The organism is Rouxiella silvae (assembly GCF_002093625.1).
GTDB lineage: Bacteria > Pseudomonadota > Gammaproteobacteria > Enterobacterales > Enterobacteriaceae > Rouxiella > Rouxiella silvae.
On record NZ_MRWD01000015.1, the window covers coordinates 1 to 57,671 of the forward strand.

Sequence of the window (57,671 nt, forward strand, 5' to 3'; positions counted from 1 at the left end):
ATTATATATGCATATAAGTTATTGGCAATATTACAAATTGAAAATGCCAGTATTTTAAGAAAAGTTTATTTAATCATCAGAGCTGAAATTACCGGCACGGCACAGCTTTGGTTCATTCCCGCATTAATCATTACAGCTTTTCTCTGCCTACTGCTAAGAAATAGCATAAAATGCAAACCTAAAATCACACTGGTTTTTATAAGCATTCTCTGGATTACTGGCGTTTTATTAAACTGGCGATTTGTAATAATAGATAGCCCGAATTCCTTTTTTTACAGAAACGGATTTTTTTACGGCATCCCCATGTTTTTCATAGGTTATTTTATTGCAAGCAATGACTTTATCATTGCCGCCGTGCAAGGAAAATTAAAAGCCTTGCTGTTGCTGTCCCTCATTTTATCTGCATACGAATCGTTAGCATGGACAAAATTTATCAATGATTCGGGCAGTCACTTCATCAACTCGATGGACATGACTTTCTCTGCCCCCTTTTTATCTACGGTTTTATTCTTACTCTGCTTACGAAGGCCTGGGATCATTGCCTTATCAGGACTTGAACGCTTAACCTCAACGTTTATGTATTACTCACACATTCTGTTTCTTGATGCAGCATATTTAGTCTTATATTATTGCTCGAGTTGGTCAGGGGTAAATATTCCGCTTAAAGAAATGGCAACTGTCGCCGCCGTACTGCTCATTATTACTTGTTGCTTCTTTTTTCAAAAAACAATAAAAAGACTGGTTTAATTTATATCCTATGGATAAAGCCGTTACGACATCGCAACTTTACACAGTCAACACAAAGAAAAAAGGCCTGTCCTTAACGGCGCAGGCCTTATTAACCAAGATGAGTATAAACCTACAGTCGTTAAATTTTCAGCTTGATATAATCAATGGCGCGGCTCACGATGCCGCCTTTAGGCAAGTCTTCCAACGCCACCAGCGGCACGGTTTTGATGACCTTGCCATTATCAACGATATTGATGGTGCCTACGGCATCACCCTTCTTAAGCGGTGCGTCAATTTGCGGATTAGTTAACACGTATTGTGCCTTAACCTTTTCGCTATCTGCCTGCGGAATATTCAAGTAAACGTCGTCAAGGCTGCCCACTTTAAGCTGGGGTTTATCACCAAACCATACTTTCTCGGTTGAAACGCCCTGACCTGCTTTGAATACCTGCATGCTGGTAAACTCGCGGAAGCCCCAGGTCAGTAGTTTACGCGCCTGTTCTTCACGGCCCTTAGAGCTTTTGCCGCCCATCACCACGGCAATCAGGCGGCGATTGCCTTCCGTTGCCGAAGCAATGATGTTATAGCCTGCCGTTTCGGTATGACCGGTCTTCAGGCCGTCGACGTTGAGGTTTTTATCCCACAGCAGGCCGTTGCGGTTTTGCTGAGTGATATTGTCATAGGTCAGCGATTTCTCGTCATACATATGATATTCCTCAGGTTCGCCACCGATAATGGCGCGCGAGAGCTTAGCCAAATCGTACGAGGTCGTGAACTGCCCTGGTGCATCCAGGCCGTGAACCGTTTCAAAGTGGGAGTTAGTCAAGCCAAGCTTTTGTACGTACTGGTTCATGATGCCCACGAATGCGTCTTGGCTGCCTGACACATAATCAGCCATCGCTACACAGGCGTCATTCCCAGAGTCGATAATAATACCTTGAATCAGGTTGCGCACAGAAACGCGATCGCCCGGCTTCAAGAACATTAATGAAGAACCTGCCAGGACTTTATTCCCTGCAACCCAGGCCTCCTGAGGCACGGTAACCACGTCATCCATGCTTATCTTGTGCGCATCTAAAGCCCGGTCAATGACATATCCTGTCATCAATTTTGTCAGACTCGCAGGATTGCGGCGTTCGTCAGGATTTCCGGAAGCCAGTACATCGCCGGTAGCGTAATCCATAAGAACAAAAGAAGCAGCATCAATGCTGGGTGGCACTACCTGAAAATCGATCGGTGCTACGGCCCATGCGTTGCTCGCAGAAACACAGATTACACCGGACAAAATACTTAATACTAAACGCTTCACTTAATCATCCTCAAACGCTCTTTTAAAGTCAGCCCACCCCCTAACATCAGGGCAGCCGCACAAGGCAAAATTGTACCATTGGCGGCATAGGTTGCATTAAATCACGCCGAAGCTAAACAATAAGACCTTTGCTGAAAGTTTCACAATGAAACCATTTGCTTACAATTTCAGTATCATCCCCATTATTAGTGCGCTCTATCCCACGATTACAACATTCGATTAGACTCGGTCTCATATCCTTCATAAGCTTGTGACATTATATTAACAATCCCGAGAAATTTGACTGGATGGGGTTGTTTTACTCACACCTGCGAAGACCTAATATGAAATTCAAATCCGAGATTAAGCCCTATACCGGCGCGGCTGGCGGTTGGGGTTCGCTGGAAGCTACCACCCGCTACGTTTTCGACAGTAAAAAAGTCCTTTCTAACCTGCGTAACCTGCTGCGTGTTAACAAAGGTCGTGGTTTTGACTGTCCCGGCTGCGCATGGGGAGACGATAACCACAGTACTTTTAGCTTTTGTGAGAACGGCGCCAAGGCCGTCAGTTGGGAAGCAACTCGTAAGGCCGTTGAGCCGGAATTTTTTGCCCAACACAGTGTGGCAAAACTGCGTGAACAAAGTGACTATTTCCTTGAGTATCAGGGGCGTCTGACTCATCCGCTGCGCTACAATCGCACCACCGATCACTATGAGCCCATTGCCTGGGACGCTGCTTTCTCACTCATTGCCAGCCATTTGAACGGGCTTGAAAGCCCTGACCAAGCCGATTTTTACACCTCGGGCCGCGCCAGTAATGAAGCCTCATACCTCTATCAGGTGTTTGGCCGCATGTTCGGCACCAACAACTTTCCCGACTGCTCAAACATGTGCCATGAGGCCAGCGGTGTCGGCCTCAAGCAAAGTATTGGCATCGGTAAAGGCACCATTCGTTTAGATGATTTTGAGAAGGCCGATGCGATTTTTGTATTTGGCCAAAATCCAGGCACCAACCATCCCCGCATGCTGCACAGCCTGCGTCATGCCGCCGATCGCGGTGCCAAAGTAGTCAGTTTTAATACCTTGCGTGAGCGCGGCCTGGAACGTTTTGCCGACCCTCAAAAACCGCTGGAAGTCGTCACCACTAAGTCGGGACGCATCAGTTCCGCTTACTATCAGCCAAATCTTGGCGGCGATATGGCGGCGATCCGTGGCATGGTTAAAGTGTTGTTGCAAATTCACCGCCAGCGCATCGCCTCCGGTGAACCTTCACTATTCGACCAAGAGTTTATCGCCCAACACTGCGTGGGCGTTGACGAGTACCTCGACATTGTTGACCAAACTAGCTGGGAGCACATCACCCAACAGTCTGGCCTGAGCGAGTTCGAAATTCGCGAAGCCGCCACGATTTATATGAACGCGGAACGGGTTATCTGCACCTGGGCAATGGGCATTACGCAGCATAAACACTCTGTGCCAACAGTGCGTGAAATCACCAATCTTCAGCTGCTGTTTGGGCAACTGGGTAAACCAGGGGCGGGCCTGTGTCCAGTACGCGGCCACAGTAACGTGCAGGGGAACCGCACTATGGGTATCGATGAAAAAGCACCAAAAGCGCTGCTCGATAACCTTGAGCGCCATTTCAAATTTACCCCGCCGCGCCAACAGGGCCATAATACCGTCGAGGCTCTGGAAGCGATGCTGCGCGGTGAAGCCAAAGTGCTGATTGCCTTGGGCGGCAACCTGGCAGCAGCGGCTCCTGATACGCCACGCACTGAGCAGGCGCTGAGTCACTGTGATTTAACAGTACAAATCAGCACCAAGCTCAACCGCAGTCACCTCACCCCTGGACGCGAAGCGCTGATTCTGCCGACACTTGGCCGCACTGAGCTGGATATGCAGGCCACGGGTTCTCAGTTTATTACGGTTGAAGACTCGTTCAGCATGGTGCACGCCTCTGAAGGCGTGGGTATTCCACTCTCAACCGAGCAGCGTTCTGAAACGGCGATTGTCTGCGGAATTGCCGATGCGGTGTTGGGTAAACGTTACCTCGACTGGATGGCACTGGCGGATGATTACAATCTGATCCGTGACCATATTGAGGCCACGATCCCCGGCTTTAGCGATTTCAATCAGCGCTGTGATATTAAAGGCGGTTTTTATCTGGGGAACGCCGCAGCCGAGCTCAAATTCAATACGCCAAGCGGCAAGGCAAATTTCAGTGCCGCACTGTTGCCTGAACGTGTTACGCCATTTGAGCATGAAAACGCACCGTTTACCTTGCAAACATTGCGTTCACACGACCAGTACAACACGACTATTTATGGTCTCGATGACCGCTATCGTGGCGTATACGGCCAGCGCGAAGTCCTGTTCATTCATCCACAAGACTTGGCCGACCTGGGCTTTAATGATGGCGAGCTGGTCGAGATTGAAACACTGTGGAACGACGGTATTGAACGCAAAGTGAGCGGCTTCAAACTGGTAAGCTATGATATTCCGCGTGGAAATTTGGCCGCCTATTATCCCGAAACTAACCCGCTGGTGCCGCTGTCGAGCTTTGGCGATCAGACACATACGCCGACCTCGAAATCCATTCCTGTGGCTATTCGCCGCTGTGAAGCGGTGGTCGATACTCGCCGCATTGCCTGATTAAGCATTAATCATCAAGAGCAGCAGAGGGGCGCATAATCATTTATGCGCCCTTTTTTGTTATTCATTACAGAATATTAGCCAATCGACGGCGTTAGATTTCCATAGCGAGTACCGCGATAAACATCCATCTCATTGCAGGCTTCGCGTGGCCAGCCAAGGGGATAAGCCACAATACTGTTGTCCGTGTTGTCTAACAATGCTTCTTGTAGCGTTTTGCTTTGTCTGCGATGCAAATAAATAATCTCCACTGTTGCCTCGCCGGTAATAGCCTGCGTCACCCCGTACCTTTGCGCTATGCGATTAATAAACTCGGACGGACACTGTGAATAGTCCCCTTTGCGCCGATACAGCGCGTAATATAACTCAATTGTTTGCCGTTCTGCTTTTAGCTCGCTCACGGTAGCCTCCAGATAGCGCGTTATTTCATTTCTAAACATTCTATTACCCTGCATAAAAGGATGGCCGTCGAGGGATCCTTTCAAACGCCCTGCTAACACCTCCATTAAGCTGAAAGTCTGCATCTGACCATTTGGCGAATAATTAAATTGAAGTTTATCCAGGTCGGATTTTACAAAACCATAACGAATGATCCGACTGTGATAAAACAACCGAGCGGGCAGAGTGTAATAAGGCGTTACCATTGATTTAACGCGGTCAATTCCCAGACCCGCCATCCTGTGCTGTTCAAGATTTGTCACTCTCTCCCCTAAAAGCTGTTCAGCAGAAGCGTTTATTACTTGATGCAGCATCAATGAAACATCAGCGGGCAGCGCTTTAGGAAAAATAAAGACTGGTTTTTGCCGTTGGCTAACGTGATTAAACTGTTTGTTTTGGTTAATCTCCCGTAGTGGAAACACGCGGATCCTAAAAGGTGAAAAATCAATGCGTGTAATATTAACTGCATCAGGATCCACATTTTTTTGAGTTCTCAGGTACTGGCAAATGTCACCATGACTAAAGTTTAGATATTCCTCTGTGACTATTCTCAAAAATTGCCAACGATGCACGTAGTTGTATTCTTGAACGTAATCGCCAACTTTGGCATTGCGGTATGCCTCCAATATAGCCTGAGTCTGCATACTAATAGTGCTGGGATAGATAACCTGCACTTTCTGTCCTTTATATTTAATCAACGCCTCAAGAAGCGGCAGTTCTTCACGCCGCAGTGTCGATAAAACGCCGACACTGGCTGAGCTAATGTGAAGACAAATCACGGGGCACTCTTTTAATGGGTAATTGATTTTCCGCCGATATGAGATAAGGTCTATAAAATCTGAGTCTTGCATAGAAAGCACTCGAAAATAGCTGTCAGCAACAGTGATTGACGCGGAGTCTGGCTCAAGGGTTAATGAAAGAGAAGGCATTTTTTTCCGTGGGAAAGGTAAGCCAAACAGTAAAGCATCCATTACCAGCTTATTGAAATTTCTTGCTATTTTTGATTGCTGTTGAAATAAGCGGAAATTAACTCTTTCGTCCGCCGGGACTCTGACAATACCTCTGCGCTGAAACTCCTGACTTTGCTCAGACGTAAGTTCAATATTGTGTTCAACCGTAACCGGCTTTGCTGTGTCGTTTTTTTTAATTTCAAAGTGCAGTTTGAGTTTATCAAAAAAACGAAGTTTAAAATCAACAATATTGGTATCCTGATATCCGCCGTGTTTCTCTTCATTATATACAGCAAGAATGGTGGCTTTAAACACTTCCAGGGCTGCTAACAGCATGACCGAATAGGCAACCGCCTTTATGCCCTGCTTTTTAGCTATCAGGTGCGGTACATTAGCCAGCAATCCATTTGATAGATCGCCCAGAATTTCAAAAGTTTCCAGAATCGTCTGTTTCTGCTTGTCTTTTATTCTGTCATTTATCATATCGAGGAATATTTTAATGTCCTCTTCTCTAGCCAGAAAATCGTTTTCACTGGCATATTTAATAATATTATTGACCGTCACTTTCCCTTCAAGGGAATATACCGTGCTTGATATATCATCAAGACTCACCGAATTTTGTATTGCTCTTAAAGAACTCATCGACTTTACGGACGTACGAATAATTCTCACACCCTTTTTATCGTAATAAAACAGCGAGTCGCTGGATGACTGATAAGTGCTAAACGACTCGACGCTTGAACCATGAAACCGCGCAATCATCTCAGAAGCCTGTCCAGCCGCTCTCTCACCCGGCGCCTCGGTAGAGAGAATCACGCCTCGATTTGGGGATATTAAGAGAGTCCCTGAGGGAGACGTGGTGTCGGTGATATCAGAAAAGAGATCCTGGGGCCGTAAATAGAGCGTATTTTTAATTAACTTCATTAATTCGGTACTTTTATCGGCGACAAGTGACAGCGTCGGTGCCTCAATGCTACAGATTATTATTTTCTCTAGGGTATCAAGCTGCTGATTGCTTACTCCCTCATAGCATCCCCAAAGCGGAATAAATGAGGCAATTGAAATTTCACTGTACCAGTCTTGCATTCGGGTTATGAAGGTGCTGCCCATAAGTTTATTTTTTCTTGGTGTGCTGAACGCGATCAGGTCAACAAAAACTTCGGCTGCCTGTAAAAACTCCCCACCTACGTTAAACGAACCGATCTCGTTCAACACTAGGCTTAGCCCACCTTCTATTTCATGAAATCGATAGCCGGTCTTTTCAAAAAAAACCTCTTCAATCTCTCCACCTTTAAAAAAATTACGGTTATTAAGCATTTCATTTTTTATTCTATCTTCATCCGATCCTAAATAGGAGCATTCTGCAGAATCATCCATATAGAAAAAATGACGATTATTGTTAAATTCAAAACTCAGTACTCCTCCCTGAAAAAAATCATCTTTTCTTAAACTACGCGACGACCCTGTTAGCCAGCAGGTAAGGGATAGACTATACACATTCAGCTTAACCCTTTGCTGACTTGACTGATAGAACCAGTTTTCCATAATAAAATTAAGCGTAATACGTACTGATGTAATAAGAGACTGCCTAATATTATTTATCCCATTTTTTTTTGAAAGTGTATTATTGCCATGATGAAAGGCATAAATTTGTTCAACCACCGTTTGGCTACTAAAAGCCAGAGCGTCGTGACGTCCAAGTTCGATGGCATTAAATTTATAGAGGCGACTTATTATTTCCTGATGTCTATTGTTAGCCAATCGTTCATGTAATACATCGAGCGACATTAGCTCAATGATGAAGCAAACGGGAGGATGGGTGAGCATTTTCATAAATTTCTGCTTATCGGTGTTCTTTACCGACTCATCCGTCAGCAAATGTATGAAATCATTTGCCCTCTCTATCGGCCTGCCTCGCCTATTAGCAGGAAAGTACTGCTCAATTACAATACCTAACATCAGTTTCCAACCGCGCATTTCATGCGTGCGGTAAACATTGCCATCAGCAAGATGAAAGGGAAAAGAAATGATACCGACTACGCGAGCGAGACGAGCATTAATGAATTCACTCCCAGAGTCTATTTTTATATAAGTTTTTAACTTTTGCGCAAGACCGTCATCAATGGTAGCCAATGTGTTAAGCAATGCGTATATTTCTGCAAAGCGACTCAGTTCAAAAACGCTCTCAATATTTAATAAATAAAAAATATATTTTACATAACCATTGATAATCCAAGAGAGAGGTTGTCGCCCCATATCCAAGCTTGCACAAGAATAGAACTGAGAAATTACCCGTGGAATATCACGCGTTGTATCATCCAAATAAAGCGGGCTTCCGGCCAATAACGTCATGCTAGTGTCGTCCAGCATTTTTTCAACCATCTTTAAAACGCTGAACACCTTTTCCCCGTTACTGAGCAGCGGTTTATAACATTGTGTAATATCATCGTAGGTATAATCATCGGGAAATAATTGCTCGATATTGGGATTTTTGATTAATGTCTTGCTTCTTGCCGCTGTGCTACCGTTTAAAGACCGTGCCTCTTTACGACTTTGCCAATTGAAGGCGGCCTTGGCAGGTAATCTCTGCGCATCGGCGGCGCTGAACAGGCTCATTGTGCGGTCAAGGTGTTGTAACTTTTCTCTTATCCAATCAGCTACTGTGCCGCCTACCCTCTCTTTATGTGCTTTTATCGCCGTTGTAGGACCGATTTTTTTAAGTACCGGTGCTGGCCTGAAAGCCGCTGAAACCTCACTCATTGCCGTTGCCTTTTTCATCGATGCCGCCTGCACATCCAAAGACACCGCTACCGCTCCGTTCGCCGCGTCTATTATCACCGCGCTTCGCCCGCTATTTAATTGATACAGAACCCGGTGACTACCGGTATCCAGTCTGATATCCACCGTGGTGCCTGATAAATAAGGTGCCAGATGTGTCCTGTTCCCGTCAGGCTCACTGACGCAGCACTGGCGTTCAACGTTGAAGTATGGCCCTTGAAACAGCGCAGTCGAGTGATGGGAAATACGGTAAAGTCGGTTTTCATGACGAGGACCGTAATAAGGTTCTGCCCCCGGAAAAGCGAGAGTGAGCAAGTTTGCAGATTCTGTGCCCGCCGTATCTTGCTCAACATTATTATCAGGTTTGGGCGAAACGGCGAATATCGAGCGTTCGTCCCTGTACTGAGGGCCATTGACAGGGAATAAAACGCGCAGGGGATCGCAGGTAATAAGATGATACAGCGCAGTTCCCAGTCCAGCGATAAAGCGATCGCCTTCTTTTATCAAGGGAATGAACATAGCAGGGATCATCTGCTGTATTAGGTAGCAACCTGTACGTCGAGATGAAAGAAACGCAAGCAGTTTCCTGTCCGATCCTTCGCCATTTGAGGTTTTCAGCGCTCCCTTACGCGTGAGCAGTTTTTTAAGCTGCTTGAACACCTGTTTATTATGGTCCGTGGGTATGCCAATTGAAGTCAGGCCGGAAAATGCCAAAAAGCAGGTTATTTCCTGCGACAAACCTTCGACAGTTTTTTCTGGCGGGGGAAACGGCGAAGGTGAATAAAGTGCCGACAGCAGTTGCTTAGCCTCGTCACTCGCCAAGGCCTGCTCGGCTTTTTCCACCTCAATAAGCTGCATAAAAGCCTGCTCATTTTTCTTACTCTTAAAACAGTGACTCAACATGCTCTCAATGTGACCGTTAAGCCGTTCGCTCCCCCTTTGCATGAGTCGATGTAGTTTTGGTGAAACACCCACCGAAAGCAACTGGACAGGAGAGTTCCTTATAGTTTCAACAAAATGGGTGAACTGATTGTATATATGAAGACAGGTGTAAAGCGCCGTTGAGCGCCTGATGACCTGTGGCTTCGGTACTGGTGAAATCGGTGCAGGCATAACCCGACGCCTTGTGGTATTGGCAAACTGCCCGTATTAATCATTACATTGTTTTTAACCGCTGAGATATTCCAGCGCTACCACTTTGCGCTCAATGTTTCTTACCCTGGACCAAAAAACGCCGTCGGTGACTTTCAACCCATTTTAATCATGGCAAAATAGGCAGATGCCGCTTGCCCAAGGTGGCCGATTCGCGTAAAACTGTCTGCCGCTAATCGAACCACTCTAACCTCAATCTCTGGACGATATGTTTCAAGATAACCCGCTGCTCGCACAGCTAAAACAGCAACTTCACTCTCAGACGCCACGTGTCGAAGGCATCGTAAAAGGCACTGAGAAAGGCTTTGGCTTTCTTGAAGTAGACGGTCAAAAGAGCTATTTCATCCCGCCTCCGTACATGAAAAAAGTCATGCACGGTGACCGGATTATTGCCTCTGTGCAAACCGAAAAAGAGCGTGAAATCGTTCAGCCAGAAACGTTGGTAGAACCTTTTCTGAGCCGCTTTGTGGGCCGCGTAATTAAAAAAGACGATCGTCTTTCTATTATGCCGGACCATCCGCTGCTGCGTGAAGCCATTCAATGCCGTACCGGTCGTGACTTCAATCATGAAGTTAACGAAGGTGATTGGTGCGTTGCCGAAATGCGCCGCCATCCGTTGAAAGAAGGCGATCGTGCTTTTCAGGCCGAATTGACCGAGTGGATCACTACCGGCGCTGACGATTTGGCTCCGTGGTGGGTGACCCTGGCGCGTCATAATCTGGAACGCGAAGCGCCAAACTTTGACGTAACCGAGCTGCTGGAACAAGGCCTGACGCGTGAAGACTTAACCGCCCTGCCGTTTGTTACCATCGACAGCGCCAGCACCAAAGACATGGATGACGCGCTGTATGTTAAAGACAACGGCGACGGCACCTTGCAACTGAACATTGCCATTGCAGACCCAACAGCCTACGTGACCGAAGGCAGTGATGCGGACAATTTGGCCCGCAAACGCGCTTTCACTAACTATCTGCCGGGCTTTAACATTCCAATGTTGCCGCGCGAACTCTCAGATAATCTGTGCTCTCTGCTGCCAAATGAACGCCGCCCAGTCCTGGCGTGCAGCGTAACTCTGTCTGCCGACGGTGCACTGGGCAATGATATTCGCTTCTTTGCTGCCTGGATCGAGTCAAACGCCAAGCTGGTTTATGACGAAGTGTCTGACTGGTTGGAAGAGACCGGCACCGGCGAATGGAAGCCGCAGAACGACACCATCGCCGAGCAAATTCATCTGCTCAAACGCGTGTGCGACGTACGCAGCGCTTGGCGCACCGCTAACGCATTGGTGTTCAAAGACAGACCTGACTTCCGCTTCGTGCTGGGAGAAAAAGGCAACGTGCTGGAGATCATTGCCGAGCACCGCCGCATTGCCAACCGCATCGTTGAAGAGTGCATGATCGCCGCCAACGTCTGTGCCGCCATTGCACTACGCGACGGTTTAGGTTTCGGCGTGTATAACGTACATCACGGTTTTGACCCACTGCTGGTTGAAAATGCCGTGGCCGTATTGCAGGCAAATGACGTTGAGGCTGACGGTCCTACGTTGCTGACTCTGCCGGGCTTCTGCGCACTGCGCCGTAAGCTAGATGCCATGCCAACACAGTTCCTCGACAGCCGCATTCGCCGCTTCCAGACCTTTGCAGAAATCAGTACCGTTCCTGGCCCGCACTTCGGTCTTGGGCTGGAAGCTTATGCAACCTGGACATCACCGATTCGTAAATACGGCGACATGGTAAACCATCGTTTGATTAAGGCGATGATTACACAGCAGAGTGCCGATAAGCCGCAGGACGATATGACCGTTCAGCTCGCCGAGCGTCGTCGTTTAGGCCGCATGGCCGAGCGTGACGTGGGTGATTGGCTGTATGCACGTTATCTCGAAGATAAAGTCGGCACTGAGGTTAAATTCAGCGCCGAGGTTATCGACGTGACTCGCGGCGGTTTGCGCGTTCGCCTTCAGGATATTGGCGCGGTCGCCTTTATTCCTGCGCCATTCCTGCATGCCGTCCGCGACGAGCTGGTGTGCAGCCAGGATACCGGTACGGTGTTGATCAAAGGTGAAGTGGCTTATCGCCAGAGCGACATTATTGACGTCAACATTGCTGAAGTCCGTATGGAAAACCGCAACGTGATTGCCAAACCTGCTGCCTAAGCCCTTTTAAACAGCATCCCCCTTAAAAACCTGCCGGCTCACGTCGACAGGTTTTTTTTATGCCCTTTTTCCCTCCGAGTGCGACAGTTAATGCGCATGCGTTGGCACAAATGAAAGATAAGGAGTAGAGTTTACTGACTTAAATTTCATTAAATGATTATCATTATCAAAATAGACAGTAAAAAATTTCATTCTTAATTCGGGAGAACCCGCCGATATGACTTCATTCATTGCCGCCACTCGCGCCACCACTACCTGCTGCATCGTAGGCGGAGGTCCCGCCGGCCTGATGCTTGGCTATTTACTGGCGCTAAAGGGCGTTAAGGTGACCGTGCTTGAAAAACATGGTGATTTTCTTCGCGATTTCCGTGGTGATACGATCCATCCTTCCACGCTGGAAATTATTTGGCAGCTTGGCTTTCTCGACGAATTCTTAAAGCTCCCACACCAGCGTGCCGAAAAGCTCTATGGAGAAATTGCAGGTAAAGAGTCAACCATTGCCGACTTCACCCGCTTGCCTACGCAGTGCAAGTTTATCGCCTTCATGCCGCAGTGGGATTTTCTCAATTTTATCAGCGCCAAGGCACGGCAATTGCCTAACTTTACCCTGCAGCAAAATGCCTGCGTGGATGACCTGATTGAGCGTGATGGCAAAGTGACCGGTGTTAAGGTGACAACGCCGGAAGGTACAGTTGAGATTAACGCAGAACTGGTGGTCGGTTGCGACGGTCGTCGCTCGATAGTGCGCGAAAAAGCCGCTCTCGAGGTGATGAATTTTGGTGCCCCGCGTGATGTCCTGTGGCTCAGAGTGGCAAAGCTAGACTGTGACCCTGAATGGTCAACCGGCCATCGTGGCCCACGCAAAGGGTTTATTATGATTGACCGCGGTGATTATTGGCAGTGTGGCTATTCGATACCTAAAGGCAGCTTTGATGACCTGCAACGCCAAGGTCTGGCGACTTTTATTGCCAGCGTAGCCGAGATTTCGCCCTTTGATTCGCAGAGACTCGGTACAGACATTACTGACTGGAGTCAGGTTAAGCTGTTGCAGACTCGCATCGACCGCCTGAAACAGTGGGCTAAACCTGGGTTGCTGTGCATCGGTGATTCTGCACATGCCATGTCACCGATTGGCGGAGTGGGTGTCAATCTGGCGATTCAGGACGCGGTAGCCACCGCCAATATTGTGGCCCCCAAATTGCTGACAGGCACCCTGACGCTCGGTGATTTAAAACGCGTGCAGCGACGTCGTACCTTTCCAACTTGGGCGACCCAGTCGCTGCAAATCATGATAAGCAAGGCCGGTCAAAAGCCGCGCCGTAAAGCGCCGTCGGGCATGGAGCTGTGGCTACGGCAGCGGGCATTTATCCCGTTTCTGTTTGGAAGGCTGATTGGCATCGGCTTTTTTAAGGAAAAATTCAAAATTTAGCCGCTTCCAAAAATCACTTCATTATCCGTAACTGGACCCGATCATTATAAAACCGGCGATAGGCAAGGTATCCGGCAATGATTGTTGATAGGCTTGCCGTCGCCAACAGCATAAATGTGACCATTATCTGATACTTAATGGCTTTGACGGGATCAATACCGGCAAAAATAAGCCCTGACATCATGCCAGGAAGGCTGACCAGCCCCACCGTTTTGGCCGCATCAACGGTTGGGATCATGGCTGAACGGATGCTATCACGAATAATTAGCCCCGAGGCCAGTTTGCTGCCCGCACCAAGGCTCAACATTTCGAGAATTTTTTGCTGATTATCGGCGAAACGCTGATTAAGATTGCTGTAACACAGACCCACGGCAACCATGGCGTTACCCGCGATCATTCCTGAAATCGGGATCACCTGCATCGGTAAAAATTCGATAGACCCAGACAGAATAAGCACCGACAGAGTCAGCGATGTACCTACGGTGATAGCGATAAACGAGATAATAAAACCGTTATCGATATTACGACTGCGTTTTTTTGCATTCAATGCTGCATTGACGCAGATAAATAGCACCATTAATACCGTGAGCCAGTCGTTATTGAGTTCGAAAATGTACTTGAGCACGTAGCCAACCACGATAAGCTGGACTACCGCCCTCGCCACGCTCCAGATGATGTCTTTTTCCAGCCCGAGCTTCTCTTTTTTACTGACCAGCAGCGCCACTACCACCAGCACTAGGGCCAATGCGAGAGATTCATTGGTAATATTATGCTGATTCATGGTCACTCTCTGCCGCTGTGTCATGTGCCAGCGTAATAACCCGCTTGGCATGGCTTATTTCGTTGGTGTCGTGAGTCACCCAAATTACCGCCAACTGCTGCTCGTTAACCAGTTCGGCAACAATTGCGTTTACGGTTTGCTTGTTCTCTTCATCCAAAGCGCTGGTTATTTCGTCAAGTAACAACACCTTGGGTAAAAACTGTAGATTGCGCAGCAGTGAAATGCGCTGTTTCTCGCCGCCTGATAGTTCCTGGACGTTTTTATTTAGCATCTCCGGCGATAAGTTGACGCGCTTAAGCCAGTGAGTCATCCGAGATTTATCAATTTTTTCACCTCGAATTTGATAGGGCAAAGCCAGGTTATCCAACACTGTTTGACCGAACAGCACCGGCGTTTGAAAACAGTAAGAAACCTGCTGGCGATAGCTTTCTGCCTTGATCTCATTAATGTTTTTACCTTCAAACCACACCGTGCCGCCGGTTGGGCTTTGCAGAGAGGCGACAATTTTCAGCAGCGTGCTTTTGCCACTGCCGGAAGGCCCAGTCAACAAAGTGAACTCGCCAGGATTGAGTTCTAAAGAAGTGGGCCGCAACAAAACCTGCTGATTCAGGCTGAAGCTCAAGTCCTGCAAACGCAGTAAAATTTCTGTGGAGGACATATAAGACTCGTTATCAATAATTTGCGTGCGATCTTAACGCATTTTTATAATCGAGTGCTATTGGATATCGCGATGGGTGTGGATGTTCGTAGGAGTACTGAATGTTTGAAGATTGTAGTCGCTGCTCCCCCATCCCAGCCTTCCCCCGCTGAAAAGAGCGAGGGAAGGGGCTAAACCCGGAAAGCGAAAATATATGACCCAAGACCCAAGACCTAATTCCTAATTCCTAATTCCTAATTCCTAATTCCTAATTCCTAATTCCTAATTCCTAATATCAAATTCCCAATACACAGGACAAAAGACACTAACGACTAACGACAAGCTGTGAAATTTAATCTACGAGTTATGAGAGTTAATATGTGAGATTCAAGCCCTCAGGGTCGCGGGTTCCTTAAGGCTGCGTGCCTTCACGTCCTTGGATCGGTCTGGGCCGACGCCCCGTAAGCGCGGCGCATGCCCTTGGCCTTAAAGACATTGAAAAATATTTTACGATAGAAGACTCATCCCCAATAACGTCGTGACCAACGCCTTGCCTTGGAAGACGAACGCCACGGCGTCATGACATATTCCATCAAAATAACCAGCAGAAAACTTACCACGCCTAGCAGGGCTAAAAAGGCAATCGCCGAGAATGTGCCCGCCGTGTTTAACCGCGAGTTGGCTTGCAGTAAATAGGCCCCCAAACCACCGCTGGTGGAAGCAGTCCACTCGCCAATGACCGCGCCGGTAACGCTGAACGTTGCCGAAAGCTTAAGTGCAGAAAACAGCGGCGTATAAGTTGCAGGGAGTTTAACGTAACGGAAAATACTCCAGCGAGAACCGCCCATCGACTTCACCAGATTGAGCATGTCTTTATCCACCGAATTGAGGCCATCAAGCACGTTCACCACCACAGGGAAGAAAACGACCAATCCAACAATCACTAACTTGGGAGCCAGCCCAAACCCCAGCCAAATGGTCAACGCCGCCGCAATCGCAATCACCGGCACCGCCTGACTGGCAATCAAAATGGGGTAAAGAATACTGCGGACCCACGGCGTGGCATCCATCAACACCGCAAAGATAAATCCGGCTCCTGCCCCCAATATGAAGCCCATCAAAAAGGTGACAAACGTAATGCGAAAGCCCTGTAGCAGCACCGGTAAATCGGAAAGTATGTGATCCCAAGTCTGCTCCGGTGATGGCAACACATAGGCCGGAATATGATAAATTCGTACCGAAACGTCCCACACCAACAGCACCAGAATTAACGCCGCCAGCGGCCCGCCTAAAGGTAACAGCAATTTACGCACAAGAGTTGTGCTGTAAGTATCAGTCATGGGCTAAGGGTTCCTGTTGGTTTTCGCTAGCGTTTTCAGTAAAGACTAAATCCAGAATCTGTCTTTTTAACGCAGTGAATTCAGGACTCGTCAGGCAAGAAAGCGGCCGCGGTCGAGGAATATCCACGGTCAAAATTTCACGAATTCGACCAGGACGAGGCGACATCACCACCACACGATCGGCCAGGTAAACCGCCTCGTCAATATCGTGGGTGACAAAAATGACGGTACGCTTTTGCTCGGCCCAAACGGTCAACAACCACTGCTGCATCGAGAGACGGGTTTGCGAATCCAGCGCGCCAAACGGTTCGTCGAGCAGCATGATTTCATGCTGCATTGCCAGCGTTCGCATTAGCGCTACCCGCTGACGCATACCGCCAGACAGCGCCGCAGGATAGTGATTAATAAACTCACCCAGACCGTAGCGCTGCGCCAGAGATACGCCTGCCGCTCGCTGCTCCCTGCTCGCACCGCCTTTGAGGATTGCGCCGAGCACAATATTGTCGATAACCGTCATCCACGGCAACAGCAGGTCTTTCTGTAACATGTAACCCACGTGACCGCTGTGACCGGTAACATCTTCATTATCAATCAGTATCTTGCCAGAATCCGGCGTTAGTACGCCGGAAATAAGGTTAAAAAGCGTACTTTTACCACATCCGGAGGGCCCGACTACGCAAACAAACTCTCCTTCCTGTACGTCTAAATCAGTAGCGGCCAGCGCGGTCATCGTTCCAAAACGACGTGTCACCTGTTGCAGCGATAACTTCGGGTGTGTCATATCGCACTCTCTCCTTCACGTCACAAAATTTCGCAGCCTTCGCGCCCAAACCACACGAGATCTTCCACTTTTACCGCCACCTCACCGCGTTGAGCAAAGGGCTCAATTGCCCACGCACCCCACATTGGCGAATTGTTGCCCGCGTCTATAAATCCGTGAGTGTAAGCGGCACCTGCCGTGAGCGAATGGCCGATATTCCCAAGCAAATCCAGCAAAATAAAACCTTCCTGTGTCAGTCGCTGATGCGAAAGCCCAAACAGCTCGCTGGCCGGCATGCCTGGGCGGCACAGAGCCAATGTTTCGTCGTGAATACGCTCAAGATCTTTCAGCGCCTGTTCTGCTGCGGGATAATCGCCAATGACCGCACAGCGGGTACAATCCCCCCATGAGCCGTCGGCGGTTATCGGATGCACGTCTACCATTAATACGTCCCTTTCACCCGCTCGCTGCTCACCCGGCCCCTGAGTAGGAAAACACACTCGCGTATTTTCACCCAGTCCGACATTGGTAATGGTCCATATCCCCTGCGCGCCCTGCTCAAGCAGGAAGTCATGCACTCTTTGTTCCACCTCAATTTCACTGATACCGCGGCGCGCGACCTGCACACCGGCCAGCGCCGCCGCCTTGGCCATACGCTGAGCGGCGCGCAGGCCTTCGGGGGCAGCAAAGCTAATATCAGGCCCGGGGCGATAAGGCCAAGCCGGTTTCATGCTCGAAGGCGTACTCATCGCGCCCCCTTAAGGAAGGTATTGATTGGTAAAGTATTGACTCGCAGGCAGCGGCGCTTTCACAATGCCTTCGGCTTTAATTGCGGTTAGCAGGCTTTGCCAAATAGCGCCGTCGAGTGCTAAAGACTTGCTGTCGGCCGGTGAAAGCAGGGGAACGGTATCGGCCCACTGCTGTTTGATATAAACCGGATCGTAAGCTTTGCTGTAGGCGGTGGCAAAGGCCTGTACGCCTTCATACGGATGGTCCACCGCGTAGGCGATACTTTTCAGCGTGGCGCGCATAAAACCCTTCGCCAGCTCAGGGTTCGCCTTAAGCCAGTCCTGATTACCGGCCAGCATAAAGATAGGCGTATTCGGCACGCCGTGGGCAATAGCGGGCAAAAACTCCGGCTTCTGCTTACCGGTGGTGGTCATTTCTGTCCCTTCGGCATTAGTAATACCTGTAATAACATCGACGCGCTTTTGCAGCAGCAGCGGCACAGTATCGTCGGCGGCAGTCACCATCTGTACGTCATCGAGCGTTAAACCGGCGCTTTTTAGCATCAACGCCAACTGCGCCTTGGTCCAAGCATCGTTATAAATCCCGACACTTTTCCCCTTCAATTGCGCAACAGTATAAGGTTTACCCTGCTCGCTGATAATGCCCCAGTTGTTTTCTTTACCGTAGCGACCAATCGCTTCAACTGGTGCCCCCTGCTCTTTGGCGAAAATAATATCCATAACCGTGGTGAATGCAACGTTGGCACGTCCGGTGCCGAGAAACTTCATGGTATCTGCCACCGTGGGCGGCGACACGATGTCAAGGTCGATCCCTTCCTGCGCATAGAAACCTTTCTCTTTACCCAGGATCCAGGGGATCCAGAATCCGTCGGCGACTGGCCACTCCTGAATAAACGTCACCTTGGTCAGCGACGCTGCAGAAGCCGTGGCGATTCCTCCCACCGCCGGCAGCAAAGTACTGAGCAATGTTGCTCCGGCCAAAACGGTCCCAGCTAAAAATGTACGTCTCTTCATGTTCATTTCTCCGGCAGTTTTAGAGGAAAAATTAGTCAACCCTACAGCATATTGAGGCGCGACAAGATTTTATGTCAATCAATTTGTTGAGTATTTTTCAGCTTGAAATTTAAACCGATTGATGAGCATTATATTTAGTAAACCGGTTTAATTTTTAAGGCAAATTCTAGATTATCCAGGAGTCTACATCATGGTTTCAAAACGTAACGAAGCTCCGATTACCGTAGCCTGCATTCAGATGGAGCCTATTTTTGGTGAAACGGCGCGCAACGTTGCAACCAGCGTGTCGATGATTGAACAGGCAGCGGCCAAAGGCGCTAATTTGCTGGTGCTGCCCGAACTGTGTAATACCGGCTACGTTTTTTCGTCACGCGACGAGGCTTTTACCCTCGCGGAAAATATTCCCGATGGTCACTCTTCCCGTGCATGGATTGCCTGCGCGGCGCGGCTGAAGATTTATCTGGTCGCCGGGATCACTGAGCGTGATGGCGAGAGCCTGTATAATTCGGCGGTTATCATCGGACCAGAAGGATACATTGGCCGCTATCGCAAGGTGCATTTGTGGGGTGACGAAGCGCTGTTCTTTGAACCGGGTAATCTCGGCTTTCCGGTGTTTAAGACGCGCATTGGGACAATTGGCTGCCAGATTTGCTATGACTGCTGGTTCCCGGAAAGCTTCAGGATGGCTGCTTTACAGGGCGCTGAAATTGTCTGCGTGCCGACCAACTGGGTGCCTATTCCTGGTCAGGATGCCAGTCGTGAAGCAATGGCCAATATTTTGGTCATGGCAGCCTCACACAGCAATTCGATTTTTATCGCCGCTGCCAACAGAGTCGGTATAGAAAGAGAACAGCCGTTTATCGGACAAAGTATAATAACCAGTTATACCGGCTGGCCGGTCGCTGGTCCTGCTAGTGAGGCTAATGCCGAAATAGTCGTGGCAACGGTTAACTTGGCCGATGCTAAACGTCACCGTAACTGGAACGATTTTAATCAGGTGTTAAAAGACCGGCGGCCGGAAGTGTACAATTTTTCGACGTTAAACAATGCGTCAATAGGATAAACATCCGTTAAATTATAATTCAGCGAGAAGTTACATTTTTTCACTGAATTATAATTCATCTCATCGCCGACGAATTAAAATACCAACACTTGAGTCTCCCCACCCGCGTCCAAATAAAAATACAATATATCTAGCACTCAAGAATGCAATCCTTTATTATCCTCGCAGTAACATTCAAAAACTCTCTACTTATTAAATGAAGAACAACCATTATAGAGCACATAAACAATGGACCTATTGAGGTTTTTATCTGGATGGAAAGAATCTTCTTTTGAAACTTATAAACAAGCTTACACGCTCTGGGGAGGAAACACCGTTAGCAATCCAGAAATACTCAATTTTCTACATCAGCGCTTTGACCTCCATGAACGATTTTATATTAAAAGAAATAAAAAAGAAGAGCTAATTGGTGGCGTTTGCGTGTGGAATAATACTTATATTGCAGGTGACCCCGCGATAGTTCATTCTAAAAATATCGATCGTTACCCGCTGAGTTTCGATGAAATCATACTGCCGATTAAACCTGACACCAGAGTGATATTGCCCTTTCATAGCAAATTTTTGTCGCAGATTAACAGTCAGTCAGTGCGTAACTGTAGTCACCTACTTGATGCTCGCCGTAAAATTTGCATTGTTCGTTCTGTCAGTGCCAAGACCCGGAGTTCGCGCAACAGAGACCTTAAAAAGTTTATCAACGCCGGTGGCAGCATCCACGACACCAGTGAATACAGCATTGAAAGTCTCTTCTCACACTATCAGCAGCTGTTCTATCAACGACGAGGCGTACGCGTTAACACGGATTGTTTACAAGAGTTAATGGGTGAAATTGATGGGCTGAAGTTTGGCAAGATTCTGGCGATGTGTGATGAACCCTGCGCTATACAGCTAATGCTACGTACCCAGGACAATCAAAGGGTTTATTTGGATGGGATCAACACAGGAATGATTATGCAGTATCCGCACCTCTCGATAGGTACACTTGCGGCATGGGTTAATATTTGTGCCGGTATTGCCTACGGTAAATCAGTAAACAAAAATGTCAGAATCTCATTTGGCAGACCCACCGCAGAGTATAAAGACTACTGGTGCAAACAAGAAAATTTATATCGCTGCTTCAGCTTTTAAAATTTTTATAGCCGGTGAATAACAACTTCACTACCCAATCAATGAGATCCCTCATTAGATTGCAGAAATAACACACCAGAGGATAAGTAAAAAAAATCAAAGCGAAGAATAAATCAGCCCTACTTCAGTAATAATATTGAACGAACCGCAATCCACGCCGTGCATGTATATAAAAATAAAATACGAATCTAACAATCATTGCGGTATCGATTATAAAAAATGATTAATTAGCGTCAATCTCGGATTTAACTCTATCAAACTTCCCCGCTTTCATATTATTCCCCGTCATAAAAACCAGCATAAGTTTGGCGGAGTTAAAACCGATATGGAATCTAGATTAAAGATAAATAAAAATATTAAGGTTCTAAACTTTTTTAAGCTCTAAGGAGCAGCGTCTCAATATTCCTTAAATCATCCACGTCTTCTAGCATTAGCGTATCACGCCATAAGGTTTCAGCCTGCGCTACGCTCACTGTCCGCGTTGCCAGCGACATAAATTTGTCGCGCAACTGCTTATCGCTGACCGGATTAGCCGGAGCACCGAGGGCGATATCCACTTTGTGGGTCGACCGCGTGCCGCTTTTAGTTATTAACGTAACCTCTGGCTCTCCGTCTGCGCTGAAGGTCGGGTCAACCAGCAAACTCACCCTAGAAATTGCTGCCAGCAACCTTGGGTCGCTGCGTTGCTCGTCCCCGTAGGCATCCAGACCCGCATGTCCATAAACCAGCCGTGCAGCCACTGCATACTTGATGCTCATCTGTGCCGCAGCCAACGTGCTTATCTTTTCATCACCGCACATCTCCTGCAAGAAAGGTGACAGCGTCACCTGAATCTGTTCCACGTCTTCGGCTACAGTGTGCATTTTCTCTAATAAAATACCCGTAGCATCAATCGCCGCATGCGTGCCGCGACAGGAAGCATAGGGTTTTATTGAGCAGCGCATCAGCTTCCATACCTGTCCCAACTCGGTAACCAGCGCCTGTTGATTGGCACTCGCCGGAGCCAACGTTTTAAGAAAGCCGCCCCAGTGGTCTTCAAACAGTTCGGCAGGACCCGTTATGCCAGCCTGTGCGCTCAACGCCGCCAGTACACCACCTTCGGCTGCGCGGCCGGCGTGAAGTTTTTTACTTTGAGAGCCGTCGTGAATAAACGCCCACAGTCCTCCACTCAAACTGCCCGCGATGCCCAGAGCAGAGGAAATTTGTGCGCTGTTCAGGCCTAATAACTTTGCCACTGCCGCTGCCGCCCCGAATACGCCGCAGGTTGAAGTTGAGTGCCAGCCTGTGCCGTTGTGAGCTGAATAACCGCCGCAGGCTTCCAGTACGCGGCGCGCCACGTCATAGCCCAGCACCACCGCGGTGATAAACTCTTTCCCATTGACCGGCTTTTTGCACAGCGGCAATACTGCCATCATGGCCGGGATCACCACTGCACCGGAGTGGTCACAGCCGCCGGTGTCATCGAGTTCTAGCGCGTGGCTGGCAATACCGTTTAGTAACGCAGCATTTCGGGCCGAGGTTTTCTCTGCCCGTCCCCACAGCGTGGCAAGCGGTAAACACCCTTCGCTTAAAATAAACTGCGTGACGTCCCGCGCAACTTCACTCGTAGCGCCGACCAGTCCCGCCCCCAGTGTATCAATGATGTGTCGCTTAGCGCGCGCGACCAGTTCGGCGGGTAAATCATCAAAACAGGTGTCGTTAACAAACGCCACCAGCGTTGACTGTACGTCAAGTATTTCACTCATGGCTGAACTCCATTTTCGGTGTGCTGCTGCCAGACTTGTGCCGGATGCGAGGCGTCATTCTGTGGCTGTGTCTGCCGCCACCAGTCGGCTATTTCACCCGCTGTCGCTACCCACACGTCGGGATGTGAAGTGATATAGTCGAACAGCTCGGCCAGCAGGCCAATGCGCCCCGCCGTGCCGATGACTTCAGGGTGCAAGCGCAGCACATAGCACAGGCCAAAGCGATAAAAACCGTCGAAATCCATCTTCATATTGCCCAGCGTGTGGCTGTAGGAGGCAATTCGTGACTGCGCCGGAGGCACTGCCGGACTGAGGTTGAATGCAAAATAGGGCTCGTCTTCCAGCTCATAATGCATCGGCAGCTCAACCAGTTTTGAAGGTAAACCGTCGCGCATCGGCTGAAAATAAGGCACATCGTCCCCGCGCCACGAAGAACTCCAGTCGATCCCCTCTTCGCTAAGCGCATCGGCAAAACCGGGCGCCCAATTGCCGGAAGGAACGCGGAAGCCACGCGGCTTTTCACCGGTCTGCGCCTTAAGAGCAGCCTGTCCGCGTTTGAGGCTCGAGATTTGCTGCTCCAACGACAAATTATCGAATTGGGCAAACTCATAGCCACAGGTTGCCAGTTCATGACCAGCGCGCGCGATGTGCATAATTTTGTCCGAGTGTTCATCGGCCACCGCACCCGGCACGCACCAACTGCTGCGCAGATTTTTTTCAGCCAGCAGCGCCAATAGCCGGTCAATGCCCCGCAGGGTGCCGTAGCGCCAAACTGACAGCGTTTTCTCGCGCCCCGCCACGGCAGGCACTTGGCTTAGAATGCCCTGTATGTCATTAAAATCGACAGTAATGACCACCGCGCAGCGCTTGCCCTGCGGCCATTTATCCTGCGTAGTTGCGTGATTATTTGACATCGAAGTGCTCCTGTAGCCACCAGTGGGCAACCTCTTGGCAGCGTGCGAACCACACGTCATCGCGGCTGCGCAGGTGGGCAAAGAATAGGTCGAGCAGCATGATACGGCCCGGTTTACCCGTAATTTTTGGGTGAAATAAAGTGGTCAGACTCAGCCCCTCGTTCATTGCCCCGTCAAACTCACGGCACCAGTTATCCAGTGTCAGTTCATAGCTGGCGGTGCGGTCCAGACCCGAGGGAAAGTTGGGTTCACGGGTATAGGCGATGGAGGCATAATCGTCCATTTCCCAACGGCCAGGAATTTCCACCAGCGGTTTTTCATAGCCAGGAACCTGAATCAGATACGGCCTGTCGTCACCGCGCATGCTGCTTGAGTAGGTCACACCGGCCTCAATCAACATCGCCGGTGTATCCTGATGCCAGTCCCCGGAGGGCGTGCGAAATCCCTGGGCGCGAATGCCGAGAAATTTCCAGAAAATATCGCGGGATTTCTCCATGACCCAACGCTGTTTTTCTGCGTCAATCGCATAAAAGGACTCATGACGATATCCGTGGTACGCGACTTCATGACCACGCTCGACGATAGCCTGACACTGCTTGGGCCAATTCTCTACCACCCAGGCCGGCACAAAAAATGTCGCCGGTAACTGATAGTCATCCAGCAGGTCCAGCAGTCGCGCTAGCGCCCGATAAGGCCCATAGCCGCCGAAGGTAAAATATTCAGGCTTGTGCCAAATAGAGCCGTTAAGCATGGCATCACCGGTGGGACCATCGAGGTCAAACGCCAGCGCCATACAGCCCCGTTTACCCTGCGGCCAAAGGCTGGCCGCGTTGGAAATCGTCATGAGTTATCCCGCTTTGATTAAATGCCGTTACTTGCCTTTGTTGATGGTCACTTCCTGAATGGCGCCGTCTTGCAGGCCCCATTTAGTCAGTATTTTCAGATAAGTACCGTCGGCTATCATGGCGGTTAACGCCCCTTTCACGCCGTCTATCAGCGCCGTATCGTCTTTGCTAATGCCAATCCCGGTCACCTGATAGGCGAAGGCTTTGCCAAGCGGTTTGTAGGTGTCTTTTTCAAGATTCATGATGTACGGCAGCGTTTCACTGCCCTGCACCACACCTTCGATACGGCCCTGACGCAGCTGAGTACGCGCATCGGCGGTGCCTTCCGCCCCCACGACGACGATGGCCGGTTTACCCGCTGGCACGCAGTTTGCCGTGCTCCACGCCGCAATTTCTGCCGGGAAGGTCGTGCGACGGCTGGTGCCGACTTTTTTACCGCACAGATCAAGCATGGTGTTGATGTCTTTGTGCGCCACGGTGGTGTAGAACTGCGGTCCACTGTTGTAATAGTCAACAAAGGTCGCAATATCCTGACGCGGTTTAGTGTCAGTCATCCCGGAGAGGATCATGTCCACGCGTTTGGTGGCGACGGCGTTCACCATCTGCTCAAAGCCGATTTCCTGCCAGGTGATTTTGCGGTCTAAACGCTTACCGATTTCCATACCCAAGTCATAGTCCATGCCGGTGAGTTTGTCGGTCGCTGGGTCTTTAAACTCCAACGGCGGATAGTTCGGCATCATCGCCACTTTAATCTCATCTTTCTGTTTTAAGGCTTCAGCGGCCGATGCGGACTGACTCAACACGACGCCGTTGAGCAATACACCCGCCGCGAGCAGCGATAACAGTGTTTTTTTCATTGATAGATTTCCCCTGTGTATATTTTTTAAATGAGAACGGCAGAAATAAAATTCTGAGTTCTTGGATTTTGTGGATTCAGCAAGACATCTTCAGGATTACCACTTTCTATAATTCCGCCTTCATCCATAAAGACCACGCGATTCGCCACCTCTCGTGCAAAACCAAGTTCATGGGTGACTACAATCATTGTCATACCTTCTGCCGCCAGGCCGCGCATCACCGCCAACACTTCACCCACCATCTCCGGGTCCAGCGCCGAGGTCGGCTCGTCAAACAGCATCAGTTTTGGCTTCATTGCCAGCGCCCGAGCAATGGCTACACGCTGCTGCTGGCCGCCCGAAAGCTCCATCGGATAGGCATCACGCTTGTGCGCCAGCCCCACTCTTTCAAGCAGTGCCATCGCCTCCTGCGTCGCCTCTTTCACCGGACGCAGCAATACTTGGCAAGGTCCTTCGATAATGTTTTCCAGTGCCGTTTTGTCGGGAAACAGGTTAAAGCGCTGGAACACCATGCCGGTTTTCAAACGCTGGCGGGCAATCTGCTTATCGTTGAGCGGATAAAGTTTTTTACCCTCCATGCGATATCCCACCAGCTCGTCATCGACCCAAATACCGCCGCTGTCGATGCGCTCCAACTGGTTAATGCAGCGCAGAAAGGTGCTCTTTCCCGAGCCGCTTGGCCCGATAACACACATCACTTCGCCGTGCTGCACCTCAAGATTGATATTTTTAAGCGCCTGAAAATCCCCAAAGTACTTATTGACGTTGGCGGCTTTAATAATGCTTTTCATTGCAGGCTTCTCCTCAGCTGTTGCGGCGGCGAGTGCCACGCCCAAAGTAACGTTCAAGACGGTTCTGGCCGAATGACAGCAACGTCACCACCACCAGGTACCAGATACCGGCCACAAACAGCAGTTCCATGACGCGGGCATTGGCGAAGTAAATGGTTTGTGCGTTGTAGAGCAGCTCGGAGTACTGGATCATGCTCGCCAGACTGGTGGTTTTAACCATGCTGATGAATTCATTACCAATAGGGGGAATAATCACCCGCATCGCCTGCGGCAGAATGATGCGCCGCAGGGCGTGTATGCGTGTCATACCAATAGACTTCGCCGCCTCATACTGGCCTAAATCGACTGAAATCAGTCCCGCGCGCACCACTTCAGAGGTGTAGGCCCCTTGATTGATGCTCAGCCCAAGCAGTGCGGCGGTAAATGGCGTCATAATGTCTACGGTCTGAAAGCTGAACAGTCCAGGGATGGCAATAGTCGGAAAAATCAGCGCCAGATTGAACCACAGCAGCAGTTGCAGAATCAGCGGCGTACCGCGAAAAATCCAGGTATAACCCACGGCCACGCTGCTCAGCACCGGGTTGCTCGACATGCGCATTACCGCGATAATCACGCCGAAGATCACCCCTAACGCCATCGCCAGAATCGACATTACGATGGTGTTACCCAAACCGGTCAGAATGGCCTTGGCGGTAAAGAACTGCCCGACAAAGCGCCACTCGATTTTGCCGTGGGCGAAGGCGTTAATCAGCAGCGCCAATAGCACCAGAATCACCACCGAGGCTACAATTCGGCCGTAGTAGCGCTGCGGAACGTATTGGAACTCACTCAGGTCGATGTCGGAACTTTTCGACTCTGCACCCTGCGGGCGTAAATTCGGCATTAGATGCTCCCAAGAAATTAAAGCGAGAGTCCGCGATACGAAGAGGCCCAGTCAGACTGCTGCTGGAGAACGATTTTCAGGCGCGCGATTTGTTCGGCTACGCGCAGCGGTGAGGTTCCGCCCCACCCACTGCGGGCATGAATTGCCGCCTCAAGGGTCAAGCAGTCGCGCACTTCTGGAAGCAGTCGGCTATCCACTTCCCGCAGTTGAGCGTCGCTCACCTGATGCAGTTCAAGGTTGTACTGCTCACACACCTGCACCAGTTTGCCGGTGATTTCGTGTGCTTCTTTAAACGGCACGCCGCGTCGCGAAAGCCAGTCGGCCACCTCAGTTGCCAGCGTGAAACCCTGTGGGGCGTGTTCGCGCAGGCGCTCTACGTTAACGACGAGGGTATCAATCATTCCGGCCATGGCAGGCAGCACCAGCAACAGTTGGTCAACGGTGTCGATTGCATTGCGTTTGTCTTCGATCAGGTCGCGATTGTAAGACAAAGGCAGCCCTTTCATGGTGGTCAGCATGGCGGTAACGTTGCCAATCAGACGGCCACTTTTGCCACGGGTGAGTTCGGCAATATCGGGGTTTTTCTTTTGCGGCATGATGGAGCTGCCAGTGGCGTATCCGTCATTCAATTCAACCCAACGGAATTGGCGCGAGGCCCATAGGCATACTTCTTCACAAATGCGCGAGAGATTAACGCTCAACATGCCGCCGGCAAACAAGAATTCGGCCACGTGATCGCGACTGGCAACGGCGTCAATCGAGTTTTCGCAGGCACCGTCATAGCCTAAGTCTGCCGCCGAAAGCTCAGGATGCATCGCAATGGCAGAACCCGCCATTGCCGCTGCACCAAGCGGTGAAAGCGCACAACGTTTATCCCAGTCCTGAAAACGTTGAACATCACGTACAAATGACTGGGCGTGAGCCATCAGCTGATGCCCGAAAACGATCGGTTGTGCCTGCTGAAGATGCGTAAAGCCGGGTGCCAAGGTGTTGATATGAAGCTCCGCCTGCTTCACCAACGCCTGCTGCAACTCAAGCAGTGCGGCGACAATTTTACGGCCGTTGTCGCGTAGATAAAGACGCAGATCATTGGCCGTTTGGTCATTACGTGAACGCCCGGCACGCAGTTTACCGCCCAACTCCCCCAGACGTTCAGTCAGCATACGTTCAATGAAAGTATGGACGTCTTCATCGTTTTCAATCGGTTGAACGTCACCGGCGCGATAATCCGCCGCTAACTGAGCAATGGCCGCCACCATCAGAGCGGTCTCTTGTGGGTCAAGCAGGCCCGCGCGCTGTAGTTCATAGGCGTGAGCACGACAGCCTTCAAGGTCATATTCGGCAAGCGCAAAATAGTAGTCAGGGCTGCGGGAAAGCGCACTCAGGGCCGGTGCGGGTCCCTGTTTAAAACGTGCACCCCAAAGACGATCTACGGGTTGGGACATCGATGACTCCTTTTTGTCTGGCTAGGGTGTTGGCATAAGTGTTGCAATGAAATACATGAGAAAGCAGTCAGGCGGCGGTATTTTCCAGCACCCGCCATGAGATTCACTGATAATGACAGGTCGGAAAATCTTTACCTCATTATTAAGTTCAACGGCCTTCCTGCTCTCGTAAATTATTAATTGAGACGTCTTGATTGATTTGATGTTGGCTTTATTTGCGGTGGGGGTAAATATTTTATATGGAAAGTCCACTTTCCAAATCAGGAAACACATCGCCCACTAAAATCGATGTAAACCAGCACGGTATTGGGGTTGCAGATTTAAAACTTTTACGTGTATTTAAAACCGTGGTGGAGGCCGGGGGATTTACGGCTGCCTGTAATGAATTAAATATTGGCTTGGCGGCGATCAGTAAACAAATTTCAGACCTCGAAGTTCGTTTTGGAATGAAACTGTGCACCCGAGGGCGAGAAGGTTTCTTTCTTACCGAGCATGGGAAAATTACCTATCAGGCCTGTCTGGATCTGTTTTCTTCCATCAGTCAATTTCGTGACAAGCTCAATAACGCCCGCCACGACATGTTCGGCGAGCTGAACATCGGCATTATCGACAATACCATAACCGATACAAAATCACCTATTATTCATGCCCTTAGCGAGATTCACCGTAAAGCACCCAAGGTCAGTGTCAGGCTGCACGCTACGCAGTTAGACGAAATTGAGCGCGGCGTTCTTGATGGCCGTTTTACCTGTGGCCTAGTGCCGGTATATCACGAAAAACCCGAGTTCGATTATTACTTTCTGTATGAGGAAATATCCCATCTTTACTGTGGTGATAAACACCCGCTGTATTCCATTGCATCGGGAAAAATAACTCAGCAGCAGATAAAATCAGCAGAAACTGTCAATCACTTCTACGCCAACCACAGCGAAAAAAATACTTACCTTGAATTTTCATCTTCAAATGCCATTGCGGTTCAGGTTGAGGCCGTCAGCATGCTTATTTTAAGCGGAAACTATATTGGCTTCTTACCAAAACATTATGCACTGCACCTTTTTGGGGGGGCAAAATTAAAACCATTAATGCCCGATGAAATAAACATTGCCACCCCATTCAGCCTGGTGGTAAAAAAAGGAAATGCGCTAAGCACGGTATTAACGCTGTTTCTTAATGCTTTACAAAATGAGGCGAAGAGTCAAACGCTGTCTGCGGCGGGCTAAATAATCATGGGTCAACGCTGCCCTGCGCAGCACCAAAAAGGTGCAAATCCTGACGGAGTCTGGTGCAGCTCTCAAAATGCCAGTCGGCCGCATTAACATTCTTCTCTAAATTCATTTATGAATGTATAACATCAATGACTTCCACTGCTTACAATCTAAACGCTTCGCGAGGGAAATATGACTCTGTCCACTGGTTCTGTGTTGTTAGGTAAAAACAAAAACGCGACGAAATCCAACATCGCTTTGGCATGCTGTCTGATCATATTCAGCGCGGCGGCGACGGCGGCTCAACCGGAGGCAGGAACTTTCAAGATGGGCATCGAGCCTTGGCTGGGTTACGGCCAGTGGCACGTCGCCAGTCAGGAAGGGATTTTTAAAAAACAGGGACTGGAACACGTTGATATTATTAATTTTGCCGAGGATAAAGACATCAATGCTGCACTAGCAAGCGGTAAAATAGACGGTGCAAACATCGCCACGCACACCGCTATGGCGATGGTTTCGGCCGGTTTACCGATAAAAGTCGTGCTGCTTCTCGACCAAAGTGAAACCGCCGACGCCCTGTTGGTGGGTAAAGATATCACCGCATTGCAGCAGTTGAAGGGCAAACAGGTAGCCTATGAAGAAGGCACCACCAGTGACATTTTGCTGCACAGCGCCATCGCCTCAGCCGGCATGAAGTGGAGTGACATTATTCCCGTGCCGATGCCAGCTGACTCTGCAGGCAGTGCGCTTATCGCCAAGCGCGTACCCGCCGCCGTTACCTATGAGCCCTATATCAGCGCAGCCAAAAAGCAGGACCCTTCCCTGACAATGCTCTACAGCGGCTCGTCCGATCCGGGCCTGATCGGCGATGTTTTAGTGGTGCGCGACTCGGTGATTAAAGACAAACCCGGCCAGGTTGCCGCACTGATTAAAAGTTGGGACGCCGCACTCACGCACTATCAGGCCAACACACAGGCAGACCGCGCTGTCATCGCCAAAGCTGTTGGCGCGTCGCCTGCCGACCTCGAAACCGCCTTTGACGGCGTTAAATATTATTCACTGGCCGAAAACAAAAAAGTGTTAAGCCACAGCTTCGCCGACCAGACCTTTGTTCACGTGCTCAAAGCCGCCACCGCAGCGGGTTTAATCCCTAAACCGGTCACCACCGCTCAAGTGATCGACGCCTCCTTCGTCAACGGGCTTTAAAAGTGTTAAGCAAAAAACGTAAACCCCTTAATTTACTGGTGATAGGACGCCTGCCGTCGCGCAGGCTTTTCGTGGGCATCGCCACCCTGCTGTTTGCCTTGCTGCTGCTCGCTTGGTGGCTTACCACCCGCAGCGGCGCGGTTCCGGCCATATTCTTGCCCAGGCTTAGTGACGTGTGGCTAAAAATGGTCAGCCTGGCGCAGGACGGCACGCTGTGGGATGACCTCAAAAGCAGTCTTTACCGAATCAGCGTGGCGTTTATTATTTCATCGCTGATGTCGATAATCATCGGCGTGCTGGCCGGATGTTATGGTTTTTTCAAAGCGATAACCGAACCGTTGGTCGATTTTATTCGCTATATGCCGGTGGTGGCCTTTGTGCCGTTAACCATTCTTTGGACCGGTACCGATGACGTGCAAAAGTTTCTAATCATCTGGATTGGCACCTTCTTTCAGCAGGTTTTAATGGTGATTGACGCAGTAAAACGCGTGCCAATTGACTTCATTGGGCTAGGCCGCACGCTGGGGATGCCCGACCGAAAAATCTTGTTCAAAATTGTGCTGCCCAGCGCTCTGCCTGGCATTTGGGACGCACTGCGTATCAGCCTCGGCTGGGCGTGGACCTGGCTGGTGCTGGCCGAGCTGGTCGCGTCAACCTCAGGTCTGGGCTATCGCATCGTGGTTTCACAGCGCTTCTTCCAGACCGATACCATCATCGGCTACATCCTTTTGCTGGGTATTCTCGGGTTAATCAGCGACCAGATTATGCGCGGCGCCGAGCGCATTTTATTCCGTTACAACAAGAGGCGCAGCTGATGGCAACGTTAAGCATTCGTAATTTGCATAAAAGCTTTCAGCAGGGGAAGCAGACGCGTGAAGTACTGCACAATATCTCGCTCGAGATTGCCGATAACGAGTTTGTATCAATAGTTGGCACCTCAGGCTGTGGCAAAAGTACCCTGCTGTCGATTGCCGCCGGGCTTGAAGATTACGACAGCGGCGTGGTGGCGGTTGACGGCAATACCATCACCGGCGCGGGCATCGATCGCGGCGTGGTGTTTCAATCTTACACCCTGCTTCCCTGGTTAACCGTGCGGCAAAATATTGAGTTTGCCCTTAAGGCAGCCCACTACAGCCGAGCAGAGTGTCGTAAAATTGCCGATGAGCACATCGAGCTGGTGCAGTTGACGCCGTTTGCCGACGCCTGGCCAAGTGAACTTTCCGGGGGCATGAAGCAGCGGGTGGCCATTGCACGGGCGCTTTCTTATCGGCCCAAAATTTTACTGATGGACGAGCCTTTCGGCGCGCTCGACGCCATGACGCGCCATCAGATGCAGGAGTTGCTCACCCGTATTTGGGAGCAGCACCGGCTAACCGTGATGTTTGTCACCCACGATATTGAAGAGGCGGTGTATCTCTCTGACCGAATAGTGGTCATGGGTCCAGGCACCATTCAAACCACCTTTGACGTGCCGCTGCCTAGACCACGCCATGAAGATATGATGGTCAGCAACGCGTTTCTCCTCCTGCAACGCCAGGTTTTACACAGTATTCGCGGTGGGCAACCTCGCCCCGCCGCCTCACCTTTACGCGGAGTTTGAATATGTCGGCAACCGTAGAACACAACGTCTCTTTTCATGATCTTAGCAACAGCGATACCTTGCCCGAAGCCCTGTTTAAACGCACTGAATCTGACCTGTCATTTTTTATCGAACGCGTTGCGCCGATTATTGAAGCCGTTCGCACTCAAGGTGACGCCGCACTGTTGAATTTTGCCAGAGATTTTGACGGCGTAACCGATGAGCAAATGAGCATTCTGGCCGAAGACACCGAATTCGCCACCGCCTTTGAACGCCTTGACCCGCAGGTGATTGACTCAATCCGCTTCGCCGCTGAAAACATTCGCGCGTTTCACGAGGCGCAAAAGCCTGAAGAAATGTGGATGAAAGAGATCCGCCCCGGCGCGTTTGCCGGCGACAGACACGTGCCAATCGACTCAGTGGCCTGCTATGTGCCACGCGGTAAAGGCTCATTTCCCAGCGTATTCCTAATGACCACGATCCCGGCCTTGGTGGCTGGCGTTCCACGCTGCGTAGTCATAACCCCTCCGGGTCCCGACGGAAAAGTCGACGACGCCACGTTGGTGGCCGCACGGCTGGTTGGCATCACTGAAATTTACAAATGCGGCGGCGCTCAGGGAGTCGCGGCGGTGGCCTATGGCACCGAAACCGTTCCTAAATGCCTTAAAATCGTCGGACCCGGCAGCCCGTGGGTTGTGGCGGCGAAACGTCAGCTTTCTGGTCTGATTGACCCGGGCGTGCCCGCAGGTCCCAGCGAAAGCCTGATTTTGGCGGACGACAGCACAAACGGCGCGCTGGCGGCACTCGACCTGATTATTGAATCTGAACACGGCCCAGACTCATCGGCTTATCTGGTGACCAGCAGCCGTCGCGTAGCGGAAGAAGCCATAAAAGCCTTACCGGATTATTGGGCGTCTATCGATGAAAAACGCGCCGGTTTCTCACGATCGGTGCTGTGCGGCACTCACGGCGGCGTGGTGCTCACCAAAGATTTCGCCACCGCCGTAGACTTTGTAAACCGTTACGCCCCTGAGCACCTCGAAATTTTGGCTGAGGAACCGATGGCGGTGATGGGGAAAATTCGCAATGCCGGAGAAATCCTGCTCGGCCACTATACCCCGATCACGCTGGGTAACTTTGTGCTCGGCCCCAATGCGGTACTGCCCACTAACGGCGCGGCGCGGGTTGCCGGTCCACTTTCGGTATTTGACTACATGAAGCGAATTTCGGTGGGTTACGTGACCCGAGAGGGTTATGACCTGCTGGCTGAAAAAGCCCACGCTTTTGCGCTGTATGAAGGTTTCCCAGGCCACGCGTTAGCAGTTTCTGACCTACGCCACCGGCTGTTGGATAAAAAATCAGGAAAAAACTCAGCAAATTAAGGTGAAAGTGATGGACAAAACAACAGGCAAGCAACCTTTAGCTGCTCAGGCTCGGGCGCTAAGCAAGGCCGGTGACTGGGAACAGGCAACCCTCGCGCTGCGCCAGCTGATAAGTGAAGTGACCGACGTAGCGACGCTTTCATTGACCATCAACCGCGACCAGTACAGCCTTAATTCCCTCAACGGCACAGTCGAACTCGACGACGGTCGCGCACTTTTCTTCAAATATCACAATGAAGAAGGCGAAGATAAAACCATCGAAGAGTATTACAACGCCGAACTGCTGCGCGACAGCGGTTTTCGGGTCGACGTTCCGCTGTATGCCTGCGGCGAGCCTGGGCGACAAATCCTGCTCTACCAACAGCGATTTGACCGCCGGATGGCCGACGTTTGCCGTGAAATTGAGTTCAATCATGACTGGGTGGCGATGTTGCCTGTGGTGGAGGCTCAGCGCCGCGCCGACCAAGAGATTTGGACCGCAACGCTGCCCACCCTGCACGAGTCCACACTGAATCAGGTCAGCGCCGAACCTATTCATCAGCTGTTTTACCACCGCCTGATAAGCGAAGGCCTGACGCCCGGGTTCGGTGGCCGCGTGGCGAGCTTTTATGTTGATAAAGCATTTCAGTTAGGGGAAGAACGGCTGTCGTGGCAAAGCCTGAGTAATCTGCGCTGGGTGATAAACGGTGTGCCATACGCCCACAGCCTGCGGCAGCTTTTTGCCGATGCGGCGGCGCGACTGTCTCCGATTGCACTGTCACATCACGGTACCCTCACCGCCCACGGAGACGCGCATAACGCCAATGTCTGGTATGAAACCAGCGGCGAACGGCCTCAGTTGGTCAGTTTTGATCCCGCGTTTGCCGGTCGGCACATTCCCGCGCTGCTGGCAGAAATCAAGGCCACCTTTCACAACATTTTTGCCCATCCGCTGTGGCTTTATGAACCCGCTCGCAGCGCCGAACTGTACCAGGTGAACGTGCTGCGCCGCGGTGACACGCTGTATGTTGATCATAACTGGCAGCTCACCCCGCTGCGGGCGGCTTTTTTGGACGCCAAGGGCAAGCTTTACTGGCAACCGCTTCTCGACTCACTGCAGCGTCACGGACTGTTGCCCGCCAACTGGCAGCGCCTGTTTCGATTGGCGATGTTTTGCTGCCCGACGTTGGTGCTGAATTTACGCGTCGACGGCGGCAGCGGCCATACGCCGGACAGCTCGGCGCTCGGTTTTGCCATGGCGATGATGCTCGGCAGCGAGCCGCTGGACAACGCCAGTGACAACTTTACCGACTGGCTCAACGGCCTGACGCCCACCGCCCCTGTGCCGCATGAAGAGGCGTAATCATGACAACGTCTTCGCTTTTGCCCTCTTTTTCACTTGCAGGAAAGTGTGCGCTGGTTACCGGCGGCTCACGCGGAATAGGTCAGGCACTGGCGACCGGTTTGGCCCAGGCCGGTGCCAGCGTGGTGATTTGTGGACGCGAGCTTTCAACCCTTGAGGCGGTGGCTAACACTATTATTGCCCAAGGCGGCGAATGTCGGCCAATGCTGTTGGATATGACCAGACCAGACTCATTTTCAGCCGCGTTTGAGGCGATTAATCTCGACGTGGACATTTTGATTAACAATGCCGGTACTGAACAGCTTTGCCCTTCCTTCGACGTGGACGAAGCCCTATGGGACCGCATTATGGATACCAACCTTAAAGGCGCATTCTTCTGCGCTCAGACAGCGGCAAAACGTATGGCCGCACGCGGCGGAGGCAGCATTCTTAATCTCTGCTCACTGACCAGTGAGGTCGGCGTGCCGGGCGCCGCGGCTTACGGAGCATCGAAATCGGCAATGGTCGGGTTAACGCATACGCTTGCCACCGAATGGGCCAGCCAGGGAATTAGAGTTAACGGTATGGGTCCCGGATATTTTCAGACTGAGCTAACGGCCGAGTTTTATCACGATGCCCAATGGTGCGCGAGCATGCGGGCTAAAATACCCCTTGGCCGCTTCGGCAGGCTAGAAGACTTGGTGGGTGCGGCGGTATTTTTGAGCAGCCCTGCCGCGGCCTATATTACCGGGCAGGTGCTGTATATCGACGGGGGATTCCTGGCGTCTATTTGAAGGCACATCGCACTCAGACGGCTCAGGACAAATTCAGCGTATCTGCCATAGACTCTACGCGGGCAAACGCCGCATAAAGTGACTCAGCGGTCACTGGATGCGGCATGTTATGCATGTCAGGCGCATGCAACGAAGCCTGCACTATCGCCTCAAGTTCCTCAGCCGTAAGACTGGCGATTTCGCTTAAGCGAAGCGGAACCGCACAGGCATGAGACAACAACACCGCTTCGCGCAATTCTTCGTCGCTGCGATTTTCCAGCGCCAGCAGGCACAGATTACCCAGCCCAACCAATAATCCGTGACCAAACTCGCGCGTTTTATCGCATACGGTAAAGCCTTCATAGATGGCGTGCGCCGCGGCAGCGTGAGCACCGCTGCTCATCAGTGAGGTTAATCCGGCAAACATGAAAATAGCATCAAGCACCTGGTCCAGCTCGGCGCTGGCTTGACCTGCTCGCACCGTGTCGCAGGCCGCGCCGCCGTAGGTGGCGATCAGGTCATAGCAGATGCGGCTGTTGGCGCTGGAAGAACGGGCAACGCCGGTTAACTCGCTCTGATGGCTGCTGATCGCGCGAAACTCGTACCACTTGGCCAGCGTGTCGCCCAAACCCGCCGCCAACCAGCGCAGCGGTGCCTTGGCCAGCAGATCACTGTCGATGATTACGCTAGCAGGTGCCTGCGGCAGTGGGTAAAGGTCACGAAAGTGACCATCGTCAAAGTAGCGAACCGTTAACGGCGTTACTGCGGCGCAGGTTGCGGCAATGGTCGGCACGGTGACTACCGGCACACGGGTTATCACACCCACCGCTTTGCCGGTGTCGAGCGATTTACCGCCACCGACGCTGATAATAATGTCGGCTGACAGCGCTTCAACCTGCTTGGCCAAACGCAGAATATTTCCCTCACTGGTTTCACCGCCAAACCACTCGCTGCCGACTACCGTTACCGCCGCGCCTTCGAGGTAGTGATTGATTTTATCCCCCACGGCGGCCAATGCCTGATGCCCCCCGATAACCATCGCGCGCTGCCCCAGCAGGCTACAAATTTCGCCAATCTGCGACAAAACGCCCGGGCCGCGCAGAACTTGTGCGGGGAAAATAATATTCTGTGCTTGCATGTACTGCCTCTCTCTTTCTTTCACGTTTTAGGATGTTAGCAGGCTATCCAATGATAGCCGGTTCAATAGACAAGCAATACTTGCGCCAATCCTTTGAAGTCTGTTAGCCATCGCTTCTAAAATCAACCACATAAATATTATCCTATCGTATCAAAACATACAGACACTCGTCCTCTTGACCGCCTTAAATTTTATGCAGGGTATTGATAAGCCTCTAATAAATGAAATATTAGTTTTTTAAAACGCGAATAAAAACAAAGAACCGTACTTGTCAGATTAATCAAAAACAGGCTTTCTGTTTTAATACACATTCAATTTAAAATGTTTATAACGAAAATCTGAGTAAAAAACCTTATAAACAGCCGTATTTCAAGCCAATCGAAATAGATAAGAAATCGTTATTGGCACAATTTATAGAAAATCACCCAAGGGAATACATCATGTTCGCAAAAAAAACAGCACCCTTAATTAAAAGAAAAAAACTGATTATAGGCTTAGCCTTAGCGCTAACCTGTTCATATGTTCATGCCAGTGAATACAGAATAGCCGCAATGGCAGACCCACAGGCCTTCCGAACAGAAAGTGGTAGTGTCCATAATTGGGATGAGTCAAGGTGGGAAAGAGAAAATAAACTCACCGCAGAAAGCCTTAGAAATGCTAACAAACAAAAAACCATCAAGTTTGGTATTATCAATGGCGATATTACCGAGTATGGCAGAACCCTCTCGCTTGACTCATTCCACAAAATTTATGACCTCCCGTTTAAAACTTTCACTGGTTTGGGCAATCATGATTATGCGAATAACGTGGGTGAATGCCATAAAGATATATGTGATATCGACATGCTAACTTATATGCACAAGCATATTGAAAGCAAAAAAAATGAAAGCAACTTCAGTAACAATCTTACATGGCACTATCAGCATGGACATATAGTCACAAGTTATGGCAGCCTGGCGTATTCATGGGACGATGGCGACATTCACTATGTGCAATTACAAAATCATCCAAGTTATGATGTATATTTGAACAAGCATGTACACAACACCAAATTTGAATATAAAAAAACCAGCCTAATGGTTTGGTTAGCAGATGATTTAAACAAAGCCCGTAAGCGGGGCAAGCAAATCATTCTAAATATGCATAATGCTGACCAAAACTTCCTTAAAAACACAAACGAGACGGAAAAAGAATTTTTCAAAAAAATAATCAATGAAAACAAGGTCATCGTCATTTATTCCGATCACTATCACGGGCCGTGGATTATCAACAATAAAGATTGGTTTGGCGATGCCCCGGTTAGAGTGTCTGATTCCCTCTTCCATGGTGATTATTATCTTGTTGATATACCCAAGTCAGGATTGTCAACAGTATCCTAAAATGGCTTTGACGTTAAGCCAGTGATATAAGACAACATTAAAGTCATAAACAGAAACTCTAGGTCTACCACGAAAAACATTACGTTCCCTTCAGGCCAGCTTTGTAAAGCTATTGGCAAACCAGGCGCCGTGGGAGACATCTATTCATAAATAATTATTGATAACACTAAGCACTATATTTTACGAAATGCGAGTGGCAATACATACCTTGGCGCCAAAAGTAATTTAGAAAATTATCTGAATGGCAATAGTGGACACATCAATACTGACAACCCTTATCAGTAATGGAAATCAGTACGCCTATCTAACCATACAAATAATGCAGCAGATGAGTATTATCAGTTTATTCAACACGCAACCGGCAAAGCGTTAGACGGAAAAACTGATGGAGTTGTCTATACCAGTAGCAGTAATAGCTCTAACCATTACCCACAGTGGCGTTTCGAAACAACATCCCTCGGGAAAAAAATTATTATCAGCCGCGGTACCGGACGTGCTCTTAATATTCTATAAACTTAAAAAAGCGGGCCGTTTTGCTGCCGCATTCACTGCATATGCGCATCGTAGCGATGATGACTGGGAATATCTCTATGAGGATTCAAGATTTAAAGCTAATCCTTGCATCTAATGAGGCTGTGTTACTGAAAAACTGATTTAGGAAGGCAATCGCCTTCCTTTTTTTATGTCGATTTCAAACTCAGCAGATGCGGCCCTAGTTGGCTCAGGTTGCTACAGCCGAGCTGCGCCAGTGTACGGTCAATTTCAGCGATAATCAGGCTCAGTGCCTTATTAATACCCGCCTCGCCGTGGGCGGCAACGCTAAACAACAGCGGGCGCCCCAGCAGCACAGCGTTAGCCCCCAGCGCCAGTGCCTTAACGATGTCCGTGCCGCGCCGAAAACCGCTGTCGATCAATAGCGAAAAATCGGCTCCGCAGGCCTTACGAATGGCCGGTAACACCTCCATCGGGCTGACCGTGCCGTCCAGTTGACGACCACCGTGATTAGAAATTACGATGCCGTCTGCGCCAAGGCCCTGCGCCTTTTTGGCATCTTCGACGCTGAGAATACCCTTAATCCACAGCCTGCCTCCCCACTGTTCACGCAGCCAGGCGACAGTGCTCCAGTCAAGTGTGGTATCCATTTGCTCAGAAAAATAGCTTGCCCCGCCTGCGCCGCGCTGTTTGTCGGCAGGAACGTAGGGTTTGAGATTGCCAAAGCCCGGCATACCGGCTGGTTTCAAAGTGTGCCATACCCATCCCGGATGCAGCGCCACGTCAATCAGGCTGGCAATTGAGAGTTTCATTGGGCGGCGATAGTGGCGTTTGTCCCGCTCGCGATTGCCAAAATGCACCGCATCAACCGACACCACCAGATTCTCGCAGCCTGCCTGTTTGGCGCGCTGAAGTAGGCCCAGAGTCACCTGCCGGTCTTTTAACACGTAAAGCTGAAACCAGTGTCTATCAATATTTTGGGCGGCAATCTCTTCAATTGACGCGGTCGACACGGTGCTCTGTATATAGGGGATCCCCGCACGCTGCGCCCCTCGGGCCAGTATCAAATCCGCCTCATGGCGCAGCATGCCGTTATAGCCGGTTGGCGCTATCATCACCGGAGCTAAAGCCTGTTTACCCCCGAGTGGAAGATGCAGGCTGCGCTGGCTGGCGTTAATCAGCACCGGCGGAACAAAACGCCAGTTATCAAAAACCTGCTGATTGTGGCGAAGCGTTACCTCATCGTCAGCGCCGCCGTCCACGTAGCTAAAGGCAAAAGCGGGCAGTTTGGCCTTGGCCTGCTGACGAAAGTCATTCAGATTGAAGGCGTGGCGACGACTCACTCGGCCTCCTGCGCATTAGCCTGCATGGAAATCAGCTCAAGGCTGCGCAAGAAAAGCTGATTATCGTGCTCACTGCCCACCGAGACCCGAATCCAGCGCGCATAGCCGGGTTCGCGCCACGGTTTGACAATCACGCCATAGGTCAGTAATTGCTCTGCCAGCTCCACACTGGGCCGTTGACAGTCGAAGAACACAAAGTTGGCATGCGACGGCACCACTTCATACCCTTTCTCCCTCAATGTTGCGCTAATTATCGCCCGCTGCTGGCTGACAAACTCCATGCTGGCGGCGACGTGCGCTTTATCTTCCAGCGCAGCCAGTGCAGCTGCCTGAGCGGAACGGTTGATGTTGAACGGCGTACGGACTCTGTCGAGCAGATTCACCAGTTCAACGTCGCTGGCCAAGCCATAGCCAATGCGCAGGCCCGCCAATCCGTAGGCTTTCGACAGCGTGCGCAGCACAATCCACGGGCGCGTCTGCTGCGCCAATACCCGCAGGCTGTCGGGATAATCAAGGTCAGATTCGCAGTATTCATAATAGGCCTCATCGATAACCAATACGCAGTCCTGCGGCGCGGCGTCGATAATGCGCTGGAATCCTTCTCGATTCAGCATACAGCCCACCGGGTTGGAGGGATTACTGAAAATAACCAGCTTCACCGGCGTAGACAGTGCCTGCTCCCAGGCAGCAACGTCAAACTGCCTCTGCGCGTCCACGCCAACCATCGTGATTTCTGCCCCCATCATGCGCGGGAAAATTTCATGCAAGCCAAAGGAGGGGATCAGCGTCACCACTCGATCACCGGGGTTGAGAAACGCAGTACAGAGCATTTGCAGAATTTCTTCCGATCCGTTGCCCATCACTACCTGTTCAAGGCCGACGCCGGTCGCAGACGCAATTTTCTGGCGCACCGCGCGACTGGCAGAATCAGGGTAAATCGCACTGCCGGAGGCCTCGGCAATTAACGCGCGGGTCACCTGCGGACTGGCACCCAGCGGGTTTTCATTGCTGGCCAGTTTGGCAACGTGCTCAACGCCATATTTTTCGCGCACGGCGTCTGCTGACAGCCCTGAATTATAGACCCCAAGCACTCTCGCATCAGGACGCGCCAGGCGCTGTAAACGAACGGCCGTTGATTCAGATTTTATCTCCACCTCATTCCCCCCTTAATGCCTTAAATATAGAGAACGTCAAGAAAAAACGGACAGAAGATCTGCGCCCCCTGTCCGTCGGCTATGCTGAAAATGTCATCGTGACGTTGTCACACAATCACAGCATCGGCATATTCACGTCATGAGTTTTAGCACACTCAATCGCCAGCTCATAGCCTGCATCGGCATGACGCATCACGCCGGTGGCCGGGTCATTAAACAGCACACGCTCCAAACGTTTATCGGCGGCTTCTGTTCCGTCACAAACAATCACCATTCCCGCATGCTGCGAGAAGCCCATGCCCACGCCACCGCCGTGATGCAGGCTCACCCACGTTGCGCCACCGGCGGTGTTTAATAATGCATTGAGCAATGGCCAGTCCGATACAGCATCGGAGCCGTCTTTCATCGCCTCGGTTTCACGGTTAGGTGACGCCACCGAACCGGTATCAAGATGGTCACGACCAATCACCACCGGCGCTTTCAGCTCGCCGTTGCGTACCATTTCGTTAAACGCCAGACCGGCAATGTGGCGCTCGCCCAGTCCCAGCCAGCAAATGCGTGCCGGCAGGCCCTGGAAGGCAATGCGTTCCCGCGCCATGTCCAGCCAATTGATCAGGTTGGCGTTGTCTGGGAACAGCTCTTTCAGCTTGGCGTCGGTTTTGTAGATATCCTCAGGGTCGCCCGAAAGCGCTACCCAGCGGAATGGACCTTTGCCTTCACAGAATAGCGGACGAATATACGCAGGAACAAAGCCTGGGAAATCAAAAGCATTAGCCACGCCCTGGTCTTTCGCGACCTGACGGATATTGTTGCCGTAGTCCACAGTAGGAATGCCCATCGCGTGGAAGTCTAGCATCGCCTGAACGTGCACTGCCATGGACGCACGCGAAGCCTTAATCACTGACTGAGGGTCTGACTCGCGGGCGGCTAGCCACTGATCCAGAGTCCAGCCGTGCGGAAGATAGCCATTCAGCGGATCGTGGGCCGAGGTTTGGTCCGTGACGATATCAGGACGTAAGCCGCCCTGCTGAGCACGTTTTACCAGCTCAGGCATGATGTCAGCCGCATTGCCCAACAGGCCAACAGAAATGGCTTTTTTCTCGGCACAAGCCTTTTCAATCATCGTCAAGGCTTCGTCAATGCTGTGGGCTTTGTAGTCCAGATAGCGGGTGCGAATACGGAAATCAATGCGCGACTCCTGGCACTCAATCGCCAATACGCAAGCGCCTGCCAACACACCGGCCAAAGGCTGTGCACCGCCCATGCCACCCAGACCGGCGGTGAGGATCCACCGACCGCGCAGATTGCTGTCATAATGCTGACGGCCCGCTTCGGCGAAGGTTTCATAGGTTCCCTGCACAATGCCCTGCGCACCGATATAGATCCATGAACCGGCAGTCATTTGGCCGTACATCATCAACCCGGCTTTATCCAGCTCGTGAAAATGCTCCCAGTTGGCCCAGTGTGGTACCAGATTTGAGTTGGCAATCAGCACGCGCGGTGCATCCGTGTGGGTGCGGAATATGCCCACTGGCTTACCGGATTGCACTAGCAGCGTTTCGTCTTCTTTCAGGTCGCGCAGGCTTTGCAAGATGCCTTCAAACGCCGGCCAGTTGCGGGCTGCTTTACCGATCCCGCCGTACACCACCAAGTCTTCCGGACGCTCTGCAACGTCGGGGTCGAGGTTGTTTTGAATCATGCGGTAGGCCGCTTCAATCAGCCAGTTTTGACAGCTCAATTCGGTTCCGTGCGGGGCGCGAACAACGCGGGCAACGGCGGTTTTCTGTGGTGAATTCATTTTTCACTCCTCGATAATGTAAAATTTGTTTTTTTAAGTTAATTAAAGCTGGGTAATAAAGACTGTACCGCCGCTGGCCAGAATTCACGGCTGGCCCACAGGCGCATATTTTCGACGTCCGGTGCCATCAGGCGGTCGCGCTCAAGGAAGGCGACTTTTTCGCGCACCGCGCTGATTTCGCCCTCCATCACTGCCGAACTTTTTAGCGGACGGTTAAAATCGATGCCCTGCACCGCTGCCATGGCTTCAATGCCCACGACCACGGCGGTGTTAAAGCACATGTCGCCTAGGCGACGCGCGGCGTAAGTGGCCATTGACACGTGGTCTTCCTGATTGGCGGAGGTTGGCAGGCTGTCTACGCTACCGGGATGAGCCAGAGACTTGTTTTCGGACGCCAGTGCGGCGGCCGTAACTTGTGCAATCATAAAACCGGAGTTAACGCCACCGTCATTGACCAGGAAGGCAGGCAGCCCAGAAAGGCCCGTGTCGAGCAGCAGCGCGAGACGACGCTCAGAGATCGCGCCAATTTCAGCCACCGCCAACGCGATAATATCAGCGGCAAAGGCCACCGGTTCGGCGTGGAAATTACCGCCAGAAATAACGTCGCCGTTTTCGGCAAACACCAGCGGATTATCTGACGCCGCGTTGGCTTCAATCTGCAAAATTCGCGCTGAATGCTTAAGATTGTCCAGGCATGCACCCATTACCTGCGGCACGCAGCGAATGGAGTACGGATCCTGCACGCGACCGCAGTTGGCGTGTGAAGTGACAATGTCACTGCCCTCAAGCAGTTTGGATACCGCCGCCGCCACCGCAATCTGGCCTTCCTGACCGCGCGCCTCATGAATACGCGGATCTAAAGGTTTAACTGACCCCTGAATCGCCTCCAGCGACAGCGCACCGGCCACCAGACCCGCCGCAAAGACGCGTTCGCCTTCAAACAGACCGCGCAGCGCGAGTGACGTGGAAACCTGCGTGCCGTTTAACAGTGCCAGTCCCTCTTTTGGCCCCAACACGAACGGTTCAAGCCCCACAGTAGCCAAACCCTCTATTGCAGAAACTTTTTCACCGTTAACGCGCACTTCACCTTCCCCAATCAGCATCAGCGAAAGGTGTGCAAGCGGGGCCAGGTCACCGGATGCGCCCACTGACCCTTTTTCAGGAATACATGGCATCACACCGGCGTTAAACAGCGTAATCAGCGCCTCGATGACGTCAATACGGATACCTGAATGGCCGCGAGACAGGCTCAGGACCTTGGTCGCCATCACCAGACGCACCACGTTATCGGGCAGGTCTGCGCCAATGCCAACGCTGTGTGAGAGCACCAGATTGCGTTGCAGCTCGGCCAGGCGTTCGGCGGGAATGCTGGTTTGCGCCAGTTTGCCAAAGCCGGTGTTAATTCCATAAACCACGCGTCCCTGCTCAACAATGCGCTTGACCGTTTCCTGCGAGGCCAGCACGTTGGCGCGAGCTGAATCAGCCAGTTCTATGCGCACATTGCCCTGATAAATCTTACGCAGCGTGGACAAATCAACCTGACCGGGTTGCAGATGGCAAAGTGTCATATCTGTGGATGAAGAAGCCATAATCTATTCCTGTATAGACAAGTTAGGGTAAACAAAATCCCGGTCTTGCACCTCTCCGGGGATTTTGTTGCTTTGCGGGTTTTTCACCCGCCTTTTAGTGTTCCTGCGTCTGCAATGTTTCGACGCGGATCTCTTCCGTGACTCGCGCTTTGAGATCCATAAACTCTGGCGACGTTTTTAGACGATAGTCACGCGGATGCGGGAAATCGACCGCCACCTCTGTTTTAATTCTTCCGGGACGGGCGCTGAAAATAGCCACTTTGTTAGCCATAAAAATCGCCTCGTCAATATCGTGGGTCACAAACAGCACCGTTTTTCGCGACGACTCCCAAATCGACAACAGCAGCTCTTGCATCATCACACGGGTCTGATTGTCCAGCGCGCCAAACGGCTCGTCCATCAGCAAGATTTTCGGGTCATTAGCCAGTGCGCGGGCAATGGCGGTCCGCTGCTGCATGCCGCCGGAAAGCTGGCGCGGAAAGTGGTGCTCAAAGCCGCGCAGGCCGACCTTATTAATGAAGTAGTCGCTGCGCTCCTTTTGCGCCGCCTTGCTAACCCCCCTTTCTTCTAGGCCGAAGCAAATATTTTGCTGCACGCTCAGCCACGGAAACAGAGTATAACTTTGGAACACCATGCCACGATCGGCACCCGGACCCTCCACCCGCTCGCCGTCGAGCCACACTTCTCCACGCGTTGGCTGGTCTAGCCCGGCCACAATACGCAGCAGCGTAGATTTGCCGCAGCCCGACGGACCGAGAATGGTAATAAAGTCGTTCTCGTTAACCTGATAGTCCACCGGCAGCAGTGCCTGCGTTTTCTCGCCTTTCGGTCCGGTAAAAATGCGCTCCACCTGACGAACGCTCAGTTTTGGATAATTCATTTCAGCGAACTCCAGACAAACATGCGACGGTTGGCCGCTTTAAACAGGAAATCTGACAACAAACCAATGCAGCCGATGACGATAATGCCGAAAATCATCTGTCCGGTATTGAGCATCGCCTGACTGTCGACAATCATGTGTCCGATACCGCTGGAAGAGCCAATTAGCTCGGCGACGATGACATAAGTCCAGGCCCAACCGAGTACTAAACGCAGCAACTCGGCCACTTCAGGTGCCGCCCCGGGAATAATTACCCGACGCACTACGCTGCGGTTGGTCGCACCTAAGGTATACGCAGCCTCGACCAAATCACGACGCGCCGCGCCCACGGTCACCGCCACCATCAGGGTTATCTGGAAAAACGAACCGATAAAAATCACCAGAATCTTTTGCATCTCGCCGATACCGGCCCACAGGATCAGCAAAGGCACAAACGCCGACGCGGGCAGATAGCGACAAAATGAGACAAATGGCTCGAAAAAGGCCTCGATAAGCTTATAAGATCCCATCAAAATACCCAGCGGTACGGCAATAATAGAGGCTAATACAAAGCCCCCCAACACGCGCATCACTGTCATACCAATGTCGTTAGCAAAATTGAACTGGGTGAACAGCAGCCAGCCTTCCTCCAGCATGCTGGCCGGATTGGCCAGAAAAGTCGGAGACACCGCGCCGGTAAAGGTCACCAGCGCCCAGGCGGCAAAAAACACCACAAAGAAACAAAAGCCAAGAAACCAGCGCTGACGCGCAGCAACCGGTCGCAGCGGAACCATCATCGGGTTGTGCCAGACCTTTTTGCTCGCCGGCAACGGTGCCGGCTCGCGTTGGACGGACTCTGAGCGGTTCGGCGCGACGTCAGTAACAGAACGTTGCATTACCCTCTCCTTCTTGTTGATCACTATTTCGCGACCGTGGCGTTATTCACGAACTGCGGGTCAAACAAGGTGCTGATGTCCGGCGTTTTACGCAAAATTTTCATCTGCGTCAGCAGCGTGGCCGCTTCTTTACTGAAACTGGTTATTTCGCCGCTGAAGAATTTTTTATTTTGGTCAAGGTCCTGCCAGCGCAAATAGCTCGACTCCTCGGCAAACTGCTTAGCGGTTTCTTTCACCGCTGCACCCATAATTTCATTCGACTTTTCAGGCTCTTTCTTGATCATATCCAGCGCTTCAAAATAGCTGTTGACCAGCGCCTGTGCGGCTTTTGGATTTTTTTCCAGGAAGGTTGGCGTACAGCCCAGCGTATCCATCACCATTGGATATTCCAGGGTGGTAGCCAGAATTTTTCCCTTGTCAGGACTCTGGCGAATGCTCGACAGATAAGGCTCATAGGTCACGGCGGCGTCGTTCTGACCGGCGATAAAGGCGTGCGCAGCGGCGTCTGGGCCCAGCGTTGCCAGCTTGACGTCCTTCATAGACATGCCGTTTTTATCAAGTATCCACGCCAGCAGGAAGTAGGAAGAAGTGCCAGGCGCGTCAACGCCAATGGTTTTGCCTTTAAGGTCGCTAATTTTATTAATACCCTGACGCGTGGCAATGCCGTCTGCGCCATAAGACTTATCAAGCTGCACAATCTGCTTGATCGGCACGCCGGCGGCGTTCCAGGTCAAATAGGTTTCTACGGTAGTGGCAGCGCACTGAAGCGAACCGGAGGCAATTGCCAGGTGACGAGACTGCTGTGGCACCATTTTAAGGGTGACGTCCAGACCATTTTTCTTGAAGATCCCGGCCTTATCGGCCAGCGTAAGAGGGGCAAAACCTGTCCAACCAGAAATACCAATCGCCACCGGCGTATCCGCCGCGTGTGCAGCACCGGCGCTGGCGCAGCCGAAGGTCACGGCCAAACTCAATAAGGTAAAGGATTTTTTCAGTCCGGCTTTGGAAAACTTTTTGCTCATTTGCCACTCCTGTCGAAAGTACCTGTCTTAAATTAAATGGCTCTTTGAGTCATGAGCCGAGCCTCTGTCTAGTCTTGTCTATACAAGTTAGCAAGTAGATTAGGCAAAGTTTATGCCAGTTATTAATTGATGCCTTAACTCGTGCCAGGAACTTAAAAATCCGCGCTCTGCCGCCACTATTGATATCAGAGTGCATAACCAAATCGTGACCGAAGAAATGTTGTCCACCGCGACGGTGCAATCCGGTGTGCACCGCGCGCTATTTTGGCGCACTGCATTTGGTTCACCGCAGTAAATCGGGTTTACTGCGGTAAAATTGCCGCCCAAAGCAGTTGGCTGTCAGCACATTGGGCAGTCAGTAGCAGTTCAAGGGTCACATCCTGAGCGTTCGTCCACACTACGCCTTGTCCGGTGGTAAGGGCTTTCTCACCTTGCAGTAGCCACTCACCTTTGAGCACCAACAGCACGCCACCCATTAGCAATGGCGCACAAAAATCTTCAGTTTTTGCCGAGACCACCGAACGACAGGTGCCCCGACGGGTCATGATGTTAAAATCGGTGGTCACGCCGCCGGTCAGGCGTGACATCAGCGCCACGTCGCCGGAAAAGGCGAAAGGCTCGGCTGGGGTCGTCAACTGTTTATCGACCACACCTTCGGCAAACAGATGCACGCCCTCGCCAGTTAACAACGTAATTGAGCGATCGATACCGGGAAACGCCGAGAACGGGCCATCCTGCGCGATGGTCGCAATGCTGGCGCGCCAGTTAAAGTCGCTGGCGTCCTGCGGTGTGCTGATTATTTCCCGCGTTTCGCCGCCGCCGTTGCGCCACGGGGTGACCGGCAGACTCTGAACGGTAAAAAATGTCAGGCTATCGTGAAGAGATGACACTGGGCTCATACCGACTCCTAGTTCTGAGCGAGAAGCTTAAGCAAAGCAAGGAAATCTGCCGCCGCTTCCGCCTGTTGCGGATGGCGTCCATCAATAATTTTAGCCTCTCCAGCAACCCACACGTCTCTAATTTGTGAGACATCACCGGCAAAAATAAAGCGATTCAGCAGCTGTGCGTCGTCTGCGGCCGCCAGATAAGGACTGTCGTTATCGAGCACCAGCCAGTCTGCACGATAGCCTTTCTCAAGCTTGCCAATTGCCGTCCCGCAGGCCTGAGCGCCGCCCGCCAGCGCCTGACTGTAGAGCACGTCGCCAACGGAGGCATTATTAGCTGTAGTCAGTCGATTACGGCGGGTATCGCGCAGCCGCTGACCGTATTCAAACCAGCGCAGCTCTTCAATTACACTAAGCGAAACGTGGCTGTCAGTACCGATTCCCCAGCGGCCAGCGTGGGCGAGATAATCAACCCCTGGGAAAATGCCGTCACCCAGATTGGCCTCTGTGGTGGGGCACAGTCCCGCCACTGCACCGCTACTCGCCAGCTGTTTAAGTTCGAATGCGTCAGGATGCGTCGCGTGTATCAGGCACCAGCGCGCATCAATCTCGAGATTATCGAACAACCATGCAATAGGCCTTTGTCCACTCCAGGCCAGTGAGTCATTGACCTCTTTCACCTGCTCGGAAATGTGAATATGCACCGGCAGCTTCGCATCGCTTGCGCCGAGTACCTGCTGCATTTGCTCCAGCGAAACGGCACGCAGCGAGTGGAAGCACAAGCCCTGATTTTGGGTCGTTTTATGGGCAATCTGTTTGGCGATAATCTGCTGCTGGATTAAATAGCTTTCGGCGTCTTGAATGAATCGACGCTGGCCGTGCTGAGGCGCTTGGGCACCAAAACCGGCATAGCTGTAAAGCACTGGCAACATAGTAAGACCAATACCCGCCTGCTCGGCGGCATGGCTAAGATGTGCCGTCATTTCACCGCGGTCAGCATAGGCTTTACCTTCGGTATCGTGATGCAGATAGTGGAATTCTGCGACTTGGGTGTAACCGCCCTTCAACATCTCGATATACAGCTGGCGAGCAATGACGCCAACCTGCTGTGGCGTTAAACGACCAACCATGCGGTACATCAGCTCGCGCCAGGTCCAGAAACTGTCCTGCGGATCGCCGGCAACCTCAGCAAGCCCGGCCATCACGCGCTGAAAGGCGTGCGAATGAAGGTTTGGCATGCCTGGAATAACCGAACCTTTCAACCGCGTACAGCCTTCATCGCTGGCGTCGGCTACGACTTCATTGATATAGCCCGTGGTGTTAACATCAAAGCGGACGTTGTGTGCCCAGCCGCTGGGTAATAGCGCGCGAGAGGCAAAATATGCAGGCATAGCTGTGGTCCTGATTAGGTTGAAGTTCCTGATTGATTAAAAAACGGCAAAATAGACATTTTGATCCAACTTTTGAGACTTTATTCACCAACTTGTCTATACATATACATACGCCACGGAGAACTGTAAACTCTCGATGTCGCATTTTTTTAAAATAAAGTTAATAAGTGAGGTGAGTGGCATGTCAGACCAACCGTTGTCCGAACAACAGGTGGTGTCACAACAAATCTTGTCGCAGCTGTCTGCGGCGATAAGCGATACCCCGGCCCCGATTTATCAGCGCGTTAAACAGGCGATAATCGGTCAAATTCGCGCGGGCGTATGGCAACCTCACCAACGCGTGCCTTCAGAGAGCGAACTGGTTAACGAACTCAGCGTCAGCAGAATGACCATCAACCGCGCACTGCGCGAGCTGACCAGTGAGGGGTTTTTAATTCGCATGCAGGGCGTTGGCACCTTTGTGGCCGAGGCAAAAGCCTATACGCCGATGCTCGAAGTGCATAATATCGCTGATGAAATTGCCGAACGTGGCCACCGACATAGCAGTAAAATACTGGTATGCGAAGCCCGCCCTGCTGATGCGGAACAGGCGTTGCAGCTCGGCATCGCGCGCGGCGAACAGATGTTCTATTCGCAAATTGTGCACTTTGAGAATGATATTCCCGTGCAGATTGAAGACCGTTTTGTGAACCCTAAAACGGCGCCAGACTATTTGCAGCAGGTTTACAGCAATAAAACGCCCTACGATTATTTAATGAAAGTTGCGCCGCTCACCTCGGGCGAGCATCGGGTAGAAGCGGTAAGCGCCAGCGCCTCCCAAAGTTCACATTTGCAGTTGAAAGAGCATGAGCCGTGCCTGCTTATCCACCGCCGCACCTGGAGTGGCAATCAGGTGGTCACCTCAGCGCGGCTACTCTATCCCGGCTCGCGTTACCAGCTTTTTGGCCGCTTCACCAGCCATGGTTAAATTAGTGCTTCACGGTAAGTTATAAGTAAAAGCTATTGCTGCCGTGCTTGCCGCCTGATGTTTTATGCGCTAGCTTGTCTTTGGTTGTCTATACAAGATACGTTTTTGTCAGGAGAGTCTCATGGCGGCACCCTTGCATTCCGAGTCCTCATTCGAGGGAAAAATTCACTGCGACAGTCTGTGGTTTGGTGCGGATTTAGTGACCCTGCGCGACGGGCGCTACAACATCATTGAAAACGGCGCAATGGCCGTAAAAGACGGTAAAATTCTGTGGATTGGGCCGCTCAGCGAATGCCCTGACTTCTCAACAGGGCAGCGCACTGACTTTGGCGGTGGCATCGTCACCCCCGGTTTTATTGACTGCCATACTCATCTGGTGTTTGGGGGCGACCGCAGCGCGGAATTCGAGCAGCGCCTCAACGGCGTGAGCTATGCCGACATTGCTGCTCAGGGCGGCGGTATTCTCTCCACGGTAAACGCCACCCGCAGCGCTACCCACCAACAACTTCTTGAACAAGCTGAATTCCGCCTGCGTCCGCTGCTGGCAGAAGGCGTGACCTGCATCGAAATTAAATCAGGCTATGGGCTTAGCGAAGAGAGCGAGCTAAAAATGCTGCGGGTGATCCGCCAGCTCGGCGCCACACAGCCGGTTGAAGTCACGTCAACCTGCCTGGCCGCGCACGCGGTTCCGCCTGAGTACAAAGGCAAAGCCGATGATTATATTGACCTGATTTGTGAAAGCCTGCTACCGAAGGTCGTGGAAGAAGGTCTGGCCGATGCGGTAGACGCCTTTTGCGAGCACCTGGCCTTTTCACCCGATCAGGTGGAGCGCGTATTTAACAAAGCGACGGCTCTCGGACTGCCGGTGAAACTGCATGCCGAACAGCTCTCCTCTTTGCACGGCAGCACACTGGCGGCTCGCCATCACGCGCTTTCTGCCGATCATCTTGAATACGCTACCGAAACAGACGCTCAGGCGATGGCTGCCAGTGGCACCGTCGCCGTACTGCTGCCTGGCGCATTTTATCTGCTGCGCGAAACCCAGTGTCCGCCGGTGGAACTGTTCCGTCGCTACGGCGTACCGATGGCGCTGGCCAGCGATGCAAATCCGGGCACCTCTCCGGCGCTGTCACTGCGCCTGATGCTCAATATGGCCTGCACGCTGTTTCGCATGACGCCCGAAGAAGCACTGGCGGGCATTACCTGCTACGGCGCTAAAGCGTTAGGGTTGCAGGACACGCACGGCACCTTAGAGGCTAACAAGGTTGCAGACTTTGTGCACTGGCCGTTGGCGCGTCCGGCAGAACTGGTTTATTGGTTGGGTGGACAACTGCCCTGCACCGTTGTTTATCGAGGAGAAATTCGTTTATGAGTATTGCCAACCCGTTCCAGTTTATTCAGGGTAGCGCACCGCTGTTGATAAGCATTCCCCACGCCGGTACCCGCCTGACGCCGGACGTGGCCAGCGGCCTGAGCGACGACGCCCTGCCGCTTTCCGATACCGATTGGCATATTCCCGAGCTTTATGATTTTGCCAAACAGCTGGGTGCCAGCATTATCATTGGCCAGTATTCGCGCTTTGTGATTGACCTAAACCGGCCGGCCGATGACAAACCCCTCTACACCACGGCCACCACCGGGCTTTATCCCGATACGCTGTTCGACGGTCGCCCGACCTTTAAGGCAGGCCAGCAGCCAACGGATGCCGAGCGTCAGACTTATCTCGATGAAATTTGGCAGCCGTATCACCAGAAGATTCAGCAGGAGCTGGCCAGCATCAAACAGAAATTTGGTTATGCCATGCTGTTTGACGCCCACTCGATTGCCTCGGTTATTCCGCGCCTGTTCGACGGGCAGTTACCTGATTTAAATCTGGGAACTAACAGCGGTGAAAGTTGCGCAGCGGGACTGATTAGCGTGGTTGAGGCGTGCTGTGATGCGCAGAATCAGTTTACGCACGTGCTGAATGGGCGTTTTAAAGGCGGATACATTACCCGCGCCTATGGTCAGCCGGAGAATCATCAGCACGCCATTCAACTCGAGTTGGCACAGTGTAATTATATGGACGAGATTGAGCCTTATCCTTACGCACCGGCGAAGGCCGAGCAGCTACAGGCCGTACTCAAGCCGATGCTTAGCGGCATGCTGCACTGGGGCGAAAAGCAGTATGGTTGAGTTTGTATGATCCGTTGACGACTTTCCCCCACCCTAACCCTCCCCATAAATGGGGAGGGGATCACCGCGAGCACCGTTAATTTTTGCAATTTAACTGATGGGGTCAGACACAGCCTTTAGCCCCTTCTCACGCTTTTTTCAGCGGGGGAAGGCGGAGCAAAAAACTCTGCCCCCTACTTATTCATTAAACAGCCGGTCGTAGACGTGCTGTAGGTGCGACTGCATGGCTTTTTTCGCGCCAACCGGGTCGCGCGCCAGTATGGCGTCGGTAATTGCCTGATGATCGGCGTTCATCTGTAAAGGAAAATCAGTTTCTGCATAGTGCGATTCAAGGCGAACAAAGCGTGCCGACTCTCGTTTGTTCCACAAGTATTCCATCATGTCGCGCAAGACTTCGTTACCGGTCATCTCGCTAATCTGTAGATGAAAGCGCTTATCTTCCGCTAGAAAAACCCGATTATTGATGCTTAATTGGGTCAGTTCTCGATTAATTTCTGCCAACTTTTCACGCTGATCGTCAGTGCCGTTCAACGCCGCAAGCTCGGCGGTGGTGCACTCATAAATTTGACGGGCTTTAATCAGCGACTGCAAACTGAACTCTTCTTCAACCGCACCGCTGTGCTGCGAAGGAAGAGGATTGCTGACGTAAACGCCGTTGCCGGTGCGGATCTCGACCCAGCCGGTTATCTCAAGGGCTATCAGTGCTTCGCGGATCGATGAACGACTGACCCCAAGCTGCTTAGCCAGGTCGCGCTCGGAGGGGATCATTTGGCCCGGCAGAAATTGGCCACCGTTAATATAGCCAATCAGTAAATTAGAAATTTGGCGGTAAAGTCTTTCTACTTTCAGCGTTGGTAATTCCATTTATTTCCCCGATTTAATGTCAGCTATCTGCCTGATTTACTTTTGACTTTCAGAACCGCATAGCCACTCTCGCGCAATATTTATGACGCTATGATAGCGCCAAACGTCGCTGCGCGTCGCCTGTAGCCTATTGAAACGGAAGTTCAATATTGTCGCATTGATCACATTAATTTGTTTAATACTGCTGAATTATACACAGGCCTGATGGCCTGACCAGCAGACGATTGGGCCAGCAGGCATCTCTTTTACCGCCTCTACGATAAAAAACATAAATAAGGACAGGCTATGCAAGCTTCTTCTCTGGACAGCGTACTGCCGGAAAACATCGCCAGATCGAACAAAATAAAACGCATCCAAACCGTTTCACTTACCCTGCTGTTCTTGGCCGGGATTATCAACTTTCTCGACCGCGGTTCACTTTCGATTGCTAATCAGGCGATCCGCAGCGATCTAGGCCTTTCTGCAACTGAATTTGGTTTTCTGCTGTCAGCGTTTTCTCTCTCCTACGGTATTTCTCAGCTGCCGAGCGGGATCCTGCTTGACCGCTTCGGACCGCGTATTGTGCTTGGCGGGGGTTTACTGTTTTGGTCGGTGATGCAGGCGCTGGCAGGAAGCGTTAACAGCTTTAGTCATTTCATTATGCTGCGCATCGGGCTTGGCATAGGTGAAGCACCGTTTATGCCCAGCGGCGTAAAAGTGGTCAATGACTGGTTTAATGTTAAAAAACGTGGCCTGCCGATGGGGATTTTTAACTCATCCACTACATTAGGTCAGGCGTTTGCACCGCCAATTCTGGTTGCGCTGATGCTGGCCTTCGGTTGGCGAATGATGTTTGTGATCATCGGCGTGGCGGGGATTGCTATCGCCGTTTGCTGGTATGCGTGGTATCGCAATCGCGAACAGCTGGACCTGTCTGCGCAAGATACCGCCTATCTTGATCAAGGCAGCAAGCCCACGATTAAAACACGCCTAAGCCTGCGTGAATGGGGATCGCTTTTTAAACGCCGCACCGTGTGGGGCATGATCCTCGGCTTTAGCGGCGTTAACTATACCGGCTGGCTTTATCTGGCCTGGTTACCCGGCTATTTGCAAGCCGAACGTGGCCTGAGTCTGGCCAATACAGGCTGGGTTGCGGCGATACCTTTCCTGTTTGGCTCTTTGGGTATGTTGGTCAACGGCGTAGTCGCTGACCGGTTGGCAAACAAGGGTTATTCGCTGTTAAAAAGCCGCAAGACACTGATTTGCTTCGGGCTGGTCTGCTCGGCGGCGTGCACTCTGCTGGTCATTCAGTCATCCAGTACCGCCATGGCAGTGGCCTTTATCAGTCTGGCACTGTTCTTTATTCACTTTGCCGGCACCTCTGCCTGGGGACTGGTTCAAATCATCGCACCTTCACGCATGGTGGCGTCAGTGAGCAGTATCCAGAACTTTGGCAGCTTTATTTTTGCCTCTTTTGCGCCGATCGTTACTGGATGGGTGCTCGACACTACCGGCTCATTTAACTGGGCATTAGTGGTTTGCTCTTGCGTCACCTTCGCCGGCGCGCTGTCGTATTTCTTTATCGTTAAAGACCCCATCGAATCGGCCGAGGCCGTCTAAACATTGGTAGTGGCGACTTTGCCGCTACCTTGCATTAATGAGGAGTTAAAAATGGAACAAACATGGCGCTGGTATGGCCCTAACGATCCGGTTTCGCTCGATGATGTGCGTCAGGCTGGCGCAACCGGTGTAGTCACCGCACTGCACCACATTGCCAACGGCGAGGTTTGGCCGGTCGAGGCGATTAAACAGCGGCAGGCAGAATTGGCGGAAAAAGGATTAGTCTGGTCAGTGGTCGAGAGTATTCCGGTGCATGAAGAGATTAAAACCCGCAGCGGGAAGTGTGAACAGCACATCGCCAATTATCAGCAGTCGCTGCGCAATCTTGCTGCCTGTGGTATCACCACCATTTGCTACAACTTTATGCCGGTACTTGACTGGACCCGCACCGATCTGGGCTACCTGCTGCCCGACGGCTCACGCGCGCTGCGTTTTGACCAGACCGCCTTCGCGGCCTTTGAACTGCACATTTTGCAGCGTGACGGCGCGAAGACAGACTATTCAGCCGAGGAGCAACGTCAGGCGGCAGACTATTTTGCCGCCATGTCAGCGCAAGAGACTGCGACACTGACTGCCAATATCATCGCCGGTCTACCCGGTGCCGAAGAGGGCTACACGCTGGACCAGTTCCGCGCGCGTTTAGCAACTTATGACGGCATCGACAAGGCCGGTTTGCGCGAAAATCTGGCCTATTTCCTGCGCGCCATCGTACCGATTGCTGAGCAGCACGGCCTGCGTCTGGCGGTACATCCTGATGACCCACCGCGCCCTATCCTCGGCCTGCCCCGCATCGTTTCAACCATTGAAGATATGCACTGGCTGAAAGAAACGGTGGACAGCGTGCACAACGGGTTTACCTTTTGCACCGGTTCGTATGGCGTTCGTGAAGACAACGACCTGGTAAAAATGCTCGATACCTTCGCCGACCGGGTTCATTTTATTCATCTACGCGCCACCTCGCGTGAGGCTACGCCGGGCAGCTTTCATGAGGCAGATCACCTTGACGGCGACGTGGATATGGTGGCGATTATCAAATCGATTCTTACCGAGGAGCAGCGTCGCCGAGGTGCCAATGATTTGCGCCCGATTCCGATGCGTCCGGATCACGGCCACCAGATGCTTGACGACCTGAAGAAGAAAACCAATCCAGGCTACTCAGCGATAGGTCGATTACGTGGACTTGCTGAACTGAGGGGCGTAGAACGCGCGTTAAAGCAGACGTTAGGGCTCTGATTTTCATTTGAAAATTTTTTATCGCAAAAATTCAATGTTTAAATCTTAACAGCATTGAACACTGAGAATATTTTGCAGTTTTAATGCATCAATGTGCATTTGGCGCACAGCGACGCAACCGGGCAAGAGGTGGAAAGCGCACCTCTTGCCTCTCTACGCTTTTTGTCCTCATTGATGAATGCCATTCTCATGTTTGTAATGTTTATGAGTAACATCGAGCGTGGCAGTCTGAATCCGTCAATTGAGTTTTAAATAAAAGTTTAATCGGGATTCAGGTCGTTTTCTTACTTCTGGAAAAAATCAGAAATTACTCTACTCTTTAAGGAAAACTCTGAATAAAATCATAAGCGGCACAATAAATCCTTCTTTTATAACCCTTTCCTGATGACCATAAATTCATTCCGAACAGCCTGATCTTGATAACCACATCTCAGTCCACGGTTCACAGTCCTGATACGATAAAAACCTGTAACTTAAAATAACTGCCCATTAATTGCATACAGGATTTTAATAGACGATCAAAGTTTACATCTTCATCGTAATAAATATTATGTCGCATCAACACGATATAACCAATAAAAACACGCTATCATTAGGAGGGGGAATGTATTCTATAGGAAAAAATACGATCTGCACTTCAGCACCTGTTGCAAAGCTCTCCTCTGCAGCATTAACAATGGCGAGTATTCCTTCAAGGATAAATTCTATTAACCCGTCACAGGTATTCGGTCCGCTATCTAACCATCCTGAACCTTTCACTCAACCGTCAGGTTACAGCGGACATCAGCATGTTTATAAGCAGTCAATGATGTCAGTAGGAACTCGGCCGTTTCCTGCGATACGCCAGATGGGAGAACATACCAGAACATCTTTCCCTGACCCTCTCACGAGCAGAGATCGACGTAA

The 57,671-nt window shown here is 51.2% G+C and carries 47 protein-coding genes (1 of these 47 running past the window's edge); 21 read left to right on the forward strand and 26 right to left on the reverse strand.

Annotated features, from left to right (window positions below):
* On the forward strand, positions 1–747 hold a 747-nt coding region (locus tag BS639_RS24885), incomplete at its 5' end, for an acyltransferase family protein (protein WP_158086926.1).
* Between the two features lie 121 nt (positions 748–868).
* On the opposite strand, the gene dacD is transcribed toward BS639_RS24885, so the two are convergent.
* Complete coding sequence (gene dacD / locus BS639_RS07975; RefSeq protein WP_055779599.1) at positions 869–2,038, reverse strand: serine-type D-Ala-D-Ala carboxypeptidase DacD; 1,170 nt, start codon at positions 2,036–2,038, stop codon at positions 869–871.
* A gap of 323 nt (positions 2,039–2,361) precedes the next feature.
* Between dacD and BS639_RS07980 the strand changes: the two genes are divergently transcribed.
* Positions 2,362–4,668 (forward strand): FdhF/YdeP family oxidoreductase, encoded by a 2,307-nt coding sequence (locus tag BS639_RS07980; protein WP_084982762.1) that lies wholly within the window; start codon positions 2,362–2,364, stop codon positions 4,666–4,668.
* Positions 4,669–4,745: 77 nt separating this feature from the next.
* Here BS639_RS07980 and BS639_RS07985 read toward each other — a convergent pair whose 3' ends face one another.
* Complete coding sequence (locus BS639_RS07985; RefSeq protein ID WP_139804063.1) at positions 4,746–9,947, reverse strand: hypothetical protein; 5,202 nt, start codon at positions 9,945–9,947, stop codon at positions 4,746–4,748.
* A gap of 247 nt (positions 9,948–10,194) precedes the next feature.
* Between BS639_RS07985 and BS639_RS07990 the strand changes: the two genes are divergently transcribed.
* Positions 10,195–12,138, forward strand: a complete 1,944-nt coding sequence (locus BS639_RS07990; protein ID WP_055779608.1) for an exoribonuclease II — start codon at positions 10,195–10,197, stop codon at positions 12,136–12,138.
* 217 nt (positions 12,139–12,355) lie between these two features.
* Positions 12,356–13,567: an FAD-dependent oxidoreductase gene (locus BS639_RS07995; RefSeq protein WP_084982764.1), complete on the forward strand. Its 1,212-nt coding sequence runs from the start codon at positions 12,356–12,358 to the stop codon at positions 13,565–13,567.
* Positions 13,568–13,580: 13 nt separating this feature from the next.
* Here BS639_RS07995 and fetB read toward each other — a convergent pair whose 3' ends face one another.
* The 6 genes from fetB to BS639_RS08025 form a co-directional block, all read right to left on the reverse strand.
* Positions 13,581–14,348 carry an iron efflux ABC transporter permease subunit FetB gene (gene fetB / locus BS639_RS08000; protein WP_055779614.1) on the reverse strand — a complete coding sequence of 256 codons (768 nt, stop codon included), beginning with the start codon at positions 14,346–14,348 and terminating at the stop codon, positions 13,581–13,583.
* On the reverse strand, positions 14,335–15,006 hold the full coding sequence (gene fetA, locus BS639_RS08005; RefSeq protein ID WP_084982765.1) for an iron efflux ABC transporter ATP-binding subunit FetA: 672 nt from the start codon (positions 15,004–15,006) through the stop codon (positions 14,335–14,337). Before fetA ends, fetB begins: the two co-directional genes overlap by 14 nt.
* A gap of 500 nt (positions 15,007–15,506) precedes the next feature.
* Entirely contained in the window at positions 15,507–16,325 is an 819-nt protein-coding gene (locus BS639_RS08010; RefSeq protein ID WP_084982766.1) for an ABC transporter permease, read from the reverse strand.
* Positions 16,318–17,106 carry an ABC transporter ATP-binding protein gene (locus BS639_RS08015; protein ID WP_084982767.1) on the reverse strand — a complete coding sequence of 263 codons (789 nt, stop codon included), beginning with the start codon at positions 17,104–17,106 and terminating at the stop codon, positions 16,318–16,320. The genes BS639_RS08010 and BS639_RS08015 overlap by 8 nt, the downstream gene beginning before the upstream one ends.
* 20 nt (positions 17,107–17,126) lie before the next feature.
* A complete protein-coding gene (locus tag BS639_RS08020; protein ID WP_084982768.1) occupies positions 17,127–17,834 on the reverse strand; it encodes a M24 family metallopeptidase in 708 nt (235 codons plus the stop codon).
* Positions 17,835–17,843: 9 nt separating this feature from the next.
* A complete protein-coding gene (locus BS639_RS08025) occupies positions 17,844–18,848 on the reverse strand; it encodes an ABC transporter substrate-binding protein (RefSeq protein ID WP_084982769.1) in 1,005 nt (334 codons plus the stop codon).
* Positions 18,849–19,038: 190 nt separating this feature from the next.
* Between BS639_RS08025 and BS639_RS08030 the strand changes: the two genes are divergently transcribed.
* Both BS639_RS08030 and BS639_RS08035 read left to right on the forward strand, forming a co-directional pair.
* Positions 19,039–19,911: a nitrilase family protein gene (locus tag BS639_RS08030; protein ID WP_084982770.1), complete on the forward strand. Its 873-nt coding sequence runs from the start codon at positions 19,039–19,041 to the stop codon at positions 19,909–19,911.
* Between the two features lie 228 nt (positions 19,912–20,139).
* On the forward strand, positions 20,140–21,036 hold the full coding sequence (locus BS639_RS08035; RefSeq protein ID WP_084982771.1) for a GNAT family protein: 897 nt from the start codon (positions 20,140–20,142) through the stop codon (positions 21,034–21,036).
* Positions 21,037–21,410: 374 nt separating this feature from the next.
* Here the strand turns inward: BS639_RS08035 and BS639_RS08040 are convergent, their stop codons facing one another.
* Genes BS639_RS08040 through argH form a run of 7 tightly spaced genes read right to left on the reverse strand, consistent with a single transcriptional unit; the run spans position 21,411 to position 28,516 of the window.
* The gene (locus tag BS639_RS08040) at positions 21,411–22,781 is read right to left on the reverse strand and encodes an MmgE/PrpD family protein (protein ID WP_084982772.1); all 1,371 of its coding nucleotides are present in this window, start codon (positions 22,779–22,781) and stop codon (positions 21,411–21,413) included.
* Entirely contained in the window at positions 22,778–23,695 is a 918-nt protein-coding gene (locus tag BS639_RS08045) for a polysaccharide deacetylase family protein (RefSeq protein WP_055779640.1), read from the reverse strand. Before BS639_RS08045 ends, BS639_RS08040 begins: the two co-directional genes overlap by 4 nt.
* The gene (locus BS639_RS08050) at positions 23,685–24,539 is read right to left on the reverse strand and encodes a polysaccharide deacetylase family protein (RefSeq protein ID WP_084982773.1); all 855 of its coding nucleotides are present in this window, start codon (positions 24,537–24,539) and stop codon (positions 23,685–23,687) included. The genes BS639_RS08045 and BS639_RS08050 overlap by 11 nt, the downstream gene beginning before the upstream one ends.
* Before the next feature lie 27 nt (positions 24,540–24,566).
* On the reverse strand, positions 24,567–25,397 hold the full coding sequence (locus BS639_RS08055) for an ABC transporter substrate-binding protein (RefSeq protein ID WP_084982774.1): 831 nt from the start codon (positions 25,395–25,397) through the stop codon (positions 24,567–24,569).
* A 26-nt stretch (positions 25,398–25,423) separates the two neighbouring features.
* Positions 25,424–26,188 (reverse strand): amino acid ABC transporter ATP-binding protein, encoded by a 765-nt coding sequence (locus tag BS639_RS08060; protein WP_055779659.1) that lies wholly within the window; start codon positions 26,186–26,188, stop codon positions 25,424–25,426.
* A 13-nt stretch (positions 26,189–26,201) separates the two neighbouring features.
* The gene (locus BS639_RS08065; RefSeq protein ID WP_055779662.1) at positions 26,202–27,071 is read right to left on the reverse strand and encodes an amino acid ABC transporter permease; all 870 of its coding nucleotides are present in this window, start codon (positions 27,069–27,071) and stop codon (positions 26,202–26,204) included.
* A 17-nt stretch (positions 27,072–27,088) separates the two neighbouring features.
* The gene (gene argH, locus BS639_RS08070; RefSeq protein ID WP_084982775.1) at positions 27,089–28,516 is read right to left on the reverse strand and encodes an argininosuccinate lyase; all 1,428 of its coding nucleotides are present in this window, start codon (positions 28,514–28,516) and stop codon (positions 27,089–27,091) included.
* Between the two features lie 239 nt (positions 28,517–28,755).
* Here argH and BS639_RS08075 point away from each other — a divergent pair, with 239 nt between their 5' ends.
* The 7 genes from BS639_RS08075 to BS639_RS08105 all read left to right on the forward strand — a co-directional run bounded on the left by BS639_RS08075 (position 28,756) and on the right by BS639_RS08105 (position 36,003).
* Positions 28,756–29,736: a LysR family transcriptional regulator gene (locus BS639_RS08075; protein WP_084982776.1), complete on the forward strand. Its 981-nt coding sequence runs from the start codon at positions 28,756–28,758 to the stop codon at positions 29,734–29,736.
* A 177-nt stretch (positions 29,737–29,913) separates the two neighbouring features.
* Entirely contained in the window at positions 29,914–30,927 is a 1,014-nt protein-coding gene (locus tag BS639_RS08080) for an ABC transporter substrate-binding protein (RefSeq protein WP_084982777.1), read from the forward strand.
* Between the two features lie 2 nt (positions 30,928–30,929).
* Positions 30,930–31,742 carry an ABC transporter permease gene (locus tag BS639_RS08085; RefSeq protein ID WP_084982778.1) on the forward strand — a complete coding sequence of 271 codons (813 nt, stop codon included), beginning with the start codon at positions 30,930–30,932 and terminating at the stop codon, positions 31,740–31,742.
* A complete protein-coding gene (locus BS639_RS08090) occupies positions 31,742–32,527 on the forward strand; it encodes an ABC transporter ATP-binding protein (RefSeq protein WP_084982779.1) in 786 nt (261 codons plus the stop codon). Before BS639_RS08085 ends, BS639_RS08090 begins: the two co-directional genes overlap by 1 nt.
* A 2-nt stretch (positions 32,528–32,529) precedes the next feature.
* A complete protein-coding gene (hisD, locus tag BS639_RS08095; protein WP_084982780.1) occupies positions 32,530–33,888 on the forward strand; it encodes a histidinol dehydrogenase in 1,359 nt (452 codons plus the stop codon).
* Positions 33,889–33,898: 10 nt separating this feature from the next.
* The gene (locus BS639_RS08100) at positions 33,899–35,230 is read left to right on the forward strand and encodes a hypothetical protein (RefSeq protein WP_084982781.1); all 1,332 of its coding nucleotides are present in this window, start codon (positions 33,899–33,901) and stop codon (positions 35,228–35,230) included.
* Positions 35,231–35,232: 2 nt separating this feature from the next.
* Positions 35,233–36,003, forward strand: coding sequence for an SDR family NAD(P)-dependent oxidoreductase (locus BS639_RS08105; RefSeq protein ID WP_084982782.1), 771 nt, complete (start codon positions 35,233–35,235; stop codon positions 36,001–36,003).
* 22 nt (positions 36,004–36,025) lie between these two features.
* Here BS639_RS08105 and BS639_RS08110 read toward each other — a convergent pair whose 3' ends face one another.
* Positions 36,026–37,120 (reverse strand): iron-containing alcohol dehydrogenase family protein, encoded by a 1,095-nt coding sequence (locus BS639_RS08110; RefSeq protein ID WP_084982783.1) that lies wholly within the window; start codon positions 37,118–37,120, stop codon positions 36,026–36,028.
* Between the two features lie 440 nt (positions 37,121–37,560).
* Here BS639_RS08110 and BS639_RS08115 point away from each other — a divergent pair, with 440 nt between their 5' ends.
* Positions 37,561–38,499 (forward strand): hypothetical protein, encoded by a 939-nt coding sequence (locus tag BS639_RS08115; protein WP_084982784.1) that lies wholly within the window; start codon positions 37,561–37,563, stop codon positions 38,497–38,499.
* Between the two features lie 385 nt (positions 38,500–38,884).
* The gene (locus BS639_RS08120) at positions 38,885–39,127 is read left to right on the forward strand and encodes a hypothetical protein (protein ID WP_055779701.1); all 243 of its coding nucleotides are present in this window, start codon (positions 38,885–38,887) and stop codon (positions 39,125–39,127) included.
* Between the two features lie 52 nt (positions 39,128–39,179).
* On the opposite strand, the gene BS639_RS08125 is transcribed toward BS639_RS08120, so the two are convergent.
* The 9 genes from BS639_RS08125 to BS639_RS08165 form a co-directional block, all read right to left on the reverse strand.
* The gene (locus BS639_RS08125) at positions 39,180–40,334 is read right to left on the reverse strand and encodes an alpha-hydroxy acid oxidase (protein WP_084982785.1); all 1,155 of its coding nucleotides are present in this window, start codon (positions 40,332–40,334) and stop codon (positions 39,180–39,182) included.
* Positions 40,331–41,488 carry a histidinol-phosphate transaminase gene (gene hisC / locus BS639_RS08130; protein ID WP_084982786.1) on the reverse strand — a complete coding sequence of 386 codons (1,158 nt, stop codon included), beginning with the start codon at positions 41,486–41,488 and terminating at the stop codon, positions 40,331–40,333. Before hisC ends, BS639_RS08125 begins: the two co-directional genes overlap by 4 nt.
* Positions 41,489–41,603: 115 nt before the next feature.
* Positions 41,604–43,286, reverse strand: coding sequence for a urocanate hydratase (gene hutU, locus BS639_RS08135; RefSeq protein ID WP_084982787.1), 1,683 nt, complete (start codon positions 43,284–43,286; stop codon positions 41,604–41,606).
* A gap of 38 nt (positions 43,287–43,324) precedes the next feature.
* Positions 43,325–44,875, reverse strand: a complete 1,551-nt coding sequence (hutH, locus tag BS639_RS08140; RefSeq protein ID WP_084982788.1) for a histidine ammonia-lyase — start codon at positions 44,873–44,875, stop codon at positions 43,325–43,327.
* A gap of 94 nt (positions 44,876–44,969) precedes the next feature.
* Positions 44,970–45,755 (reverse strand): ABC transporter ATP-binding protein, encoded by a 786-nt coding sequence (locus BS639_RS08145; RefSeq protein ID WP_055779714.1) that lies wholly within the window; start codon positions 45,753–45,755, stop codon positions 44,970–44,972.
* Positions 45,752–46,528, reverse strand: coding sequence for an ABC transporter permease (locus BS639_RS08150; protein ID WP_370518098.1), 777 nt, complete (start codon positions 46,526–46,528; stop codon positions 45,752–45,754). The genes BS639_RS08145 and BS639_RS08150 overlap by 4 nt, the downstream gene beginning before the upstream one ends.
* A 125-nt stretch (positions 46,529–46,653) precedes the next feature.
* The gene (locus BS639_RS08155) at positions 46,654–47,652 is read right to left on the reverse strand and encodes an ABC transporter substrate-binding protein (protein ID WP_084982790.1); all 999 of its coding nucleotides are present in this window, start codon (positions 47,650–47,652) and stop codon (positions 46,654–46,656) included.
* Positions 47,653–47,954: 302 nt separating this feature from the next.
* A complete protein-coding gene (locus BS639_RS08160) occupies positions 47,955–48,551 on the reverse strand; it encodes a HutD/Ves family protein (protein ID WP_084982791.1) in 597 nt (198 codons plus the stop codon).
* 8 nt (positions 48,552–48,559) lie between these two features.
* Positions 48,560–49,927, reverse strand: coding sequence for a formimidoylglutamate deiminase (locus BS639_RS08165; protein ID WP_055779726.1), 1,368 nt, complete (start codon positions 49,925–49,927; stop codon positions 48,560–48,562).
* 181 nt (positions 49,928–50,108) lie between these two features.
* Here BS639_RS08165 and hutC point away from each other — a divergent pair, with 181 nt between their 5' ends.
* The 3 genes from hutC to hutG all read left to right on the forward strand — a co-directional run bounded on the left by hutC (position 50,109) and on the right by hutG (position 53,069).
* Entirely contained in the window at positions 50,109–50,894 is a 786-nt protein-coding gene (gene hutC / locus BS639_RS08170; protein WP_082457423.1) for a histidine utilization repressor, read from the forward strand.
* A gap of 121 nt (positions 50,895–51,015) precedes the next feature.
* On the forward strand, positions 51,016–52,266 hold the full coding sequence (gene hutI, locus BS639_RS08175; protein WP_084982792.1) for an imidazolonepropionase: 1,251 nt from the start codon (positions 51,016–51,018) through the stop codon (positions 52,264–52,266).
* Entirely contained in the window at positions 52,263–53,069 is an 807-nt protein-coding gene (gene hutG, locus BS639_RS08180) for an N-formylglutamate deformylase (RefSeq protein ID WP_055779733.1), read from the forward strand. The genes hutI and hutG overlap by 4 nt, the downstream gene beginning before the upstream one ends.
* A 177-nt stretch (positions 53,070–53,246) precedes the next feature.
* On the opposite strand, the gene BS639_RS08185 is transcribed toward hutG, so the two are convergent.
* Positions 53,247–53,933 (reverse strand): FadR/GntR family transcriptional regulator, encoded by a 687-nt coding sequence (locus BS639_RS08185; protein ID WP_055779737.1) that lies wholly within the window; start codon positions 53,931–53,933, stop codon positions 53,247–53,249.
* A gap of 285 nt (positions 53,934–54,218) precedes the next feature.
* Here BS639_RS08185 and BS639_RS08190 point away from each other — a divergent pair, with 285 nt between their 5' ends.
* The 3 genes from BS639_RS08190 to BS639_RS08200 all read left to right on the forward strand — a co-directional run.
* Complete coding sequence (locus BS639_RS08190; protein ID WP_055779741.1) at positions 54,219–55,532, forward strand: MFS transporter; 1,314 nt, start codon at positions 54,219–54,221, stop codon at positions 55,530–55,532.
* 51 nt (positions 55,533–55,583) lie between these two features.
* Positions 55,584–56,765: a mannonate dehydratase gene (gene uxuA / locus BS639_RS08195; protein ID WP_084982793.1), complete on the forward strand. Its 1,182-nt coding sequence runs from the start codon at positions 55,584–55,586 to the stop codon at positions 56,763–56,765.
* Positions 56,766–57,369: 604 nt separating this feature from the next.
* Positions 57,370–57,671, forward strand: the beginning of a protein-coding gene (locus BS639_RS08200) for a hypothetical protein (RefSeq protein ID WP_139804064.1). It continues 832 nt past the right edge of the window; 302 of the gene's 1,134 nt are visible here — the first part of the coding sequence; its start codon is at positions 57,370–57,372; its stop codon lies off the right edge, out of view.

What these genes read in the sequence shown, in the direction of transcription:
- BS639_RS07980 (WP_084982762.1), top strand. Translation starts at nt 2,362, where the DNA reads ATGAAATTCAAATCCGAGATTAAGCCCTATACCGGCGCGGCTGGCGGT.
- BS639_RS07985 (WP_139804063.1), bottom strand. Translation starts at nt 9,947, where the DNA reads ATGCCTGCACCGATTTCACCAGTACCGAAGCCACAGGTCATCAGGCGC.
- BS639_RS07990 (WP_055779608.1), top strand. Translation starts at nt 10,195, where the DNA reads ATGTTTCAAGATAACCCGCTGCTCGCACAGCTAAAACAGCAACTTCAC.
- BS639_RS07995 (WP_084982764.1), top strand. Translation starts at nt 12,356, where the DNA reads ATGACTTCATTCATTGCCGCCACTCGCGCCACCACTACCTGCTGCATC.
- fetB (WP_055779614.1), bottom strand. Translation starts at nt 14,348, where the DNA reads ATGAATCAGCATAATATTACCAATGAATCTCTCGCATTGGCCCTAGTG.
- fetA (WP_084982765.1), bottom strand. Translation starts at nt 15,006, where the DNA reads ATGTCCTCCACAGAAATTTTACTGCGTTTGCAGGACTTGAGCTTCAGC.
- BS639_RS08010 (WP_084982766.1), bottom strand. Translation starts at nt 16,325, where the DNA reads ATGACTGATACTTACAGCACAACTCTTGTGCGTAAATTGCTGTTACCT.
- BS639_RS08015 (WP_084982767.1), bottom strand. Translation starts at nt 17,106, where the DNA reads ATGACACACCCGAAGTTATCGCTGCAACAGGTGACACGTCGTTTTGGA.
- BS639_RS08020 (WP_084982768.1), bottom strand. Translation starts at nt 17,834, where the DNA reads ATGAGTACGCCTTCGAGCATGAAACCGGCTTGGCCTTATCGCCCCGGG.
- BS639_RS08025 (WP_084982769.1), bottom strand. Translation starts at nt 18,848, where the DNA reads ATGAAGAGACGTACATTTTTAGCTGGGACCGTTTTGGCCGGAGCAACA.
- BS639_RS08030 (WP_084982770.1), top strand. Translation starts at nt 19,039, where the DNA reads ATGGTTTCAAAACGTAACGAAGCTCCGATTACCGTAGCCTGCATTCAG.
- BS639_RS08035 (WP_084982771.1), top strand. Translation starts at nt 20,140, where the DNA reads ATGGACCTATTGAGGTTTTTATCTGGATGGAAAGAATCTTCTTTTGAA.
- BS639_RS08040 (WP_084982772.1), bottom strand. Translation starts at nt 22,781, where the DNA reads ATGAGTGAAATACTTGACGTACAGTCAACGCTGGTGGCGTTTGTTAAC.
- BS639_RS08045 (WP_055779640.1), bottom strand. Translation starts at nt 23,695, where the DNA reads ATGTCAAATAATCACGCAACTACGCAGGATAAATGGCCGCAGGGCAAG.
- BS639_RS08050 (WP_084982773.1), bottom strand. Translation starts at nt 24,539, where the DNA reads ATGACGATTTCCAACGCGGCCAGCCTTTGGCCGCAGGGTAAACGGGGC.
- BS639_RS08055 (WP_084982774.1), bottom strand. Translation starts at nt 25,397, where the DNA reads ATGAAAAAAACACTGTTATCGCTGCTCGCGGCGGGTGTATTGCTCAAC.
- BS639_RS08060 (WP_055779659.1), bottom strand. Translation starts at nt 26,188, where the DNA reads ATGAAAAGCATTATTAAAGCCGCCAACGTCAATAAGTACTTTGGGGAT.
- BS639_RS08065 (WP_055779662.1), bottom strand. Translation starts at nt 27,071, where the DNA reads ATGCCGAATTTACGCCCGCAGGGTGCAGAGTCGAAAAGTTCCGACATC.
- argH (WP_084982775.1), bottom strand. Translation starts at nt 28,516, where the DNA reads ATGTCCCAACCCGTAGATCGTCTTTGGGGTGCACGTTTTAAACAGGGA.
- BS639_RS08075 (WP_084982776.1), top strand. Translation starts at nt 28,756, where the DNA reads ATGGAAAGTCCACTTTCCAAATCAGGAAACACATCGCCCACTAAAATC.
- BS639_RS08080 (WP_084982777.1), top strand. Translation starts at nt 29,914, where the DNA reads ATGACTCTGTCCACTGGTTCTGTGTTGTTAGGTAAAAACAAAAACGCG.
- BS639_RS08090 (WP_084982779.1), top strand. Translation starts at nt 31,742, where the DNA reads ATGGCAACGTTAAGCATTCGTAATTTGCATAAAAGCTTTCAGCAGGGG.
- hisD (WP_084982780.1), top strand. Translation starts at nt 32,530, where the DNA reads ATGTCGGCAACCGTAGAACACAACGTCTCTTTTCATGATCTTAGCAAC.
- BS639_RS08100 (WP_084982781.1), top strand. Translation starts at nt 33,899, where the DNA reads ATGGACAAAACAACAGGCAAGCAACCTTTAGCTGCTCAGGCTCGGGCG.
- BS639_RS08105 (WP_084982782.1), top strand. Translation starts at nt 35,233, where the DNA reads ATGACAACGTCTTCGCTTTTGCCCTCTTTTTCACTTGCAGGAAAGTGT.
- BS639_RS08110 (WP_084982783.1), bottom strand. Translation starts at nt 37,120, where the DNA reads ATGCAAGCACAGAATATTATTTTCCCCGCACAAGTTCTGCGCGGCCCG.
- BS639_RS08115 (WP_084982784.1), top strand. Translation starts at nt 37,561, where the DNA reads ATGTTCGCAAAAAAAACAGCACCCTTAATTAAAAGAAAAAAACTGATT.
- BS639_RS08120 (WP_055779701.1), top strand. Translation starts at nt 38,885, where the DNA reads ATGGAGTTGTCTATACCAGTAGCAGTAATAGCTCTAACCATTACCCAC.
- hutU (WP_084982787.1), bottom strand. Translation starts at nt 43,286, where the DNA reads ATGAATTCACCACAGAAAACCGCCGTTGCCCGCGTTGTTCGCGCCCCG.
- hutH (WP_084982788.1), bottom strand. Translation starts at nt 44,875, where the DNA reads ATGGCTTCTTCATCCACAGATATGACACTTTGCCATCTGCAACCCGGT.
- BS639_RS08145 (WP_055779714.1), bottom strand. Translation starts at nt 45,755, where the DNA reads ATGAATTATCCAAAACTGAGCGTTCGTCAGGTGGAGCGCATTTTTACC.
- BS639_RS08150 (WP_370518098.1), bottom strand. Translation starts at nt 46,528, where the DNA reads ATGGTTCCGCTGCGACCGGTTGCTGCGCGTCAGCGCTGGTTTCTTGGC.
- BS639_RS08155 (WP_084982790.1), bottom strand. Translation starts at nt 47,652, where the DNA reads ATGAGCAAAAAGTTTTCCAAAGCCGGACTGAAAAAATCCTTTACCTTA.
- BS639_RS08160 (WP_084982791.1), bottom strand. Translation starts at nt 48,551, where the DNA reads ATGAGCCCAGTGTCATCTCTTCACGATAGCCTGACATTTTTTACCGTT.
- BS639_RS08165 (WP_055779726.1), bottom strand. Translation starts at nt 49,927, where the DNA reads ATGCCTGCATATTTTGCCTCTCGCGCGCTATTACCCAGCGGCTGGGCA.
- hutC (WP_082457423.1), top strand. Translation starts at nt 50,109, where the DNA reads ATGTCAGACCAACCGTTGTCCGAACAACAGGTGGTGTCACAACAAATC.
- hutI (WP_084982792.1), top strand. Translation starts at nt 51,016, where the DNA reads ATGGCGGCACCCTTGCATTCCGAGTCCTCATTCGAGGGAAAAATTCAC.
- hutG (WP_055779733.1), top strand. Translation starts at nt 52,263, where the DNA reads ATGAGTATTGCCAACCCGTTCCAGTTTATTCAGGGTAGCGCACCGCTG.
- BS639_RS08185 (WP_055779737.1), bottom strand. Translation starts at nt 53,933, where the DNA reads ATGGAATTACCAACGCTGAAAGTAGAAAGACTTTACCGCCAAATTTCT.
- BS639_RS08190 (WP_055779741.1), top strand. Translation starts at nt 54,219, where the DNA reads ATGCAAGCTTCTTCTCTGGACAGCGTACTGCCGGAAAACATCGCCAGA.
- uxuA (WP_084982793.1), top strand. Translation starts at nt 55,584, where the DNA reads ATGGAACAAACATGGCGCTGGTATGGCCCTAACGATCCGGTTTCGCTC.